Origin of the sequence: Flavobacterium croceum DSM 17960 (assembly GCF_002917885.1) — a bacterium.
GTDB classification, from domain to species: domain Bacteria; phylum Bacteroidota; class Bacteroidia; order Flavobacteriales; family Flavobacteriaceae; genus Flavobacterium; species Flavobacterium croceum.
The window spans coordinates 115,343-173,013 of sequence record NZ_PQNY01000004.1 but is presented as its reverse complement, the minus strand read 5'-3'; the positions used below and the strand labels follow the sequence as shown (position 1 = coordinate 173,013).

The following is a 57,671-nucleotide window of genomic DNA, read 5'->3' as shown; positions in this document are numbered from 1 at the left end:
TTTGCTACAAAACTCGAATAGTCGTTTACTTGACCAAATTTTGCAGGGTATTGTAAAATAGCCCCAAAATAATCTTCTGAAAAATCAAATGTTTCATGATTTCCAACCACCAATTCTATTCCTTTTGGAGTAGCACGTGTTTGTAGTACAGAAAGTGTTTGAGGTAAAATGTCTTCAGATACAAAAAATTTAACAGCATTGTTTTTTTTCTTATCACGAGAGCGAACATCAAATAATAATGCCATTGCCTCTGCAGCAGCAGTACCTTCATCTAATAGAGAAGCATTGGCGATTTCCATACCCGTAAGTTCAATAACCATGGTTTGAAAATTTAAAATAGCCTCCAAACGACCTTGAGCAATTTCTGCTTGGTAAGGGGTGTAGGCAGTATACCAACCTGGGTTTTCAAAAATATTTCTTTGAATTACTGCAGGAACAATCGTTGGATGGTATCCTAAACCAATATAGGTTTTGTATATTTTGTTTTTGTTTCCTAATTCTTGAATGTGGTTTAAAAACTCATATTCAGACAAAGCAGGTTCAAGATCTAGACTGTTTTTTAATTTAATATCATCGGGAATAGTTTCATAAATTAATTGGTCTAAAGTTGATGCGCCAATGGTTTGTAACATGTGTTGTAAATCGGCTTCTCGTGTACCAATATGTCTTGCAGAAAAAAGATGTGTATTCATTTGATATGCTTTCTTAAAAAGTTTAGTTTATGTAGTTTAGTTTCAAAAAATTTGGTAACAAATGTAATTATTAATATTCTATTTTTAGGTTAAAACAGCAGGTTATTTTTGAGTATTTGGCATAGATATATCATATTTATTTGATAATATGTTAGATTTGCTTTATGGATTTTCTCTTTAAATTGTATATAAAAAGTTCTATACATGTAGGTTTTGCAATGGTATTTTTTGCATTAATTACATATCATAATTTTTCTATTGTTGTAGATAGTAATTATGTGGTGATTCTTTTTTTAGGCACTTTAATTTGTTATAATTTTTTGAAATACAGTCGTTTGTTTTTTGGTATTAAAAATCAAAATCGACTTCTTAAAAGTATTTTTACGATAACAGCTATAGCCATTTTTATATTGCCTTTTTTTTGTTATAAATTACTTTTTAAACCATTCTCTCTTCTGGTTAGTGTGGTTGTGTTGGTTTTTTTGTATCCGAAAATTAGAGTAAATGGCGTCTTGAAAATAACATGGCTTTCGTTTGTAGTAAGTTGTGTAACAGTGTATATACCTTTGGAGAGTTCTGCTATTAAGGGTTTTCAGCTACTCGTAGATTTTGTTTTACGCTTTTTGTTTGTAATTCTTTTGATGCTTCCTTTTGAGATGAATGATTTAGAGTTTGATCAAAATTCTATTAAAACAATTCCGTTGCGTGTTGGCATACTAAAGACCAAATGGTTGGCAGTTTTGTTGTTTGTTTTATTGTTATTGTTGTACGGCTTCTGTTTTTTATTTAAAGTATATACTGCAAAATCTATTGTGATTGCTTGCTTGATGTGTGGTTTTGTTTGCTTGTTTGCTTTGAGTTTTTATAAAAAATACAACTATTATGTTCTGTATTTTATAATAGAATCTGCGCCATTGTTTTGGTACTATTTGCTTATTATTTAGAAATTTATATCCTATTAAGAAAAAAAATACTGTGTAGAATTAATTAAGGCTTTAAAATTGTAATATTCTAAAATAATACTATATATTTGTTAGCTATTAAAAATTTTTAATTTATGATGAATTATTACAATTTTGGAAGAAAAACTATGTTTTCTTCCGAGAAAAGTTCTTCAGAAATAAAAGTAACAGGAACACTATTTCGATGGTGCTTGATGATGCTTATTGTTGTTGGAAGTTTCTTTTCTATGAGTTATGCTCAAACCACGTATTATTCAAAAAGTACGGCTACCGACTTTTCTGATGTAAATTCGTGGGGAACAGCTACAGATGGTACGGGTACGGCACCTGCTACCATAAGTAATGCAGATAATTTTGTGGTACAGAATAATGCGGTTATGACAATGTCAGCCAGTACAACTGTACGACAACTTACCATTACTTCGGGTAGTTTAACGGTTTCGGCAAACACTTTGACAGTGCAAATTGCTAGTCAAAAAAGTTCAAGTTTGTTGATAAATGGAGGAACCTTAAACGTTTCAGGAGGGAATGTAAATATTGACGGTTATTTGAGTTTTACTTCTGGTTTTTTTAATCAAAGTGGAGGTACAATAACTGTAGATCCAAATAATGGGGGAGCTACAGCTACGAGTACAACAAGTTCTCAATACACACTAAATATTACATCTTCAAACGGGGTAAATTGGACAGGAGGTTCTTTAGTATTGTTAGATCCACCTGCTTCTACTTCAACAAGTCATTATTCTATTTATTATAGTACTTCTGTTTCTTCAGAAGTTTCTACAAATCATACTCTAAAGTTTGGAGATGGTGTTTCTGCTGACGCAGGAGGAAGTACAAGTGGATTTTATATTTATAACTATGTAGGTTCGGGAAAATTAAATTTCGGAAATGTAGAAATTAATAACCCTACAGGTACAAACAGGGTGGTTAAGCTATATACATATTCAAACGGTATAAAAGGAAACTTAGTAATCACAGCTGGAGAATTAGATCAAAATTCTATAGGGTTATTTGTTGGTGGTAATATCATAAATAATGGTACTCACACAGCGAGTTCAACCTTAACATTTGCAATGCCTTTGGGTACAAGTTCTGTTGTAAATACTGTTGCACAAACTGTTTCTGGTTCGGGAGTTTTTAGAAATTTAACTACTTCACCTACAGCAAACTTTAATGCAATTACTATTAATAATTCTAGTGCTGGAGGTGTAACTTTTGCAGGATATAATAATATAGCTTCGCAACCCGCAAATTCTGTTTCGGTAAGTGGAACATTAACATTTACATCTGGAAGAATAAGTACATCAGGCTCAGCTAAATTTATATTAGGTGTTTCTACACCTTCAGCAGGTACACTTTCATATACATCAGGAGGTTTTACATCAGGTACAACTTTTGGTAGATGGTTTACTGCTACAGGAACAGGTAGTTCTTTTACTGCAGGTGCTGATGTTACTAGTGCAACCAGTAGATATCCGTTTGTTGATGCAAATAATCAGTTGCGTTCTGCGTGGATAGAAAGAGTTAGTCCTACTGCCGCTGCTGGTATTTTAGGTGTTACTTATTCTAATATATCAGGTACAACTACAGGTACGTATACAGATGGAGCAACAATCCTAGATACTAAAGCTAATGATACTTGGGCAGTTTCTGTAATACAAGGTACTCCAACAGCTGCCACTTCATTTAAAATACAAATGCAAGCTCCAGGTATTTTTGGAGGTGCTTTACTTAATGCTAGTACAAGAGTTTTAAAAGCAACATCTAATACTTTTGTTGGAACTCATGAGGCAGGAACTACTACACCAGGCGGACATAGGATAACACTTACTGCTGCAGATTTAACGGCAGAGCCTTTTAGTTTAGCAATTAATGCTGTTGATATTCCTTTTGCTTCTGTAGCTACTGGAGATTGGAATGTAGCTACAACTTGGAATAAAGGTACTGTGCCAACTTGCTCAGACCCAGTTACTATAGCTTCGGGACATACGGTTACTGTAAATTCGGCAGCAAATGTTGCTAAAAATCTTACAATAAATTCAGGAGCTACATTGGCTGTTACATCTGGAGATTTAACAGTAGGTTGTACCTTAAATAATAATCCACTTACAAACAATGGAACTTTAACCGTTTCTGGAGGTGTATTAAATATTAATGGTAATTTAATGAATAATGCAGGCTCTACTTTTAATCAAAGTGGTGGTAATATTAATGTAGATGGAAGTGATGGTACTACTGCAAATTCTGTAGCAACAGGAACTCCATTAGTAAGAGTTACAGCAACAGCGGTATCTAACTTAAATTTAACAGGAGGTACACTTACTATTGTTGATCCTCATTATGGTACTTCAACTTCAGACTATGCTCTTTCTATATCTCAAGGAGGTGGTTACAATTCTGCAAGTGCAAACCACACTGTTAAATTTGGAAACGGAGTATCAACAACCGCAGGAGGTCATACTAATGGGTTTTATGTATACTTATTCCCAGGTTCATATTATTATGGTTTAGGAAATGTTACTGTAGACGCTTTAACGGGTACAAACCGTTTTGTAAAAACAACAAGTACAGTTTCTATTGCTGGAAATCTTACAATCACTACAGGTGAATACCAGCTAGCTTCTACACATTATATTGCTGGTAATATTACAAATGCAGGTACTTTAACCTCTACAAGTACACTTAATTTATCTGGATTTAATGGTTCTGCAAGTATACCTTCTACTACTGCTCAAACTATAAGTGGTTCAGGTGTTTTCCAAAATTTAAGTACAGCATCAACGGCAAGTTTAACATCACTTACAATAAATAATTCAAATGCTACAGGAGTTACTTTGAGTGTACCATTGTCTGTAAGTGGAACATTAACATTAACACAAGGTTTAATAAATACCTCTAGTACAAGTCTATTAACTCTTGGAACTGCTACTGCTGCAGGTACATTGAGTGGTGGTAGTGCTACAGCTTATGTAAAAGGACCTTTCGCTAGAACAATAGCTTCGGCTAATGCAAATACAAATTATATATTATATCCAGTAGGTAAAGCAGCTTATGCTCCAATTTCATTAGCGCCGACTACTACAGCAGTTACTAATATGAAAGCAGAAGCTTTTGATAGCAATACAGGTACTACAGATGCTTCAATAACTTCTTTGTCTACTACAAGAAGATGGGAAGCACCTTTAGTAAGTGGTACTATTACAGATATAAATGTAAAATTAGGAGATGCAGGTATAACCGCTACTAATATTCCAGTACAAGCTCCTACGGCATCTGGACAATATACTAATTCATTTGGTAGTGTTGCTACATATACAGCAGGCACTCCAAATACTACGCAGTCAAATACGGTAGTTTTAGCAGCTAATTACACTGGATTCTTGTCTTATGCACTTTCTAACGCTTGTTCAGGAACACCTACACCTGGAAACACCATTTCAAGTGCTAATGCCATTTGTTTAGGAAGTACAGTAACATTAAGTTTACAAAACACAACACCAGGTACAGGAGTAACTTACCAATGGCAGAGTTCTCCAGATGGTACTAGTTATACAGATATTCCAAGTGCAACGGCTACTACCTATGTAGTAACTCCTACAGATATGACTTACTATCAATGTAAAGTTACTTGTGCCGCAGGACCATCTACAGGAATATCAACACCTGTACAAATTACATTCTCTAACCAAGTAACAGGTACTACACCTGCTTCTAGATGTGGTTCTGGTACAGTAACTTTAGGTGCTACAGGAAGTACAGGAAGTACAGTAAAATGGTATGATGCGGCAACAGGTGGTGTAGCTTTGGCTTCAGGAAATAGTTTTACCACTCCTACCATTGCGGCTACTACAACTTATTATGCAGCTGCAGAAACAGTTTCTATAAACAATACTACTCTAGGGTCTACTGCAGCTCTTAGTTCAACATTTACAACATCATCTACAAATGGAGGAATGGTGTTTAATACCACTGTGCCAAATGTGCAAATAAACTCTGCTGATATATATGTTTCTGGAACAGGCGATATGACTTTTGCTTTACGTACATCAGCAGGAACAGATATAGCTACAACAACAATTGTAGGCGTTGTAGGTTCTTCAACTGCATTAACAACTGTTACGTTTCCTTCATCGTTTGTTATTCCAAATCCAGGAAATGGATATTATTTAATATGTACTAGTAAAGGAGCATCTCAAACATGGTATTATCAAACAGGCTCTTATCCGTATTCAACTGCTGGAGTTTCAATTACAGGTGGGTATGGTTGGTCTTCCACTACTACTTACTCTACAGATTTGAGATGTATTCATAAAATTAATTTTCAAATACCACTTGCTTGCTCGTCTTCTAGAGTACCAGTTGTGGCTACTGTTACTCCTCCACCAGCATTTGCTTTAAGTGCTTCAACAGCTACTATTTGTGCAGGAAGTACTTCTACTGCTATCACAGTCGCTACAGGAGCTTCAGATTATGATACTTATTCTTGGAGTCCAGCTACAGGTGTATCAGGTAATGCTACTACTGGTTGGACATTTAACCCAACAGCAACTACAACTTATATACTAACAGCTTCTCAATCGGCTGGAAATTTATGTTCTACAACAGCAACAGTTACTGTAACAGTTAATCCAGTTCCATCAGCTATTACTATTACTCCAGCTACAGGTTCTGTATGTGTTAATAACATACAACAGTTATCAGCAACAGGAGGTACTATTTCTAATGTTTCGATTTTGACTGAAAACTTCAATGGAGCTACAAATAACTGGAATGCCGTAAATAATTCTACGGGAGGTACGCCTGCAAATTCAGCATGGACACTTAGAGCTAATAATTATGTGTATTCTTCTACTACATTTACTTCAAATGACGCCTCACAATTCTACATGACAAATGGAGATAGTCAGGGTTCAGGAGGTACAAATAGTACTTTATTAGAGTCCCCAAGTTTTTCTACTGTTAATTTTACCGATGCAACATTGTCTTTCTATCAATATTACAGAGTAAATTCTGGAAATGCAAAAGTTCAATATACTATTGACGGAACAACTTGGAATGATTTAGCTACTTATACTGCTACAGATGGTACAGCTACAGGATTTGTTCAAAAAACAATTGCTTTACCAGCTGCTGCTTTAAATCAAAGTAGTGTAAAAGTTCGTTTTAATTATTCTGATACTTATGGTTGGTATTGGGCAGTAGATAATGTTTCTATATCTGGAACACAAACTACGTCTCTAACTTGGAGTCCAACTACAAATTTATATACTGATGCTACAGCTACAACGGCTTATACTGCTGGTTCAAGCGCAACTTCTGTATATTTCAAATCCAATACAGCTGGTGGTCCAACAACTTATACTGTAACGGCTACTTCTCCTCTAGGTTGTACTACAACAGCAACTGTAAATGTTACTGTTAATGCATTACCAACGGTAGTAACTGTAGCTCCAGCGGCAGTTTGTTTACCAGGCACTGTAAATTTAACAGCTGCTTCAGTAACTACAGGTTCAGATGCAGGTTTAACCTTTACATATTTTACAGATGCTGCCGCTACAACAGCTTTAGCAACACCAAGTGCAGTAGCTACTTCGGGAACATATTATATAAAAGGAACTAATGCCAATGGTTGTTCTTCTATAGCTTCTGTAGTTGTAACAATAAATCCTTTACCAACTGTGGTAACAGTAGCTCCAGCAGCAGTTTGCGCACCAGCTACAGTAGATTTAACGGCATCTTCAGTAACTACAGGTTCAGATGCAGGTTTGACCTTTACATATTTTACAGATGCTGCTGCTACAACAGCTTTGGCAACTCCAAGTGCAGTAACTACTTCGGGAACATATTATATAAAAGGTACAAATGCTAACGGATGCTCTTCTGTAGCTTCAGTAGTGGTAACAGTAAACACAACAGCTGCACCAACAGGAACTGCTTCACAAACATTCTGCGGATCTGCCAACTTGTCTCAGCTACAAGTAACAGGTACTGGAATAAGATGGTATAGTGCAGCAACGGCTGGTACTGAATATCCTTCTGCTTTATGGTCTAGTATCGGATTGGTAAATGGTACTACTTATTATGCTTCTCAAACCGTAAATGGTTGTGAGAGTACAACAAGATTTGCTGTAACAGCGGTAGTAAATGCTGTGCCAAGTGCTCCAAATGCCTCAGCACAATCTTTCTGTAATGTTGCTACAGTTGCCAATTTAGTGCCAAATGGTGCAAACTTTATGTGGTATTCTTCTGCTACAGGTGGTACTGCACTATCAAGTACAGATGCTTTAGCTACAGGTACTTATTATGTTTCTCAAGTAAACAATGGTTGTGAGAGTACAAGAACTTCAGTTTCAGTAACAATAAATACAACAGTAGCACCAACAGGTTCTGCTTCGCAATCATTTACTGTGAATTCTTTAAGTGAAGCTACTATTGCAAGTATTGTAGTAAATGGTACCAATCTTGTTTGGTATCCAACACAAGCAGATGCAGTAGCAGGTACTAATGCTATACCAACTACTACTCAATTGGTAAGTGGTACTACTTATTTTGTTACGCAAACTGTAAATGGTTGTACAAGTGCTCCATTTCCTGTAACGGTTACCGTTACACTAGGAACAGCAGAGAATGTAATTAAAGATTTGAAATATTATCCAAATCCTGTAATTGATAATTTATTTATTGAAAACAGTCAAAATATTTCGAAAATTGAAGTTTACAACATTAATGGACAAGTATTGAAAAACAATACAAATAATGATGTAAATGCTACAGTAGATTTCTCAATGTATCCAACAGGAACTTACTTTGTAAAAGTTTCTGCGGATAACGGAACACAAACTATTAAAGTAGTAAAAAAATAATTTAATTTTTAGATTATAAAGAAAGGGTTGCTTATTTAAGCAACCCTTTTTTATTGTTCTTTTTTAAACTTTAGCGGCATTAAACACCCAAAAAAAATAGAAATTGCAATATATTGTAAACCAATTTTGGGTTCTCTATTATTAAAGAATATATAAAATGAACCTAATATGCCGACTACAGTAATTGTAATTAATAGTAATTTTGAAGTATAATTATTGATATTTTTTTTAGCCAAAATATAATATACAATACTATATATAATATAGGTTGGGATGGAAAAAATAAATCCAAAAACAAGCATTAGAAAATAAAGTAAAAGTGATTCATTTATTGAAGCATAATTTTTAGATTCTAAATATTCTAGTATTTCAATTAAAATAGGAGTGAATACTATTGTAGAAAACCAATGTTTAAATAAATAATTCCAATTCATAATTTGATAGGAAAATTATATTTTAATTTTATCTCTTTTGCTGTTTCTTTTTTTATGCTTTGTTGTACATTTTGTATTAGATTTATTTTTTTAAAGAATAAAATAATATACCAGCCTAAATCAAATTCATACCATTTTAAGCCTAGTTTTGCTGATTTTGGAAAAGCATGATGATTGTTATGAAACCCTTCACCAAATGATAGATATCCTAATATTAAGTTGTTATAAGCACTTTCATCTGCATGTTCAATTTCATAATGAGCATAACCATATTTATGAGATACATATCCTATAAACCAATGACCTACTATTGTAATTGCTATTCTAAAATTTATGATAAAAAGAGCAGTATTTAAGTTTGTTGTAAGTAGTAGTAGAATAAACCAAAAGAGTATGTGAAAAATCCAAGTTTTATGTAGAAATTTTATAAAGGTATCATTCAAGTCTGTATTAGGAATTTCATATAAAATTTCATTTTTTGGAACAAATGAAGTGTGCAAATTCCAATAGAAGTCTAACAAGATTGTATGATTGTATTTAAAATATTTTGGACAATCCTTTTTATTTTGCCAAAAATCTCTATAATAATGCATTTTTATCCAGTTTTTTGGACTACCCAAACCTGTTAAAACAAAGAGGTATACCAGAATGTTTTGGAATATTTTTGAGGTTTTGTAAGTTTTGTGGATAATACCTCTATGCAATCCTATAGAATGACCTATGCACACGGTAAGTACCAACAATAGTATATTCACAGCTATTAATGATGTAGTTATTCTATTGAAATCTATAAAAAAGATAGGGATTATTACTGAATATAAATAGATTGTGTTTGCTTTTGAGAAATAGACATTTCCCACTTCTTGAGGTACTAAATATTTCATTTTATTCTCTTTTTATGTTCTACACTTATTTTAGAACCTTGAGCAAAAAGTACTGAAATTGGGTTTTGATTATTTAAAAACTCAAATTCATTTCCATAAACTTCCTTAAAATCTACATCAATTTGGTGATTTACAATTTTTACTTGTTTCCATCTTGGATGTTTTACTTCATATTCAAAAGTGTGTTTTATATGTTTTGTATATCCAAAATAATGTTCTGTGATAAATTCGGCTTCTGAGTTTATTTCAATTTCCATTGGATTCATTTCTGTTTCAACTAAAATTGTATTCCATTTATTTTTTGTCTTCCATTGATAAACATAATCTTTAGAGATTTGATTATCAATAACCGAATGTTTCATCGGAAGCGTCTTATAATGTTCATTGTATATTGTATTAGCAACTAATGTTAATGCGGGTTTTGGCACAATTTCTTTTATAAAAACTACACCACGTTTCCATTCGTTGTTCTCAAAACGCTTTACATAAAACCTTAAGTTTACTTCTTCAAAATTCACATGAAACGGAATTTTTATGCCTAATAGTTTTACATCTTCAAACATAAATCCAACCAAACTTATATAGCATTTGTTATTGTAAAAGTCGAGTTCTGTTCCCTTTGGAATATAATTTTCTAATAGTTTAGGATCAATTACATAATTAATTAGTGCTAGATTGCTCCATTGTGCGGTTAAGAAACTCATGGTTTTATGATGTTAAATTTAGATTTTGAAAAACTGCAATAGTTTATATATAAATTGTAAATGGCTATAAGCAAGCATATATAAAATAAGTCATTTATAAGATACTTAAAAAATAAGAATACAATAAGCCAGTAGAGTATGTAGGGCATTAGCAATAATCTATTGTAGATTATTGCATAAAAGGTTAATATGAAAGATATTAAAACTTGAAAAGCCCCAAGAATCATTAAAAAACCAATGCTACTGTCTAAGTCTAAACCTATAATGTTTTCCAAGAAAACAAAAATAAAACCAAGTGTCGTTAAAACTGAGTTAAGGTAAAATATAAGTTGTCTCATAATTATAAAATATTTTAAACTTTCAGAAAAAAATGAAAGTTTTGATTAAAAAAATTATTTTTTCACAAATTTTACAAGTAATTGTGCCAACCAATTGTCTTTATATTCTGTTATTTTTTCTAAAACATTGTCAGCTTTTAAAACAAAATCGTACAATTTTTTGGTTTGGTTTACAAAATGTTTTTCTTCTAAAGTTGAATTGGCAGAAATAGCAGAAACTTCTTTAAGAATTTTTAAAGCAGGTTTTATTTCTCGTTTACTACGCTCTCTGGAAATCTTTACGGCTAACTCATCTAAATCTTTTTCGGCTGTAAAATATTCGCGTCTTTCGCCAGCTTTGTATTCTTTATATACAATTCCCCAATCCATTAAAGCACGCAAACTCATCGAAGCATTTCCGCGAGAAATTTGTAATTCTTCCATAATGTCTTCCATCGAAACTGCTTCGTGCGAAACCATTAATAAGGCATGTATTTGAGCCATGGTTTTGTTGATGCCCCATTGACTGCCCAATGCACCCCAAGTTTGAACGAATTTATTTTTAGCTTCTTTGAATTCCATTTTAGAATGTTATTTCATTTTGATAGTACAAAGATATATATAAAGTTTTTAAAGTTTCAAAAAAAAATGAAAGTTTATTTTATAAAAGAAACCGAAGCACAACACTTCGGTCATTTCTTTACTTTATATTTCGTAATTTATATCAACCCAGCCCTTTTCAGCAAAGCCTCCACTTTCGGTTCTTGACCACGAAACTTTTTATACAATTCCATAGGTAATTCGGTACCGCCTTTTGAAAGTACGTTGTTTTTAAATTTAGTAGCGACTTCTTTATTAAAAATTCCTTTTTCTTGAAAATACGCAAAAGCATCGGCATCGAGAACTTCGGCCCATTTATAACTATAATATCCAGAAGAATAGCTACCTTGAAAAATATGAGAAAACGAGGTACTCATACAATTTTCGGCTACATCTGGGTATAACGATGCAATTTCCATGGCTTGTTTTTCAAAGGCTTTTACATCAGCGATTGTTTGTGATTTGGCATGATATGCCATGTCTAAAATTCCGAAACTTAATTGACGCAATGTTGCCATTCCTTCTAAAAAACTTGCACTCTCTTTTATTTTTTCTACATAGTGTTGCGGAATAATTTCTCCTGTTTCATAATGTTTTGCAAACAATGCCAAAGCTTCGGGTTCGTAACACCAGTTTTCCATAATTTGACTTGGTAATTCCACAAAGTCCCAATACACAGAAGTTCCCGACAAACTCGGATAAGTTGTATTGGCTAGCAGACCATGTAATGCATGACCAAATTCGTGGAATAAAGTGGTTACTTCATTGAATGTTAATAAAGATGGTTTGGTTTCCGTTGGTGGTGTAAAATTACAAACGATAGAAACATGTGGTCTTTCGTTAATTCCGTCTTTAATATATTGTGGTTTGTAAGATGTCATCCAAGCACCATTTCGTTTGCCTTTTCTCGGGAAAAAATCAGCATAGAAAATCGCCACCAAATTGTCATTTTCATCCAAGACTTCAAAAGTTTGCACATCTTGGTGGTATTTATCAATATCAAAAACTTCTTTAAATCTAATTCCGTATAATTTTTCAGCCACTTTAAAAGCTCCATTTAAAACATTTTCTAACTTAAAATAAGGCTTTAAAAGTTCATCATCTAAGTTGAATAGTTTTTGTTTCAATTTTTCAGAATAATAAGCTCCGTCCCATTTTTCTAATTGTTCAATTCCGTCTAGTTCTTTTGCGAAAGCAGTTAATTGAGCAAATTCTTTTTGAGCAGCAGGTTTTGCTTTTTCCAATAAATCATTTAAAAAAGAAAGCACTTTTTCAGGATTTTGAGCCATTCGTTCTTCCAAAACAAAATCGGAATGCGATTTGTATCCCAATAAATTAGCACGTTTATGTCGTAATTCTACAATTCGTTTTACATTTTCTTGGTTATCGAATTCGTTGTTTTGAAATGATTTTTTTCCAGCTGCAATAGCCATTTCTTTTCGTAATTCACGATTTTCAACATAAGTTACAAAAGGTAAATAACTTGGAAAATCTAACGTAAAAACCCAACCTTCCAAATTTTTAGATTTTGCCAAAGAATGAGCCATTTCTTTAGCCCCATCAGGCAATCCTTTTAAATCGGCTTCGTTGGTAATGTGTAATTGATAGTTATTAGTTTCCGCCAAAACATTTTCGCCGTAAGTCAGTTTTAGTTTGGCTAATTCGGTGTCAATTTCACGTAATTTTAGTTTATCTTCATCATTCAACAAAGCGCCATTTCTAGAAAACCCTTTAAATTTTTTATCCAATAAAGTAGCTTGTTCTGTAGTTAAAGTTAAAGTGTCTTTTTGATCGTAAACGGTTTTTACTCGTTTAAATAAATCTTCATTTAAGGCAATATCATTACTGAATTCAGTCAATAACGGTGAAACCTCTTGGGCGATTTTTTGCATTTCGTCGCAGGTTTCGGCAGAATTTAAATTAAAAAAAATAGAAGATAAACGGTCTAATTTTTCTCCAGAAAAATCTAAAGCTACAATAGTGTTTTCAAATGTTGGAGCTTCAGCGTTACTGATTATCGCATCAATTTCAGCTTTAGCTTGGGCGATACTCTCAATAAAAGCAGGTTTGTAATCATCTAGTTTTATTTGCGAAAAGGGTGCTGTATTGTGTTTTGTGTTGAATGTTGAGGTAAGTATTTTCATTATAACAATTTGTTTTTTTAACCATTAAGAGATTAAGATTCATTAAATAAGATGGCTAACCAAAATCTTAATTTTTCTTAATTTCTTAATGGTTTAATTTTATTTTTTCAATTCATTTGAAGCTTTATTAACAGCTTCTTTTAGGCTTTCTTTATAAAAAACTATTTTGTCCAACACATATTTATCATGACTTGCAATAATTTGTGCGGCTAAAATCCCGGCATTTTTTGCACCATTTAAAGCCACAGTTGCTACAGGAACGCCACCAGGCATTTGCAAAATAGACAAAACCGAATCCCAACCATCGATAGAGTTGCTCGATTTTACAGGAACACCAATAACGGGCAATGGCGACATCGAAGCTACCATTCCAGGCAAATGAGCCGCACCACCTGCACCAGCAATAATTACTGAAATGCCACGAGTATGGGCATTTTTACTAAAATCAAATAACTTTTCAGGAGTACGGTGCGCCGAAACAATATCAACCTCAGTTTCGATATCAAATCCTTTTAAGATGTCGATGGCTTCTTGCATTACAGGCATATCGGATATGCTTCCCATTATGATGGCTACTTTCATATAAGCCCCCTAACCCCCAAGGGGGAATTCCTACTAGGGGTGAGTAGGGTTTTACTTTTTTAATAATACATATAAATAATATGGTCCTATTTTTCCATTTGGTCCACCACCACCATTTCTTTGATTAATTACATAAAGCTTTTGGTATGTTATGTGATTTTTTTCCATTTTATTTATGAAATTTATTGATTTAGTTTGATAGAGAACGACCATTTTCTCCCAACTTAAATTTGATTTTGAATGTTGAACTTTTCTCCTCTCTGGTTTATTTGTTATGCCAATTTTTACTTTTGAATAGTTTCTAGTATATTGACTGATTGATTTTTTTAATACAGAATCAACATTTTTGAAACTTCCAATCCAATAATTATATTTCAGTTCCATCTAATTTTTGAATGTTTTGGTTAGGATATATTCTTTAGTAAAATTACAATTGTATTGAAATGTGGATATTAATTACTTATAACTCTAATACTGTTCTTCACATCTTCCGCAATTTTTCTAGCTTCGGTCATATTTTCATTGACAATGGTAACATGTCCCATTTTTCGGAAAGGGCGTGTTTCTCTTTTACCGTAAATATGAGGCGTAACACCATCGATTGCTATAATTTTTTCAATGTTTTCGTAAACTACTTGTCCTGAAAAACCTTCTTCACCCACCAAATTTACCATAATTCCGGCAACTTTACTATTGGTGTTTCCTAAAGGCAAGTTTAAAATAGCACGCAAATGATTTTCAAATTGCGATGTATAACTTGCTTCTATAGAATAATGTCCTGAATTGTGAGGTCTTGGAGCGACTTCGTTTACTAAAATTTGCTTCGCCAGTTCGTGCGGAGCACTCGGGTCATCATTGTTTGTTTGAAACATTTCTACAGCTAATAAACCAACGTGATTAAAAATGTTTGAAACTTTTAGAGCAATTTCAGTTGCTTTTTGAGCTACTTTTTCGTCAATACGTGCAGGGCAAATTACATATTCTACTTGATTGGCTTCGGGATGAAATTCCATTTCTACTACAGGATAGGTTTTTACTTCGCCCGAAACTGAACGCGCTACAATTACAGCCAACTCATTTTTAAACGGAATCATTTGTTCTGCTATACATTCTATGTTTGGTAAATTATCTAAATCAATTGTCGAACGTACTATTTTTACGCCGTTTCCGTCGTACCCAAATTGCGCAGATTTCCATACAAAAGGCATTTCTAGAGTGCCCAATGAAATAGCATTTTTAAGTGCATCTAAATCTATAAATCGTTTGTGGGGTGCTGTTGGAATGTTATGGGCAACATAAAAATCTTTTTGATTGCCTTTGTTTTGAATTAATTCTAAGGTTTTGGGCGAAGGGTAAATAGGTAAGCCTTCTTGTTCTAGTTTTTTTAATGCGTCTAAATTTACATTTTCTATTTCAATAGTAAGTAAATTTACTTTTTTACCAAAATTGTACACCGCATCAAAATCCATTAAATTGCCCGTAAAAAACTCACTGGCTCCAAACTTACAAGGAGCTTCGTTGCTTGGGTCGAGTACAAAGGTTTGAATGTCAAATTTTCGAGTTTCGGCAAGTAGCATTTTGCCCAATTGACCGCCACCAAGTATTCCTAGTTTAAAATCAGAAGAAAAATAGTTCATTGTGTTGTTGTTTGTTTCATCTGTTTGGCATTATGCCTCGAGTAGGCAAAGATAAATTATTTCTTTTTTTTATGTATTTTCTTAAGAGTTTCTTTTACGGTAAATTGTACACCTCTTGTGGTGTTGGTAGGTAAATCTTTTTCAAAAATGTATTCTAAATTTTCATAAATCCATGTGTGCTTGGTAGCTAAATGTAGCAAGGCATGTGTAGCGTAAGATAACGGAGCTGCTTTTCTAAAATCTATAGCTCGGTCTAAGCAAAATTCGATAATTTTTTCTTCTTGTACTTCTGTCAAAAGAATATTAGAATTACATAAAAACATACAAATTTTACTAGCGGGCCTTATTATACCATCGCCTTTAAAAGTTTTTAAAGCATTACAAAAATCTTCAATGTATAATGTATACAGAGTTATTTGTTCCTCACAAATAAGTTCTACAATCCAAAGTGCTTTATTTTGGTTTTTATCATTTGAATTACAAGCGATTTTATTTAAAATAGGTAGGAATTCAGGGTTTTTATAGATAAATTCCTTTTGTTCATCGCGTTGTTCACGATACGCTTTTATTTTTGAAAGTGATTCATAGTATGCTGTATTCATTTAGTAAATATATCTAATTTGCAAAAAACTATCAAAGAAATGTAAAATTATGATATAGGTTGCTTAATTTTGTTGTTTACTTAAAATAAAAACTAATTTATGATACATCTTCATGATAAATCTTTTGTCCCTTTTATTACTTCAGATGAGATAGAATTTGCTATTTCTAATTTGGCCAAGCAAATGGACGATGATTTTTTTGATGAAACACCTATTTTTATAGGAGTTTTAAATGGTTCGTTTATGGTTATGGCAGATTTGATGAAACATTACAGAGGTATGTGCGAAGTAAGTTTTGTAAAAGTGAGTTCATATCAAGGAACAGAATCTACCAATTCGGTAAAACAACTGATTGGACTTAACGAAAATTTAGAAGGTCGAACTGTCGTAATAGTTGAAGATATTATAGATACAGGGAATACTTTAGAAGAATTGAAAAATATTTTTAAAGACAAAAATTTAAAGCATTTAAAAATAGCCACTTTATTTTTTAAACCAGAAGCTTATAAAAAAGACATTAAAATCGATTATGTAGGCATTCGTATTCCTAACAAATTTATAGTAGGATATGGTTTAGATTATGACGGATTGGGAAGAAACTTGCCAGATGTTTATCAACTAGCTGAATAAATGATGATAGTACTTTATCCAAACGAAATTTTTAAGGAAGTAGAGCTTCCTCATAAATTAACCAAAAATTATGCGGTTTCAAATTATGGAAGGTTTATTAGTTTTGAACATGATTTGAATGAGGGTAGGTTGTTGAATTGTTCTTATACAAATGGTTATAAGCTTTTTAGGTATAAAATGCAAAAGAACAATATTATTTCAAACAAACATGTGTTTATATATAAATTGGTAGCCAATGCATTTCTTGAAAAACCAACCGAAGCGCATACAGAAATTATCCATTTGGATTATCAAAGTAATAATGATCATGTTTCTAATTTAAAATGGGTTACACCACAAGAGAAAAAAGAACATTACGAAAACAGTCCAAATGTAAAAATTGCAAGGCTAAATTTAATAGAGTATAATAAAAAAAGAGATGGAAAAAAGCTTACCTCTACACAAGTTATACGCTTAAAAAGAGAACTTGCAAACCCTTCTAGAAAAACGAGATTAAAAATTATTGCCAAAAGATTTAACATTAGCGAAATGCAGTTGTATAGAATCAAAAAAGGTGAAAACTGGAGTCATATAGAAATTTAATACAATTTTTTTAATAAAATAAAACTAAGAATGATAAACATAGTTCTTTTCGGTAAACCCGGAGCAGGAAAAGGCACACAAGCCGAATTTTTGAAAGAAAAATACAACTTAACTCATCTTTCTACAGGCGATATTTTTAGATACAATATTAAAAACGAAACCCAATTGGGTATGTTGGCAAAAACCTATATGGATAAAGGAGATTTGGTTCCCGATGAAGTTACAATCCAAATGCTTCAAAGTGAAGTAGACAAAAATCCTCACTCTGCAGGTTTTTTGTTTGATGGTTTTCCAAGAACTTTAGCTCAAGCAGCAGCATTAGATAAATTTTTAGAATCAAAAAATCAAAAAATAACAGCTACTGTAGCTTTGGAAGCCGATGATGAAATATTAGTAAAAAGACTTTTAGAGCGAGGAAAAACATCAGGAAGACCAGACGACCAAGACGAGGGAAAAATTAGAAATCGTTACCAAGAATATAATGAAAAAACGGCTCCTTTAATGGACTATTACAAGGCTCAACAAAAGTTTCATGCTGTAGACGGAATAGGAGAAATTCAAGAAGTTACAGAAAGATTGAGTAATGTTATAGATAATTTGTAGTTTTGCAGACAAATACAATTGCAAGTAATTTATATAAATTTGCTTGCAATTGTATTTAAAACGAAACATAACATTAATGGAAATAGTCATAATTCTTTTCTTAATACTACTTAACGGGGTATTTTCAATGTCAGAAATAGCTCTTATTTCGGCTCGAAAAAACCGTTTGGAAACTTCGGCAAAGAAAGGAAATAAAAATGCCAAAGCCGCTCTAGATTTGGCAAACTCTCCCAACGAATTTTTATCTACAGTACAAATAGGTATTACACTTATAGGTATATTAACGGGTATATATTCTGGCGATAAAGTAACAGAAGACGTTAAATTGTTTATAAGTCAATTTGAAGTTTTAGCCCCTTATGCGCAAAGTATAGCTGTAGGAGTTGTTGTGGTTACTTTAACTTTTTTCTCACTCGTTTTGGGTGAATTACTCCCAAAAAGAATAGGTCTAAATTATCCAGAAAGTATTGCAAAAACTGTGGCTTTACCTATGAAAGTAGTTTCAAAAGTTACCATGCCTTTTATTTGGTTACTTACAAAGTCTACCGATTTTATTCTAAAAATTTTACAAATAAAACCAACAGCAGACGGCAAAGTAACCGAAGAAGAAATAAAAGCAATTATTAAAGAAGGGACAGAAGTTGGTGAAGTTCAAGAAATTGAGCAAGATATTTTAGAACGCGTGTTTCATATTGGCGATAGAAAAATCAACTCTTTAATGACACATCGTTCGGACATAGTATATCTTACGCTAGATGATACAGTCGAAGAAATGAAAGCCAAAGTCCTTCATGAATTACATTCTGTATTTCCTGTGTGTAACGATAACCTAGATGAAATAGTAGGTGTCGTACTTTTAAAAGATTTGTTTACGAGTTTTGAGAGTGGTAATTTTGATTTACAAAAAATAGCCAAAGCCCCAGAATATCTTATCGAGCATACATCGGCATACAAAGCGTTGGAAATTTTTAAAAAGTCTAAAGTTCATTATGCGTTGATTGTAGATGAACATGCTGTTTTTCAAGGCATAATTACTTTAAACGATATTTTGGAAGCTTTAGTAGGTGATGCTTCAGATTTTGATGAAGATGAATACCAACTCATAGCCAATGAAGATGGTACTTGGATAGTTGATGGACAATATTCGCTACATGATTTTTTAACGTATTTTGATCTTGACGAGCACACAACAGACTACGAAGTAACTACTGTTAGTGGTTTTTTTATCACAGAGTTAGGTAATATTCCAAAACAAGGAGAAAAACTAATATGGAATAAGCTAGAGCTTGAAGCACAAAAAATGGATGGTGTTAAAATAGACAAGGTCCTAATAAAAACACTACAAGATTAATCATATATAAAAGTGAGTTTTATTTTTTAGATAGGTAAAACTCAACTTTAAACCTATATAAATTCTTGATATTAAAAAATTTAAAATCAATGATTTATTTTATACATAAAAAAGCAAATAATGACAGAAGGTAATTTTGTAGATTACGTAAAAATATATATTTCTTCAGGAAAAGGAGGGAAGGGTTCTACCCATTTGCATCGTGAAAAATTTATAGAAAAAGGAGGTCCAGACGGTGGTGATGGCGGTAGAGGAGGTCATATTATACTAAGAGGGAATAAGAATTTATGGACTCTGTTTCACTTAAAATTTACTAAACATGTAAAGGCTGGGCATGGAGGAGATGGAGGCAGTAGCCGAAGTACAGGTGCAGATGGAGAAGACAAAATTATAGAAGTACCACTTGGAACTGTTGTAAAAGATCAAGAAACGGAAGAAATTCTTTTTGAAATTACAGAACACGGTCAAGAAAAAATAGTAGCTAAAGGAGGTAAAGGCGGATTAGGTAATTGGCATTTTAGAAGTGCAACCAACCAAACACCACGTTATTCTCAACCAGGTATGCCTGCTGAAGAAAAAGATATCATATTAGAACTTAAAGTTCTTGCTGATGTTGGTTTGGTAGGTTTTCCAAATGCAGGAAAGTCTACATTATTATCAGTGCTAACTTCTGCCAAACCAAAAATAGCCGATTATCCTTTTACTACCTTAAAACCAAACTTGGGAATTGTAGCGTATAGAGATTTTCAGTCTTTTGTTATGGCAGATATTCCAGGCATTATTGAAGGAGCCGCAGAAGGAAAAGGGTTAGGACATTATTTTTTAAGGCATATAGAGCGCAATTCCACATTATTATTTTTAGTGCCAGCCGATGCTGATGACATTAAAAAAGAATATGAAATATTATTAGATGAACTTCGACGCTATAATCCAGAAATGCTCACAAAAGATAGGCTTTTGGTAATTTCAAAATCGGATATGCTCGATGATGAACTCAAAACCGAAATGAAACAATTGCTAGATGCTCAAATAAAAGGTGTTCCATATCTATTTATATCATCTGTAGCACAACAAGGCTTACAAGAGCTTAAAGATAAATTGTGGCAAATGCTCAATTAAATTTATATTTTTGTTTAAAAAATACATTACATTATGAAACTAAAATTACTTTTTTCAATTCTATTCATTCAGGTTGCTGTTGCACAACCTACGCAGAGAAATTGCGGAATGGAACAAAAAATGCAGCAAATAATGAGTAATCCTACAGAGAGACAACGTTATTTAGATATTCAGGCGAAGTTTGAAAAAGAATATAATAGATTACTGAGTCAATCTGTTTACTCAAAAAATTCTGCAGCGAGCCCAGCTGCAACTATTGTAATTCCTGTTGCCGTACATTTTCCTTCTGTATCTAGTACAGCATCTGCCGCAGACAAAGATTGCCTAAGAGCTTTAGCACAATCTCAAATTAATGTAATTAATGCAGATTATAATGCGGCGAATGCAGATTTGTCTAACTGGACAGGAGGGGTTAATGCTTTATATCCAGGTATTACAGTGGGGAATATGAATATTCAATTTCAAATTGCTACTCAAAACCATCCAGCTGGAACAGGAATCCCAAACGGTACAGTTGCAGTAACTTTCGGTACAGATTTTTTAAATGGAGCAGACAGCGATACTACTTGGGCAGGTTATATGAACTTTGTTGTTAGAGATGAGGGAGCAACTACTCTAGGTTATTCTCCTTTAGCGGGTTCTCCAAGCGCAGGACATACTGTTGTTATGAATACTTTTTGTTTTGGTTCTGGATCTGGTTGTAGTAGTACCGGATATCAACCAGCTTCACCTTTTGATTTAGGAAGAACGGTTACTCATGAATTAGGTCATTTTTTTAATTTAGATCATACTTTTGCTGGGTGTTCAACATCTTCAAATTGTTCTACGGCAGGAGATAAAGTTTGTGATACTCCTGCATCAAGTGCTGAGTCTTATGGTTGTCCTACTCCCGGATCTGTATTGCAATGTAATGGAACAAAAGTTTTAACTATGAACTATATGGATTATGTTGATGATGCTTGTATGTATATGTTTACTTCAGGTCAAGCCACAAGAATGTTAGCCTATTACAATGTAATTAAAACACAATACTTAACAAATGTTTTAGGTAATACAGAGTTTTTATCAAATAATTTCTCAATAACTCCAAATCCAAGTAAAGGAGATATTGTTATTACTCTTAAAAGTGAAACTCCAAATTATTCTATAGAGATATTTGATATATCTGCAAAAACTATATATCAAGAAAATTTTAAAAACACATCAGGGTTAGTTCAAAATGTATCCATTCCAAATGCTCAAACAGGAATATATTTTGTTAATATTACAACTCCAGAAGGAATCATTACTAAGAAATTGTTAATAGAATAAGTGTATTATACAAATAAAAACAAAGAGGTTCTCTAAAGGAGAATCTTTTTGTTTTTAACGAAACTATATTTAATCAATATTGTAACAATTTATTACTTTTATAGACAAATTTTACTGAAATTAATATTTAATCAACAATGAAAAAAATTATCTTATCCCTTATTGCTGCAATTATGTTAGTACCTACTACTGTAAAAGCAGACGAAGGAATGTGGTTTTTAATGTTTATAGAACGTTTAAACCACCGCGATATGCAAAAAATGGGCTTACAACTTACAGCCGAAGAAATTTATAGCATAAACAATCATTCTTTAAAAGATGCTATTGTTCAATTCAACGGTGGCTGTACAGCAGAAATCATTTCTAAAGATGGATTAGTATTAACAAACCACCATTGTGGTTATGATGCTATTGCCGAATTGTCTACTGCAGAGAAAAACTATTTAAAAAATGGGTATTGGGCAGCAGACAAAAAAGGAGAATTAAAACCCTCTAGTTTGTATGTACGATTTTTTGTCCGTATGGACGATTGTTCAAAACGTATTTTATCGGTTGTAAATGATGCTATGAGCGAAGCCGAAAGAGAAAAAGCAATCAATCAAGAAATTGCTAAAATAGAAAAAGAAAACAATGAAGGAGGAAAATATGTAGTTTCTGTAAAATCCTTCTTTCAAGGAAATGAATATTACTATTTTGTTTATCAAGATTATAAAGATGTTCGTTTAGTAGGAACTCCACCAGAAAGTTTAGGAAAATTTGGTGGCGATACAGACAATTGGGAATGGCCACGTCAAACAGCAGATTTTTCTATGTTTAGAGTATATGCCGACAAAGACGGAAACCCAGCAGAATATTCAGAAAACAATGTTCCTTTACAGCCTAAACACTATTTGCCTGTAAATATCAATGGTGTAAAAGAAAACGATTTTGCTATGATATTGGGTTATCCAGGTCGTACCAACCGTTGGATGCCTGCTAGTGGTATTGATCAAAATGTAAAATTTGCGTATCCTGCTTGGGTAGAAGGAGCAAAAACAGGTATGGACCAAATGAAAAAGTATATGGATATGGGCGACGATTTACGTCTTATTTATGCTTCGAAATATGCTTCAACTGCCAATTACTGGAAAAACCGTCAAGGAATGATTGATGCTTTGACAAAATTCCAAACTGCAAAAACAAAAGCGGCACAAGAAGAAAAGTTTAATGCTTGGGCAAATAAACCAGAAAATAAAGAAAAATACGGTACCGTAGTAGAAACTATAAACAACTACTACAAAATGACCAACGAAAAATCGCGTCATGACAATTACATGATGCAATTGTTTAGAACTTCTGGACTTTTTGGTGTTTGCAGAGGACTAGGTAAACCACTAGATGTGTATACAAAAGCAGGAGAAGCTCAACGAAAAGAAATGGCTCCAAAACTTCAAGAAGCCGTTAAAGAGATGTTTAAAGAACTTTACATTCCTGCTGAAAAAGATATTTTGGCTGCACAATTACAATTGTATGTTACAAAAGCAGGCTATGCTTTGGCGCCTTATGCTAAAAAAATTGGAGATGAAAATGCAAACGATTTCAGTGCTTACATAAGTAAAGCTATCGATGCTAGTATTTTTGGTTCAGAAGAAAAAATAAATGCTTTCTTAAACAATCCTAGTCAAGATGCTTTAGATAACGATGAGTTATACAAACTTGTAAACGATTTATTTACTCATTATTCAGCAAAATCACCAGAACTAGCCAAAGCGCAAAACGATTTTGGAGCATCATACCGCAAATTGGTTGAAGGACTTCGTGTTTCTGGTATAGGTACTATAAAATATCCAGATGCGAACTCTACTTTGCGTCTTACTTATGGTAAAGTTCGTTCATTACCTGCAGATAAGCGCAATCCTGTAAGCATTAACAACTACACAACATTATCTAGTCAAGTAGCAAAATACAAAAAAGATGATGCAGAATTCGACCTTCCAACAAAAGTTTTAGACATGGAAAAATCTAAAGATTATGGTCGTTATGCAGATAAAGATGGTTCTTTACATTTAAATTTCCTTACAGATAATGACATTACAGGTGGTAACTCGGGTTCGCCAGTGTTAAACGGAAAAGGAGAATTGATAGGCTTAGCCTTTGATGGTAACATTGAAGCTATGGCAGGCGATGTAATATTTGATAGTAATTTACAAAGAACTATAAATGTTGATATTCGTTATGTACTTTGGGTAATTGAGAAATTCTCAAACGCAAAACATATTGTAGATGAAATGACTTTAGTAGCTCCACCAACGCCTAAGGTTGCACCAAAAAAAGCAGTTAAAAAGAAAGTTGTAACTAAGAAAAAAGTTAAAGCATAATAACTTATTTTAAACTTAAAAAAACCGACTAGTTTTTTTGCTAGCCCGGTTTTTTTTATTCAGTTTTTAAAATGATGTTGGTAGAATGCGAATTGAATTCGGGCGCATACATACTTTGGATAGTTGAAACACCAGTGTTAAATGTTCCTGCATTATTTACTCTAAGTTGATATTCAATAATGTAGGAGCCTTTTTTTATTGTGTCAAAAAAGAAATGTACCGCTATATCTTTGGTACTCATATAATAAGTCAAATTATCTTGACTCTTATATGAAGAAATTACATCTATTGGTTCTAGGCAACTTGCTCTAGGGTCTTTTAAATGTACAAATTCTAAATCGTTAGCGGTTGTAATAATAAGTTGAACGGTTATTATATCGCCAATCTTTATGTTATCATTTGTTAAAGCTATTAAGTGGCTGCCTTTTTCATTTTTAATAGTTTTGTAAAGATTTTTAGAAATAGATATTTCAGAATTAGTATCGTTTTTTATTGATTCTAAATTTTCAAAATATTGCCAATATATTCCTCCAAATCCAGTAACTGACGACTTGTTTTCTATGGATACTTGTGCCATATCTTTAATAATTTCATTAGACTTGTAATTCATTTTTAGATACCCTGTTTCGGTTTCTTTTTCAGGTAATTTTTCGGTTAGAATATTTTTGTTACCAATTTTAATAGCAGTGTTATTTTTTATAGAACTCCAATTGCTACCTTGCATAAACAATGCATATATGGCTTCGGTTGTAGATTTGGTAGTAGGCCAATTGTGCAACTGTTTTTGTCGTAGTAACCACACTTTCATTTCATCTATATAGGTTGTGTCTTTGTCAATTTCACTAAATGCTTCAATCAATAATGCCTGTGTTTCTATAGACGATTGATGCCAAAAAGAACCATTTTTATTTTCTACCCAGTACATTACGTTTTCTTCATTTCTAGAAACAGTTTGTTTTAAATGAGTAATAATTTTATTAGCAAATTCATTTTCATTGTATCTATTCATAACAATTGCTAACAAGGCTTTCTGATATAGACTATATTGAATCCAATTTTTTTTCAAATTATTTTTTTCTATAGAAATTAGGGAGTCTAGTTTTTTAGAAATAGGCATTTTTTCGATATAAAAACTTCTAGCGTATAAATAATGCAAATTGATTATAGATTCTTTGCCATTTTCGTTGTGTTGGATAGTGTATTTTTTATCCATATATGGGATAGCTTTTGCAACTATCTTATCAAAAGCATATTCCTTTTGAGGAAACATTTTTGATAAATGACCTAAACCAGCTATAATATGTTGAGTTATGAACAAATTTTCTACCCCGCCATCAAACCAAGAAAATGCTCCAGAAGGCAATTGTTTTTCTTCTAGTTTTTTAATGGTGTTTTCTTGCATTTTTTTCAATGTGTTTGATTCTAGTAGCAGAGCTAAACGCTTGTTTTTTTGCTCTTCACTTTCGGTATCGAGTAACCAAGGTGTTTCAGATAAAGCTATAGATTTTAGGTTTTCATTTTTATCAAGTTTAGATATAGAACTTGTGTTGTTTTTCCAATGATTGAGTAATTCTGAAATTTTTGGATTGCTGTTTATTATTTCAAAGCCAATAAAATTGCTGTAATATTTAGCAAACGTTTGTTCGGCACAATCGTGTTCGTATTCTATCAAATAAGGTAAAGATTGTAGCGCCAGCCATGTAGGATTAGATGTGTATTCTAATGTGAATTGATGATTTTTTACTGTTTTTGAAATATTGTTTTTAAGATTATCAAAAATAAATTCCTTTTTTGAATTGCCTTTTATCCAAATAGGAATACTCTCGGTTATTAAAATTTTATTGCTTAAAACGGGTAAAATATTTTCCTCTCCATCGCTGTAATTACCCGATTTTGCAACGATTTTATATTGTAAACCTTGCAAATTTTCTGGAACAGTAATTGTCCAACTTACAGAAACACTTTGATTGGGTTTACATATAAAACTTTTTGGAGTGCTATTTATTTTGTCTAAAACTTCCATACTATTTGCATTGTATAGCAATAGCATAACAGTTCCTGATTTGGTTTCATAGGTCATATTTACAACTTTGGCTTTTAGAGTTATAACATCTTTTTCTCGAACAAATCTTGGCATATTAGTTTGAACCATAATGTCTTTTTGCGAAATAACTTTGGTTTCAAAATATGTAGTTTCTGCATTTTTATTATGAGCAAATAGACGTAATTTCCATTCTGTTAATGACTCTGGAGTGGTAAAGTTGAAAGAAATTTTTCCATCGTTATCAGTTTTTAAATGTGGATAAAAAAATGCAGTTTCATTAAAATTGGTTCTAGTTTTTACCATAGACAATTCTTTTATGCCTTTTTTGGTGGTTATTATTATTAAACCGTTACTAGCGTTGTTGCCATATAAGACAGTTGTAGTACTGTTTTTTACTAAATCTATCGATAGAATTTCGTCTTGATTTATGGAGGTAACATCTCCATAAAACGGCACTCCGTCTATAACATAAAGAGGCGTACTATTGTTGTTAATACTAGTTGTACCTCTAATAATTACTTTTCCAGAGGCTCCAACTTGACCATCATTAAATATTTTTATACCTGCAACTTTCCCCTGTAAAGCTTTGTTGTATAGGTTGCCTCTGTAGTAGTTAAAGTCGTTTTGTTCTTGAACTATAGATCCGCTTAAGGAATTTTTTACATTTTTTGACATACCATATAAAATATCTTCATCCTCATCAGAAAAATCTCTTTTAATCCCCATAGCAGTTATTACAACACTTTCTAGTAATCTTTCGTTAGCTTCTAATTCAATGATAAAATCATGTTTTTTTGCTATTACAAATTCTTGTTTTTTAAACCCTACACCACTTATAATTATGGTATCTCCTTCTACGGCATATAGGTCGAAGTTACCATCAAAATTGGTTTGAACACCTCTTTTAGTGCCTTTTACTACAACATTTATACCTGGGGTGGGCACGCCTTTCGTGTCAATTATTTTTCCACTTATTTGTTTAGATTTTTTTGGAATATCTAAAGTGGTTTGTATGGATTCTAAATATTTTTTTTGAACAAAATTGTTTTTGGGGTTGTTAAAATCAAAACCGAATGATTTAATGTATGGATTTCTGTTTGAATAAAAATAATATTTTTTTGAATGAATAAAATTGTTAATGTATAAATAACTTTTGGTTGGTTGATACTTTTCTATAGATGAAAAATTGGGCTCATTATTGTTGTAAAATTTAATTCCTTTCCATGGATTTATACCAAATAGATCTAACGAAATATCGTACATACTTGCTAGTATCTCCGACTCTAATTTTGAATTAATAATTTTAAACGACCAGTTTTCTTCACTTCCGGGTTCTATTTTACTTCGTAAACTTTGAACTTCAATTTTTAATTTTTCTACTATAGAATCTTCATTTATAGTACACGTTTTTGAATAGCTGTTGTTTTCCCAAATGCTTGAAAAATGAAAATTAACAATGTTTTTATTGTTACTGTTTTTGGCAAATTTTAAAATACCTTTGCCATTATTGAGTTGTATTGTTTGTAGATTTTGCAACTTATTTTGGTTGTCATAATAACGTGCTGTAACGTAAATATTTGGTTTATTTGATAAAATTTCAATAATATGATGCGTAGCGTTTTTGTTAGATATATCTCGATAGGTAAACAGCTCGTGTTGTGATAATGGGTTTTGTTTAGATTTTATAGATATGATTCGTTCGGTTTTTATTAAATTATTCTGGTCATCATAGGATTCTAGTACTATTTTTAGATTGGTGTTTGAATAATTTTTCAAAAAATCTAATGCAATGGTATTGTTTACTTTGGTGTTAAAATCTATAGTTTTTACAAGGGTTTCATTAGGTATTAAATCTTCTGTGCTATAGGGCTCGTTTGGAAACAACTGTTCAAAAGTTTCTCTGTTAAACCCCTGAATTGAAGGTATATCGTAAAACCTTTGGTTTAAGTAAAGTTTTTGTTTTCGTTCATATATTTTAATAACGCCAATTGCATTTATAGCAAAATTATTGAGTGTTGTGGCTTCTATTGTTAAATTGTTTTTATCTTCACAGTAAATTGTCGGATTTACTTTTGCTTTTAATTGCAATGTTTCTTTGCCAACTTTAATAGTTTGTTTGGCTGTTCTTGTTTCTCCATTAGTGTCAATAACATTGCAATTTACCGTGTAGGTTATCAATTGTATAGAGTCGAGTTTGGTTGTATTATCAATTATTTCAATTTCAAAATTGCCCTTTTCATCAGTAGTTATTGTGTTTTCAATATAGTTTTCTTGGTTTGACACATATTCATTCTTTTTTGAAATACTTTTTGAAACATTAAACTTTACCGTTGCATTTGTTAAAGTGTTTCCTGCTAGTGCTTTGGCATTTCCTTTTATTTTTAGGGTATCACCAAGTTTATAATTTTCTTTTATGTTTTCAAATGTCACTTCAAATGTTGGACGTTTATATTCTTCTACCATAAAAGCAAATTCTTCTTTGCCAACAAAGTCCACATTATCCCAAAACGAATGTTTGTCATTTTTTATGTCATAATACTTTGTATCTGTTTCAATATTATCTGCTTGGTCTATATTAATGCTAAATTCGCCAGTTAATTCATTTTTTGGAATATCAAACTCACCCGAAAAACTTCCAAATTCATTTGTTTGTGCATCAAATTCTTTTAATATTTTATGACTTGCATTTTCTATGCTAATATGAATACTTACAAAAGGAACAACACTTTTTTCAAAATCTTTTTTTTGTATTAAAATGCCTTTATAATACATTTTCTGGCCAGGTCTATAAATAGCTCGGTCAAAATGAAGCATTACTTGTGATTCAAAAATGCTGTAATCATCTTGCTTTTCTTTATTTTCTGAAAGTGAAAAATGCCGATTGTATTTTGTAATAAGAGTGTCATTTTCAAATGAAATTTCTAGTTTTTCGTAATAATTTTTATCTTTTTCAAAAGGCTTCAAATTAAAGTAAGCATTGCCATATTTATTGGTTAATATTTTTTCATCAGAATTTTTTACAACTACATTTTCCAATGGTTTGCCTGTTTTTCTATGATAAATATAAAATGCATCTTTTTTATTTTCATTATCTTCAACAACATATATATTAGTAGTAAGAATAGTGCTATAGGTGTATGCTTTGTCTTTTTCGTTTATATTGTTGTTAGCCTCTATATAAATCAAGTAGTTGCCTATGTCTAATTTTTCTAACAAAAATTCTGTAGAATTTTCTAAATGATTATTTGCGTTTGACAACTTTATTTTTTGAATCTTGAATGCTTTATTTTTGTTTATAAAAACATTAACTAATGAGTCTTTGTTTATTTTGTTTAATGTTCCATTGTAATAATTGTATTCTAAATTTTCATTAAATTTTTGAGGAAAACGATAGTACGAAACGGTTATAGAATCTACATTTTTAAAATTTACAAAGGCACGTAAATTTTCATTAGGATAACTCGTTTTTGGTAAGTTTATGGATAATTGTTTTCTAAGTATATTATTTTTTATGTTTTCTGCTTTATACAATGCGGAATAGTTAATTTTTTGTTGCAATATACTATCTAACAATAGTAAAGATTTTTCATGTAAATTCTCTTTTTTCTCATAAGTCAATTGATTGTAATATTCTGCTCTATCAACCTTTAAATCTTGTAAAAGGTATTTGTTGTTAGTTGTTTTTTCTAGAGCAATTGTTTTTGTAAAATATGTGTCTAAATTTAAACCACTGTTTACAAAAAGATTCATTCGATTATAATATGCTACATCTACTTTGTTTTTATCAGCATAAAAATAATGCCTTTCATAATCTTGCATAATTTCAATTAATTTTTGTATATTTTTTTCCGGAATACTAGCAGAATTAAACAATATAAACTGTTCTGAAGGTTCATAAAGTATTGTGTAATCAAAATTTAAAAACTGCTTTTTTAAATTGTACCAATTGGAAACTTTTGATTTGTAGTGAAGTAAACATTTAGAAAACAAAAAATCATAAACACTAAAATTGTTGATATCAATATCGGGGGAAATTTCAAAAATATCTTTATAATTCGCTATAGAAACATTAACTAGATTAGATTTGTTTTTTAAAATATCTTGATAAGCGTTTTCAATTTCGATATCAAAATTAGACATTGTCCATAAAAGAAATTTTCTATTTTCTATGTTTTGAACATCTGTTCTTTTTCTAATGTTATAATTGTTGTTGATGTAAGATTCTAATATTGAAGAATATATGTAGTTTAACAATGATTTAGCAACAGGTTTAGCCATTTTAATTTCTTGTTGCAAATTATTTATTATTTCAGACTGAGCATCTTCATTAACAACTTGTTCAAATTTTGACAAGTAGAAAAAGCATTTCACAATTTGTTCTTCATTATTTTTGCGTTTTGCGTTTTTATAAATTTTTTCAACTTCTTTTTGGGCGAGTTTGATTTCACCGTTTAATTCATATTTATACACAGTTTTCCATGTGTCGTTACGCTGTCCAAAAACCATAACAGAAAATAGTAAAACAAGTGTTAAGTAGATTTTTTGCATAAAAAAATAATTTCTAAATATATAGAGTTTAAATACAAATAAAAGGTTGGAAACAACAATTAAAAATAATTAAACGTATAAAAATAAAGCTAAAGTACTTCTATTTTCTTATTTTTGAACTTATTTTTTTAAAATGAAATACTTATTGTTTTTATTTTTGGTTCAAATTGCTTTTTCTCAATCGTCATTTGAAAAAGCAGAAAAATTATTCGAACAAAAAAAATACGAAGAGGCTAAGGTCTTATTTGAAACTTATTTAAAATCCAATCCAAATCACATAAAAACAATAGAGTATATTGGTGATTGCGCTGGGCAGCTTAAAGATTGGGATCAAGCGATAAAGCAATACAAAACGTTGAAAGATAAGTTTCCAAAAAGTGCCAATTATTGGTATAAATATGGAGGTGCTATGGGTATGAAAGCAAAATCGGTAAACAAGTTCAAAGCACTAAGTATGATAAACGATGTTGAACAAGCTTTTTTAACCGCCGCTAAACTCGATGCAAAGCACGTTGAAACCCGTTGGGCATTAGTGTTTTTATATCTAGAATTACCTGCAATTATAGGAGGTAGCGAAAAAAAAGCTCAAAAATATGCCGATGAGTTAATGAACATTTCCAAAGTTGATGGTTATTTGGCAGATGGTTATATAAACGAATATTTTAAAAGATATAATAAAGCCGAAAAGAATTATATAGATGCCCATGAACTAGGAAATTCAAAAACAACATTTAAAAAACTTTACGATTTTTATTATAATAAATTAAAAAATAAAGCAAAAGCCGAAAAGCTTAAAGAACAATTCGATAAAAAATAACAAAACTCAAATAGCAAATTCCAAAACTTTAGCTCGTTGGAATTTGGTGTTTTACTAATTAAAATTTCAAATGCGTACACATTTCATAGCTATTGGTGGTGCTGCCATGCACAATTTAGCATTGGCTCTACACGATAAAGGATATAAAGTAACAGGTAGCGATGATGCTATATTCGAACCCTCTAAGTCAAGATTACAAAACAAAGGATTATTACCCGAATCATTAGGTTGGTTTCCCGAAAAAATTACGACCGATGTCGAGGCTATCATACTAGGAATGCATGCCAAACCAGATAACCCAGAACTGTTAAAAGCGCAACAGTTGGGTTTAAAAATTTATTCTTACCCCGAATTTCTCTACGAACAATCAAAAAACAAAACACGAGTAGTAATAGGAGGTTCTCATGGAAAAACAACAATTACATCCATGATTTTACATGTAATGAATTACCATAATATTGCCGTAGATTATATGGTTGGAGCACAATTGGAAGGTTTTGACACGATGGTGCATCTTACAGAAGAAAACGATTTTATTGTTTTGGAAGGCGATGAATATCTTTCTTCGCCCATGGATAGAAGACCAAAATTTCACTTATACCAGCCCAATATTGCATTGCTCTCTGGAATAGCTTGGGATCATATTAATGTGTTTCCAACTTTTGAAAATTATGTAGAACAATTTGAAATTTTTGTAAACCAAGTTACCAGCGGAGGAATTTTGGTATACAATGAAGAAGATTTGGTGGTAAAAAAAGTAGCTGAAGAAACTCAAAATCCAATACGAAAAATACCTTATCAAACCGCTTTATACAAGGTTGAAAATGGAAAAACACTTCTTGAAACGCCAAATGGTTTTATGCCTATAGAAATTTTTGGAGCCCATAATTTAAACAATCTTTCAGGTGCAAAATGGATATGCCAATGTATGGGTGTAGATGAAGCCGATTTTTATGAAGCTATAGCAACATTTAAAGGAGCTTCTAAACGATTAGAAAAAATAGCCGAAAGCAACAACAAAGTAGCTTACAAAGATTTTGCACATTCGCCAAGTAAAGTAGCCGCAACTACAAAAGCAGTAAAAAATCAATATCCTAATCGAAAATTGGTAGCTTGTTTAGAATTGCATACATACAGTAGTCTAAATGCTGATTTTTTAAAAGAATACGAAGGCGCATTGGATGCCGCAGATGTTGCTGTTGTTTTTTATTCGCCCGATGCTGTAAAAATTAAACAGTTGGAAGAAGTAAGCTACGAGCAAATTGCACAAGCATTTAAGCGAAACGATTTACTAATCTACACACAACCAGCCGAGTTTAAAGAATTTCTTTTTACGTATAATCTTGATGCGTGTGCATTACTCTTAATGAGTTCTGGAAATTATGGCGGATTGGATTTTGAAGAAGTAAAACAGTTAATAAAATAGATATTATCCTAAGAAATGTGTTAAAAGGGTTTACTTGGTGTACTTGTAATGCCCTACAATACTATACTCAAAAAGACAATCTTCTAGCACTTGTCCGTTGCCTATATTATGAACTATTAAATGTCTTTTACCATCTTGAGACTTTTTATGGGTAATAATGCCAATATGAGGTAATTTATCGTTAATAAGCCACGTTACTATTTCTCCTGTTTTGTAGTCGTCAGCATTTTTTGTTATGGGTAGTTTTTCTCCTTTTCGGGCAAAAAAGACTTCTAGATTGGGCACTCTTCTATGGTCTATATTTGTGTCGGTCGATTTGAGCCCCCATTTTTTTAAATTCGGATAAGCCTCAAAATGCGCAAGCATATCTTCATGCACTTCTTTTTGTAGGTCGATGCCTAGTTTTCTATAACTTCGTATTACAACATCTGTGCATACACCAGTTTTTGCAGGCACATCACCATTTGGGTATTTAATTTTTACATAATCTGGTGTATATACAATGCTTGCATCGATAATTGAAAGAGCAGCATTTGAAAGTTTTTCTTCAAAAGATATGGGTTTTTGCTGTTTACGATATTCCGTTTTATTATGACTACACATCATAAAAAGCATGAGCAAAAGAAGTAAATGAAGTATTTTCATGTTGTTGTTTTCAATACTAAACGCATTTTTTTGTTTATTTGTATACCATGAATCTAGAAAATAATTCTTTTTCGATAAAAAATTGGGCAGAAGATGATAAGCCTCGAGAAAAGCTCATGCTTAAAGGCAAAGAATCTTTAAGCGATGCCGAACTTGTAGCAATACTTATTGGTTCTGGAAATAAAAATGAAAGTGCGGTAGACTTGTCAAAAAGAATTCTTGCAAGCGTTGATAATAACTTAAATAAGTTGGGCAAACTTACCCTTAAACAATTGATGTTGTTTAAAGGAATAGGAGAGGCCAAAGCCATTTCTATTGCTGCTGCCTTAGAATTAGGAAGGCGTAGAAGAGAAGAAGACACTATAGAATTAAAAAAAGTTACTTCAAGTAAAGCTGTTTTTGAAATTATGCAACCTATTGTAGGCGAATTGCCTCATGAGGAGTTTTGGGTTTTGTATTTAAATAATGCCAATAGAGTAGTGTATAAGTCTCAAATTGCAAAAGGAGGCATTACAAGTGCTTTGGTAGATGTTCGCTTAATTTTTAAAACAGCTTTAGAACAAAGTGCTGTGTCTATTATTTTGGTTCATAATCATCCATCGGGTAAATTGGAAGCAAGCCAAGAAGACAAAGCAATAACCCAAAAAATTAAAACAGTAGGCAATTACATGGATATAGCAGTTTTAGATCATATTATTATTACCGAAAAAGAGTATTTAAGTTTTCAAGATGAAGGAATATTTTAGTTATTATGCCATTTCGTACCAATAAACATATTTTTTTTGATTTAGATCACACCCTGTGGGATTTTGAAAAAAATTCGGCATTAGCGTTTCAAGAAATATTTACAAATTTGGATATTTCTGTAAACTTGAATGACTTTTTAGAAGTATATATTCCGTTGAATAAACTCTATTGGGAAAAGTATAGAAATGAAGTAGTAACTCAAGAAGAACTACGTTATGGTAGACTTAGAGATTCGTTTGATAGTTTAAAAATGTCTATTTCAGATGCTGATATTTGGACTATTGCCCATCAATACATAACTACTTTACCTACATACAATCATCTTTTTGAAGGTGCTGTTGATGTTTTAAATTATTTAAAAACAAACTATTCATTGCATATTATTACCAATGGTTTTAACGAAGTTCAAACGGGTAAATTGAAAAATTCGGGAATTATGCATTATTTTGAAACCATCACCAATTCTGAAATGGCGGGTGTAAAAAAGCCAAATCCTAAAATATTTGAATATGCTTTACGATTTGCAAATGCAAAAGCCTCACAAAGCGTTATGGTTGGCGATTGTTTGGAAGCAGATATTTATGGAGCCAAAGCAATAGGAATGCAAACCATTTGGTTTAATGAATTTAAAGTAACACCGCCAAAAGATATAATTGCCATACATACATTAGGAGAAATAAAAAATTATTTATAATTGTAAAATCAAATTGATGATTTCGTCTTACATGCAAACTATCTCATTAGCAAAGACCAACAGAAATATAGTAATACTTACATTCTTTAAAAAATACATAATTTAGTAAATATGAAAAAATATTTAATCTTATTTATAATCTTTATTCAAGTTTCTAATGCACAAACCATTAACAAATATAAGTATGCAATAGTACCCAATAAATTTTCTTTTTCTAAAGTAGAAAATCAACACAACTTGAATGTTTTGTCAAAACTCATGCTAAAAAAATATGGATTAATAGCCTACACAGAAGCCGATACAATACCAAGTTTTATCACGTCAAACCCTTGTGAAGTACTTTACCTAGATGTAGAGGCTACAAATACTATGTTTTCTACCAAAACTAAAGTTTTATTAAAAGACTGCGAAAAAAAGATTGTAGCAGAGTCTGGTGTAGGTATAAGTAAAGAAAAAGAATATTACACAGCATATAATGAAGCACTACGAATGGCTTTTGATAATTTTTCTGCTTTAAAAATGTATCAATACACACCCAGTGAAAATCAGACTAAAGTTTCTCAATCAGTACATACTACAGAACAAAAAGAAGTTGTTGTAATGAATACGAAATTACAAAAAGTAATGTACGGACAAAACTTTAAGATATTAGATTATAATGGTGTTGTTTTGCTTTCTTGCTATAAAACTTCTTTAGAAAATGTATATCTAGCCGATAAAAATGGAGAAAAAGGCTTGTTTTATTTACAAAATAACCAGTGGTTTTTTGAATATTATCAAAATGAAAAACGAGTGGTAGAACAATATAATTTAGAATAAACTAGATTTAGTATCCATACTTATCTTTCCATCTGTTTTTTAAAAACTGACGTAATTCACGCTCTCTTGCATTATCGCCAGGCTCGTAAAAAGTAGTTTCTTTTATCGATTCGGGTAGAAATTCTTGTTCTACAAAATTGTTTGTAAAATCGTGAGCATACAAATATGCTTCGCCATACCCTAGTTCTTTCATAAGTTTGGTAGGAGCATTTCGTAAATGTAAAGGCACAGATAAATCACCTGTTTGTTTTATCAATTGTTGCGCTTTGCCAATGGCTAAGTAACTTGCGTTGCTTTTGGCAGATGTAGCCAAATAAATAGCACATTGGCTCAATAGTATTCTACTCTCTGGATATCCAATAGTAGTTACTGCTTGAAAAGTGTTGTTTGCCATAATTAATGCCGTAGGATTTGCATTGCCAATATCTTCACTCGCAAGTATAAGCATTCTACGTGCTATAAATTTTACATCTTCTCCGCCTTCAATCATTCGGGCAAGCCAGTATACTGCTCCGTTAGGATCGCTGCCTCGTATAGATTTTATAAAAGCAGATACGATGTCGTAATGCTGTTCTCCCGTTTTATCGTATAAAACAGTATTTTGTTGCACAAGATTTAAAACCAACTCGTTTGTTATGGTTATATGTTCGCTTTTAGAAGCGTTGATAACCAATTCAAAAATGTTTAAGAGTTTTCTGCCGTCTCCGCCAGAAAGACGCAATAAGGCTTCGTACTCTTTAATTGTTATCTTCTTTTTTTGTAAAATCTCGTCTTTTTCAATTGCTCTATGCAGTAAAGCTATTAAATCTTCTTTTGAAAAAGAATGCAATATATAAACCTGACAGCGTGACAATAATGCAGGAATTACTTCAAAACTAGGGTTTTCGGTAGTAGCACCAATAAGGGTAATCCAGCCTTTTTCTACAGCAGCAAGTAAAGAATCTTGTTGTGATTTACTAAAACGATGAATTTCATCTATAAATAAAATTGGATTTTTTGAGGTAAAAATACCTCCAGATTGTTTTGCTTTATCAATAACATCACGAACTTCTTTTACGCCACTATTTATAGCACTTAGTTCATAAAAAGGACGTTCGCTTTGTGTAGCGATAATTTGTGCTAAAGTAGTTTTACCTGTTCCGGGAGGTCCCCAAAAGAGCATAGAAGGTATATTGCCTGTAGCGATTTGTTGCGTTAAAGAACCTTTTGATCCTACTAAATGCAACTGACTGATATATTCTTCTAAATTCTTTGGACGAATTCTTTCGGCTAGAGGTGCGGTCATTTTGTATGTATTTCGATGTAAAAATAACAAATTTAAATTTTTGTTTACCGCTATAATTTTTGATTTTTATGTGCTAAAATAGTTTATATGAGGCTTTCTTATAGCTGACAAATTAGCATAGTAATAATAATTGGGCGTATTTTTGATTAATTACTGTACAAAAGTAGTATATGGAAAAAGAATTGAGCTTTTTTAAATTTACCCCTTCGGTGTGGATTGTTCCTACATTGTTTGTTGTGATTATGTGGTTGTCATTTTATACTAATCAGGTTTTTAATCTTAACTTAAATAGTTTGGGTATATATCCTAGAAGTTGGCATGGACTTCTCGGAATTTTTTTTAGCCCATTTCTTCATGCCGATTTGAATCATATTTTGAGTAATACAGTTCCGGTATTTGTGCTTACTGGTGCTTTAATTTATTTTTATAGAACTATTGCTTTAAAAATTATCGTTTACGGAATATTAGTTTCGGGTTTATTAACATGGGTTGTCGCTCGAAGTAACATTCATATTGGAGCAAGTAGTTATATTTACCTTTTGGTTTCGTTTATTTTTTTTAAAGGATTGTATACGGGATATTATAGATTAATGGCGTTGTCTTTTACTGTATTGTTGTTTTATGGCAGTATGGTTTGGTATATGTTTCCAGATCCTATACTTACAGAATTGCAAAATATTTCTTGGGAAGGCCATTTATCTGGATTTGTGGTGGGATTAGTTTTTGTTTTTTTATATAAAACGCCTAACTATGTTGAAGATATGCAGTATGATTGGGAAAAATCGAGTTTTAACCCCATGAATGATGCTTTTATGAAACGATTTGACGAGAATGGAAATTTTGTAAATCCGCCTAAATCAGAAGAAATTGTTGTAGAATATGAAGAGATTTTATGTTCTGATACGCCACAACAAACACCTTTTGTATACCATTATGCTGAAAACAAAGATTACAAAAAGGAAAATGGCCTATAATTTAACCCCGATTGAAGCAAACTACCGCGTAGTGCGAAAAGCGGGAATATGGATTACAGAGATGCTATGGGTTTTTGTTTCTAGAAATGAATTAAAGACTGCGTTGTCTTACGGTTTCATACAAAAAAGCACCGCAGGCCACAGATACATTAAGCGAACCAATGGTACCAAACATAGGTAATTTTGCTTTTTGATCTACAATTTTTAGTACAGAAGGGTTAATGCCTCTGTCTTCACTTCCCATAATAATTGCTACTGGTTGATTTAGATTGACGTCATAAATGCTTTGTTCGGTTTTCTCGGTAGCAGCAACAGTGGTAATACCGCTTCCTTGCAAATAAAATATCGCGTCTTTGATGTGGTCTACTTTACAAATAGGGATATTAAAAACAGCGCCAGCACTTGTTTTTACTGTGTCTCCATTTACGGGAGCAGAACCTGTTTTTTGAATAATAATACCATCAACGCCAGTGCATTCTGCTGTTCGAATTATGGCTCCAAAGTTGCGAGCATCACTTAACTGATCTAAGATAAGAAGTAATGGGTTTTCGTTTTTTTCTACAAGATTGTCTATAAACGTTTCTAATTTTTGGAATAAAATGGGTGCTATGGTAGCGATTGCTCCTTGATGGTTTTGAGTAGTCATTCGGTTGAGTTTCTCTACCGGAACATACGCATAATTGAGATTGTGTTGCTTAATGGTTTTAAACAACTCTTTCATGAGTTCGCTATTCGCTTCATTTTGAATAAAAATTTTGTCGATTTCTTTTTTAGCTTGAATAGCCTCTATTATGGCTCTTATTCCAAAAATAACATTTTCTTTTTCCATGTGGCAAAGGTATAAAAAAACCGCCACAAAAGTGGCGGTTTATTGTTTTGTTCTCTGGAAGTTTTATTAGTTAATGTCCCAGAAAAGTTTGGTAGTAAGTTTATCGCCTCCAATTGCAGAAGAAGCTGCGTTGTAATTTGTAGGGTTTAAAGTTTGCTCTCTTATTGGGTATTGCATTCTTACAGGAACTTTGCCCTCTGCAGCAGCATTTGCAGTAGCAGGAGCTGTAAGAACAGGATAATTAAGTCTTCTGTAAGATGTCCATCCTTCAAAACCTCTATTGTATAGGCCTAACCAAGCTTGTTCCCCTATTTTTTGTTGCCATGTACCTGTTGCAGTAGTATATGCTACAGTTGGTTGTGCTAAATAAGTAGCAATTGCACTTGACGCAACTCCCCAATCTTCCATAGAAGCAGTTATTGCATTGTTGTAATGAGTTTCTGCACTTCCTGCCGCAGAAATACCTCTTTCAGCAGCTTCTGCAAGTAAAAATTCTACTTCCGCATAATCTAATAAAGTCCCACTAAAATCAGGAGTTTCTATTATTGAACCTACATGAGTTCTAGAACTATAACTGTTAGAGGCTCCAACAGTTCCTCCATTTGAGTTTCCATCTGTATAAATTGATCTTCTTGGGTCATTCAAAGCTATCATTTTATTAACTACTGTTTTAGTAACAACAAAATCGTGTCTTCCTGATGCAACTAAATCACTATACAGAGGATTAGTATTAGGAACTGTCGCCATATAAGGTACTTTTGCATTACTAGAATTAGAAGAAATTAGACCTGACGTAATAGCAGAATTTATCGCATTAGTAGCTGTTGTATTATCAAGCCCAGATGCTAATAAATTTATTCCTAATTTTAATTTAATAGAATTTGCAAAAGCTTTCCAATTAATTAAATTATCTGAATAAATCACATCTGCATCTTTAAATCCAGAATAACTATCATTTATATTAGCAACGGAATTACTTAATTTTATTATTAATGCTTTATAAATATCTACACCTTTGTCATACTTAGGTAAATAGTTTGATTGTCCAAGTAATGCTTCACTGTAAGGAACATCTCCAAAGGTATCCACCAAAACTTGATATGTATAAGCTATTAAGATATCAATTTGTGCTAATTTATTCTTTTTTATAGCTGTTTTTTCTGCAAATGCAGGATCATTGGCTGGAATAACTTCAGAGTCAGTATATTCTTTTGCTTTGTATAAATCTGCTAAAGTACCAGCATAGAGTGCATTCCAATGATTGTCGGATATTTTTCGAGTTACAAAATCATAATTTGACTCATCTGTATAAGTAGTTTCTGTCCAATATTGACAAGTAAGTCTAAATATATTTCTATTTACATTTGTATTTACCATCTGGTCACTTAAAGAACGTTCTGCACTAGTAAATAAGGTGTAGGCAGGAACTACTGCTGGGTTTTTTTCATCTGTATTCAAAGATGATAAATCATCACTACAAGAAGCAGATAGAATTGAAAAACCTAAAATAAATAATATTTTTTTCATTTTATTTAGAATTTAAATGATAAGTTAAGACCTATGTTTCTTGTAGTAGGTAATGAACCTACTGAATATCCTCTAGAAAGATTACCAGAAGTTAAACCACTTTCAGGATCTGCATAAGGTAAATTTTTATGTATTATCCATAGATTTGTACCTACAAGGCTTAATTTCAAATCTTTTATGAATGATTCTCCCAAGAATTTTTTAGAAAAACTATAAGTAATAGAAGCCTCTCTCAATTTTACGAATGATGCATCATAAATAAAGCTCTTGTTAGGTTCTCTTCTGTAACCATAATTATTTCCGTATTGATCAGGAGCAATAGTGTAAACAGTATTTGGAGTTCCATCAGGAGCAACACCTGGGTGGATTACTCCAGTTTCTCTAATATTTCCTTCAGCAGTTTCAGGGTATAATCCAGTTGCTAAACCATAATACATATCTAATGAGAAAATATCTCCTCCTTTTTGCATGTCTATTAAAAATCCTAAAGATATATTTTTATAAGTAAACTTGTTTCTAATTCCTCCAACCCAATCAGGTGTTATATTTCCAATAGTTTTATCTGAGGTTGAGGTGCTTAAGTATCTACCTGTAGTTTGACTAACTATAGGTTGCCCATTAGCATGATAAATATAATCAGTTCCCTTAATAGTTCCGTAAGGCTCTCCAGGAGTAGCATTTATGGTTATGCCTCCTTGAAAACTACCCAATTGAAGGTTCTCTAAACCTCCTGGTAATGAAATAACAGTATTTTTATTTTTCGACCAGTTTACAGTAACATCCCATTGAAAGTCTCTTGCTTTTAAAGGAGTTGCAGTAAGTTGAACTTCAATACCCTTATTTTGTATCTCACCTCCATTAACCACTGCATTAGTAACACCTGAAGCAGAAGACACAGCACCTGAAACGATTTGATCAACTGAGTTGTTTACATAATAGCTCAAATCAAATCCTAAACGTTTGTTAAGCATACTAGCTTCCAAACCAACTTCAAATGATTTTGTTCTTTCTGGTTTTAAGTTTGGATTTTTATTAACGTTAGGTAAAGTGTATACTGGTTGTCCATGGAAATTTGTGTTTCTTTGGAACGTATTTATTAAACTTAATGGAGGAGCATCATTACCAACTTCAGCATAATTTGTTCTTAACTTTGCAAAATTCAATTTGTCAGATTTAATTAAATTAGATAGAACAACAGATCCAGAAATTGCAGGGTAATAGTATGCATTTTCTCCTTTTGGTAATGTTGAAGAAGCATCTCTTCTTATCGAACCTTCAATGAAATAAGTGTCTTTAATTCCTAAACTTGCTTGAGCATAGATACCATTAACACCATGAGTGTATTTTGTTTCTATAGGAAAAGGTAACTCATATCTTGAATTAGATAGAGCATATAATTCAGGCACAACTAAACCTCCAATTGTTGAAGCCAATACATTATCAACAGATTTTCTTCTAATGTTTGTACCAAAAACTCCAGCTAAACTTAAATCAGAGCCAAATTTTTTATTGAAGTTTAACATGAAGTCATAGTTAATTTCTTTAAAACTTTGATCATATCTTTGATACCCAGAACCCTCGTCTACAGGTGAAAGCCCAAATCCAGATGCAATAGAGCCAATAGCTCTTCTTTCCTCTTGTAAAGATTTGTAAGTATCAATAGAAACTCTTCCAGTTGCATTTAACCATTTGTTAATGTCATAAGTAGCAGCAGTATATCCTATTAAGCGGTTTCTATTGTCAGAAGAATAATTTTTATATCGAGTAAAATAAGGGTTATCCCAAAAAATAGGAACTAATCCATCTGGACTAGAAACATCACTCCAGTTCCAAGTAATATTTTGACCCCCAGAGTTAAAGTAAACATCTTCTAGTTCTTTTAAATCAACATTTGTTTGCCACCATTGTCTAAAATTGGTCATAATGTTATCGTTGTAACCTGTAGAGTTTCTTCCAATAGTATTTTGTAGGGTAACAGAAGCGTATGAATTAACAGTAAGTTTATCAGTAACTTTTTGACTAAATCTAGTACTGATTTGATTTTTCTTTAAACCACTATTTGGTAATATTCCTTTTTCATCATAGTTAGAATAAGATAGTAATAAATTACTTTTATCAGTTGCACTCTCCAATGTAACACTATTGTTAGTGATTATTGAATTTTTAAAGAACGTGATTGGTCCATTTTCAGCAGCTCTCCAAGGAGTTGCTTTTCCAAAATTACTAGAATAAGGTGTAAAAGCATTCCACTGATATACCATTTGCCCTTGAAAAGGGGCACCATATGAAGCATCTTCGTATGTAGGAGCTACTAAGTCATCAATACCATCACCATTAACATCAAAATAGTCTAAAAATCCTGTTGGGTCTCCATAATAAGGACCATAACCTGCTCCATATTTGTCTTGGTATTTTGCAAATGTAGATTTATCTACAGTACCTACAGTTAAAGAGCTACTTACAGATACACCAATACCTTTGTCTGCTTTTTGTTTACCTTTTTTTGTAGTAACTAATACAACGCCATTTGCAGCTCTTGAGCCATATAGAGCTGTTGCAGCTGCTCCTTTCAATATATTAATACTTTCAATGTCTTCTTGGTTTATGTCAGATGCAGTATTTCCATAATCGTATCCAGACCCACCTTGCTGTTGACTTGTAAAGTTTGAATTCGAATTGTCAATAGGCACACCATCAATAACCCATAAAGCTTGGTTGTTTCCCGTTAATGATTTACTTCCACGAATAACAACATTTGTAGATCCTCCCATGTTGTTGTTTCTTCTGATTTCCACACCAGCAGCTTTACCAGATAATAAGTTAGCGACATTACCATCTGTTGCTCCTCCATTTAAATCATTACCTGTAATTTGTTGTGTTGCGTAACCAAGAGATTTTTTTTCACGTTTAATTCCTTGAGCAGTAACCACTACACCTTCAAGTTCTACTGCATTTGATTGCAGTTTAATTTTTAAATTGTTTGACGATGCAGAAACTTCTTTTTTGTTAAAACCTACATAAGTGATAACCAATGTTTGATCACTTTCGGCTTTAATTGAAAATTTTCCGTCAAGGTCTGTTTGAACACCCGATTTTGCTCCTTTTACTACCACATTAGCTCCCGAAATTGGCATGCCTTTGTCGTCTGAAACTGTACCGGTTACTGTTCTTTGTTGTGCAAAAGACAACTGCACAAACAACGCCACGAAGAGCGCTAAAAACACATGTAACTTTGTTTTCATTATTATTATTAATTTGAGTTAGTTAATAGCAAAAGTCTATAAAAATCTTTACATTTCAAAGAAATATCAAAAATAAAGTTAAATTTATTATAAAAAATGCTAAAAGGTGTTTTTAAAGCTAATTTGAAAAACAGAATTTTTAAAGTTAAATGTTTGATTGTCAGTATTTCCGTTTGCATATATTATATTTAACAAACCCGATTGAGTTCTGATCCCTAGTCCGATACCAGAACTCCATAATTTTCGATTTAAGTTTAGTGTTTTGTCTTGTAAATAACCTATGTCTAGCACAGAATGGATGTATAAATTATTGGATAATAGGTATCTGTATTCAGATAATAAAGCGATAAATGTGTTTCCTTGAAGTACGTTTTCTCCAAATCCTCGAAAGCTATTAACGCCTCCAAATCTATAGAGCTCATTGGTGAGGTATTGATTGCTTTTTAAATGTTGTATACTATTTTTTAAGTAGAGATTGTTTTTAGAGTTAATCGCATAATTGTAGCTTGTAGCCATATCGATAAAATATTGTTGATTGGTTTTGAATTTAGAATTTCTAGTGCCTGTACCTATTTTAGCAGTAAAAATTGCTTTTTCTGGAAATAGTATAGCGTAATTGTTGTATTGAATGAATGAATATTCTGCTGTGTAAAAATGGGCAATATAATCGTTTATAAGGGTTGAATTTTGGTTTCTAATGTCGCTAGATTCTTGCTTTTGATAGCCTAGATAAACTTTTGTATTGGCATTAAATTGATGCCCAAAATGAATATAGGTTTTTGAATTTTGAAACGTACTATCTTGCTTGACTATAGATAATCCAAATTTTGTTAATATGGGTGTATTGAATATGTAGGGAATTTCAAAATCCAATTGAAAAGTTTTTTGCTGATTACCATTGCTTTTCCAGTATATATGAGATTGTTCGCCACTGTTAAGAATGTTGGCTAAATTTATGTCTAAATAGCCGTTGAAATTTATTTTTTGAGATTCCGAATTAGAAAATCCTATAAGACCATCAAAACTATTTGCTTTAATTTTTTCAATATACACATATATTTTGGTTGAGTCTTTTGTGAATAATACCTCTGGATTTTTAATTTGTTTTACAAATCGAATAGTGTTTAGATTTTTATTTAAGATTTGTAGTTGCTCTTGTGAAAACAGGTTTTTTTTAAAGCTTTTTTGTAATTGTTTTTTATAACTTTTCGGAAATTTAGTGTACCCATTTATTACGATATCGTTTACTTCTCTCTTTTTCTCTTCCGAAGTAATCAGGATATCAGCGTAAGCTATTTCTTTTTTGGTAAAAATATTTGCTAGAGATACTTTGGCAAGCGAATATCCTTTTTTGTCGAGCCCATTTAAAATTTGGGATAAATACGCATCGAGTTGATTTGTGCTAATCTTTTTTTCTTCTTTTTCGTTAATAATGCTTGTCCATTCTTTTGGGATTTTCAAAATAAATTCATTGACTTTTTGACCTAAAGACAATGTTATATCTAAACTTTTTGCAGTTTGTGTTTTATCTGTTATTTCTACCCCAAAATAACCTTGATGTTTTAATTTGTCTACTAAGAGATTGATTTCTTTTTCGGCTTGTTCTTCGTTACTAAAGCTTTTTTTATAATCAAAATTGTTTATAATATCTGTTTCATGTTTATCCTTACCAATAATATTTAGTGATTTGCTTTGAGAAAATAAAGCAAAAGGCAAAATAAAGTACAAATAAAGATAAAGATAACGCATTGTGGCAATTCTTTGATTAAAAATAACAAAACAGATTACGAATTATTGTGGTAAAAATAATTTAAAATCTAAACCAAAATACATAAAAAAATAAAGACAAAAACAATTCTGTTGAAAATAAGTAAATTAGGATTTGTTTCGTTAAAAATAATTTATACATTTGCAACCCCGTAAAAAGGGTTATTATAAACATAAGAAAATTTAAGAATTAATTATGCCAACAATTCAACAATTAGTAAGAACAGGGAGAGCCAAAGTAACTAAGAAGAGTAAATCGGCTGCTTTAGATTCTTGCCCTCAACGCAGAGGAGTTTGTACACGTGTGTATACTACTACACCAAAAAAACCAAATTCTGCTATGCGTAAAGTGGCTAGGGTACGTTTAACAAACGGAAACGAGGTAAATGCCTACATTCCGGGAGAAGGACACAATCTACAAGAGCACTCGATAGTATTAGTTAGAGGCGGAAGGGTAAAAGATTTACCAGGAGTTAGATACCACATTGTACGTGGTGCATTGGATACAGCCGGAGTAAACGGTCGTCTTCAAAGAAGATCTAAGTATGGTGCAAAACGCCCTAAAGACAAAAAGTAATTTTTAACTAGTCAAAAATAAAAGTTGTAGAGCTTTAAAAGTTTTTCAACTTAATATTTTAGACAAAAAAACAAAGAAATGAGAAAAAGACAGGCCAAAAAAAGACCTCTTTTACCAGATCCAAAATTCAACGATCAATTAGTTACACGTTTTGTGAATAACTTAATGTGGGATGGTAAAAAATCAGTTGCTTTTAATGTGTTCTACAGTGCATTGGAAATTGTAGAAACTAAAAAGCAAGATGCAGAAAAATCTGCTCTAGAAATTTGGAAAGATGCTTTAACAAATGTTATGCCTCATGTAGAAGTACGTTCACGTCGTGTGGGTGGTGCTACATTTCAAATTCCTATGCAAATACGTCCAGATAGAAAAATATCAATGGCGATGAAATGGATGATTCTTTATGCTAGAAAAAGAAACGAGAAATCTATGGCAGGTAAACTTGCTTCAGAAATTCTTGCTGCTGCAAAAGAAGAAGGAGCTGCTGTTAAGAAAAGAATGGATACTCACAAAATGGCAGATGCTAATAAAGCATTCTCTCATTTTAGATTTTAATTCCTAGAGAAATGGCAAGAGATTTAAAATTTACAAGAAATATAGGTATCGCTGCGCATATTGATGCAGGTAAAACAACAACTACCGAGCGAATATTGTTTTATACAGGTAAATCGCATAAGATAGGTGAGGTGCATGATGGAGCTGCTACTATGGACTGGATGGCGCAAGAGCAAGAAAGAGGTATTACTATCACTTCTGCTGCAACTACTTGTACATGGAATTTTCCAACAGAGCAAGGTAAAAACACCGCCGATTCGCAACCATACCATTTTAATATTATAGATACCCCAGGTCACGTAGACTTTACCGTTGAGGTAAATCGTTCTTTACGTGTACTTGATGGATTGGTGTTTTTGTTTTCTGCAGTTGATGGTGTAGAGCCACAATCAGAAACCAACTGGCGTTTAGCAGATCAATATAGAGTTCCTCGTATGGGATTTGTTAATAAAATGGATCGTCAAGGTTCTAACTTTTTAGGTGTTTGTCAGCAAGTAAAAGATATGTTAAAGTCTAATGCTGTTGCTATTACTTTGCCTATTGGAGAAGAAGCTGATTTTAAAGGGGTAGTAGATTTGGTTAAAAATCAAGCTATTGTATGGCATGATGAAACACAAGGAGCTACTTTTGATATTGTTGATATTCCTGCCGATATGGTTGATGAAGTAAAACAATACAGATCGATACTTATTGAAGAAATTGCTACTTATGACGAAAGTCTATTAGACAAATATATGGAGGATGAAAACTCTATTACTGAAGATGAAATCAATGCTGCTTTAAGAGCTGCGACTATTGATATGGCAATTATACCAATGATTGCAGGTTCATCATTCAAAAATAAAGGAGTTCAATTCATGTTGGATGCTGTATGTAAATACCTTCCATCTCCATTAGATAAAGAAGGTATCGAAGGTATTCATCCAGATGATGCAGATTTATTAGAAGAAGATCAAACTAAAATCTTACGTCGTCCAGATGTAAAAGAACCTTTTGCAGCTTTGGCATTTAAAATTGCTACAGATCCTTATGTTGGTCGTTTAGCTTTCTTCCGTGCTTATTCAGGTCGCTTAGATGCGGGTTCGTATATTTTAAACACACGTTCTGGAAACAAAGAAAGAATCTCGCGTATCTACCAAATGCATGCTAACAAACAAAACCCAATCGAGTATATCGAGGCAGGAGATATTGGAGCAGCAGTTGGATTTAAAGATATCAAGACTGGAGATACAATGTGTGATGAAAAACACCCAATTATTCTTGAGTCAATGAAATTCCCAGATCCAGTAATTGGTATCGCTATCGAGCCTAAAACTAAGGCAGATGTTGATAAGATGGGTATGGCTTTAGCAAAATTAGCAGAAGAAGATCCAACGTTTACTGTTAGAACTGATGAGGCTTCAGGTCAAACGATTATCTCAGGTATGGGTGAGTTACACTTAGACATTCTTGTAGATCGTATGAAACGTGAGTTTAAAGTTGAGGTAAATCAAGGTGAACCACAAGTTGAGTATAAAGAAGCATTTACAAAATCTGCACAACACAGAGAGGTTTATAAAAAACAATCTGGAGGTCGTGGTAAGTTTGGAGATATCGTTTTCCGTTTAGAGCCAGCGGATGAAGGTTTTGTAGGTTTACAATTTATCAATGAAGTAAAAGGAGGTAATGTTCCTAAAGAATATATACCAGCAGTAGAAAAAGGTTTTAAGGAAGCCATGAAACAAGGTCCTTTAGCTGGATATGTAGTTGATAGTTTAAAAGTTACGCTTTTAGACGGTTCGTACCACCCAGTAGATTCAGACGCACTTTCTTTTGAATTGGCTGCAAAAATGGGTTACAAAGAAGTAGCAAAAGCTGCTGGAGCTGTAATTCTAGAGCCAATCATGAAAATAGAAGTAATCACTCCAGAAGAAAATATGGGGGATATTGTAGGAGACTTAAACAGAAGAAGAGGTCAAGTAAATGATATGGGCGACAGAAATGGAGCTAAAACAATCAAAGCAAATGTGCCACTTTCTGAAATGTTTGGTTATGTAACTACCTTAAGAACTTTGTCTTCTGGTCGTGCTACATCTACAATGGAGTTTTCTCATTACGAACAAACCCCTTCGAATATCTCTGATGAGGTAATCAAAAAAGCAAAAGGTAACGCTTAATTTTTAACAAAATGAGTCAAAAAATTAGAATAAAACTAAAATCTTACGATCATATGTTGGTTGATAAATCAGCAGAAAAAATCGTAAAAACTGTGAAAAGCACAGGTGCTGTTGTAACAGGTCCTATTCCGTTACCTACACACAAAAAAATATTTACTGTATTGCGTTCTCCGCACGTAAACAAAAAATCAAGAGAACAATTTGAAGTAAGCTCTTATAAAAGATTATTAGATATCTATAGTTCTTCTTCAAAAACGATTGATGCTTTAATGAAATTAGAATTACCTAGTGGTGTTGAAGTAGAAATAAAAGTATAAGTTTTTTGTAGACTTACATAATTTAAAATCCGTTAAATTTAGGTTTAACGGATTTTTTGCGTTTTAGGGTTGCTATTTTTTTTACTTTTTTATGATATGAAAAAAACTTAAAAAAAGGATAATCAAATGTTTGCATAATAAAATAAATGTATTACTTTTGCACCCTCATAATGGGAGTAGTCTGTTCTGTTCTCAAATAAAAATAAATTAATAACTGTAAATTATGTCTGGGTTAATTGGAAGAAAAATCGGCATGACGAGCATCTTTGACGAAAACGGGAAAAACATTCCTTGTACCGTTATAGAGGCAGGTCCGTGTGTCGTTACCCAAGTCAGAACCAAAGAGGTTGACGGGTATGAAGCGCTTCAACTTGGTTTCGATGACAAAACAGAAAAACACGCCACTAAAGCTGAGTTAGGTCACTTTAAGAAAGCGGGTACTTCTGCTAAGAAAAAGGTCGTTGAAATACAAGGATTTGAAGAAAATTACAATTTAGGTGATAATATCACTGTAGAATTGTTTAACGAAGGAGAATTTGTTGATGTGGTTGGAGTTTCTAAAGGAAAAGGATTCCAAGGTGTAGTAAAACGTCACGGTTTTGGTGGTGTTGGTCAATCTACACACGGTCAGCACAATAGATTAAGAGCGCCAGGTTCTGTGGGTGCGTCGTCTTATCCGTCAAGAGTGTTCAAAGGAATGCGTATGGCAGGTAGAACAGGAGGAGAAAATGTAACAGTTCAAAACCTTAGAGTTTTAAAAGTAGTTGCTGACAAAAATCTTTTAGTAATAAAAGGTTGTGTGCCAGGACACAAAAACTCTTACGTAATTATTCAAAAGTAATGGAAGTAAAAGTTTTAGATATCAACGGAAAAGAGACTGGCAGAACAATTACATTGTCTGATTCAGTTTTCGCTATCGAGCCAAACAACCATGCTGTTTATCTTGATGTAAAACAATATCTTGCAAATCAAAGACAAGGTACTCATAAAGCAAAGGAAAGAAATGAAGTAGCGGGTAGTACTCGTAAACTTAAAAAACAAAAAGGTACTGGTACAGCTCGTGCAGGTAGCAAAAAGTCTCCTGTGTTTGTAGGTGGGGGTACAATTTTTGGACCAAGACCAAGATCTTATTCTTTCAAATTGAATAAGTCATTAAAAAGATTAGCTCGTAAATCTGCTTTCTCTATAAAAGCAAAAGAGTCTAACTTAATTGTTGTTGAAGATTTTTCTTTTGAAGCTCCAAGTACAAAAAAATTCCTTACGGTTTTAAGTGCATTGGGTGTTCAAAACAAAAAGTCTCTATTTATCTTGGGTGATACAAATAATAATGTATATTTGTCGTCACGCAATTTACAAGCTTCCAAGGTTGTAACTAACTCAGAATTAAATACTTATTCAATTTTGAACGCAAACAAACTTGTTCTTTTAGAAGGAGCTGTAGAAGGAATTGTAGAAAATTTAAGCAAATAATACGCCATGAGTATCATAATTAAACCTATAATTACTGAAAAAATAACTAAAGACGGTGAAATATTTAACCGTTTTGGTTTTGTTGTTGATAGAAAAGCAAATAAGGTTCAAATTAAGAAAGCTGTAGAGGCTGCTTATGGAGTAACTGTTGTAAATGTTAATACAATGAATGTAAGACCTGACAGATCTGTAAAATACACTAAAAGTGGATTAATTTCTGGAAAAACAAATGCTTATAAAAAAGCAGTAGTTCAGGTTAAAGAAGGAGAAACAATAGATTTTTATAACAATATCTAATTAAAATGTCAGTTAGAAAATTAAAACCTATTACCCCGGGTCAGCGTTTTAGAGTTGTTAATGGTTTTGACGCTATTACAACTGATAAGCCGGAGCGCTCATTGCTAGCACCGAAAAAAAACTCAGGAGGTAGAAATAGTCAAGGAAAAATGACCATGCGTTATACAGGTGGTGGTCATAAACAAAGGTATCGTATTATAGATTTTAAAAGAACTAAAGCAGGTATTCCTGCTACAGTTAAATCTATAGAGTATGATCCAAACAGAACAGCGTTTATTGCTTTGTTAGCTTATGCAGATGGAGAAAAAACGTATGTAATTGCTCAAAATGGATTACAAGTTGGTCAAACTGTAGTTTCAGGTGAAAATGCAGCTCCAGAAATTGGAAACACTTTACCGCTTAGTAAAATTCCTCTAGGAACCGTAATTTCATGTATTGAATTACGTCCTGGGCAAGGAGCTATTATTGCTAGAAGTGCCGGTACTTTTGCTCAGTTAATGGCAAGAGATGGAAAATTTGCTACTATTAAAATGCCTTCAGGTGAAACAAGATTAATCTTATTGACTTGTTCGGCTACAATTGGAGCAGTATCTAATTCAGATCATCAATTGCTTGTGTCTGGTAAAGCAGGTAGAAGCAGATGGTTGGGTAGAAGACCAAGAACTAGACCAGTAGCGATGAACCCTGTAGATCACCCAATGGGAGGTGGTGAAGGTCGTTCTTCTGGAGGTCATCCACGTTCAAGAAAAGGTCTTCCTGCAAAAGGTTACAGAACTCGTTCTAAAGTTAACCCAAGTAATAAGTATATTGTAGAACGCAGAAAGAAATAATTAGATAGACATGGCACGTTCATTAAAAAAAGGACCATTTGTTCACTATAAATTAGAGAAGAAAGTTCAAGAGAATATAGCTGGTGGAAATAAAGGTGTTGTTAAGACTTGGTCTAGAGCATCTATGATAACCCCAGACTTTGTAGGTCAGACTATTGCAGTACACAATGGTCGTCAATTTGTTCCTGTATATGTTACAGAGAACATGGTAGGACATAAATTAGGAGAGTTTTCACCAACAAGATCTTTTAGAGGTCATGCTGGAGCAAAAAATAAAGGTAAAAAATAAGAAGCTATGGGAGTTCGTAAAAGAGAAACTGCAGACGCAAGAAAAGAGGCTAATAAGTCTTTAGCTTTTGCTAAATTAAATAACTGCCCTACTTCACCTAGAAAAATGCGCTTAGTAGCAGACTTGGTAAGAGGTCAGAAAGTAGAAAGAGCACTAAATATATTACGTTTTAGTACAAAAGAAGCTTCAAGAAAATTAGAAAAATTATTAAAATCTGCTATCAACAACTGGGAACAGAAAAATGCAGATGCTAGTTTGGAAGAAGCAGGCTTGTTTGTGAAAGAGATTAGAGTAGACGGTGGATCTATGTTAAAAAGATTAAGAACCGCTCCTCAAGGTCGTGCACATAGAATAAGAAAACGTTCTAATCACGTAACTATAGTATTAGGACAATTAGATAACACACAAAGTAATTAATAAACAGTATGGGACAAAAGACAAATCCAATTGGAAATCGCCTTGGTATCATCAGAGGATGGGATTCAAACTGGTATGGTGGAAATGATTATGGTGATAAAATTGCCGAAGATCACAAAATCAGAAAGTATATTCATGCTCGTTTATCAAAAGCTAGTGTGTCTAAGGTAATCATTGAGAGAACTTTAAAACTTGTAACCGTTACTATCACTACGGCTCGTCCAGGTATCATTATTGGTAAAGGCGGTCAAGAGGTAGACAAGTTAAAAGAAGAACTTAAAAAAATTACCGACAAAGAGGTTCAAATTAACATCTTTGAAATCAAAAGACCAGAGCTAGATGCTTATTTAGTTGCAACAAGTATCGCTCGTCAAATCGAAAGCCGTATTTCATACAGAAGAGCTATTAAGATGGCTATCGCGGCAGCTATGCGTATGAATGCAGAAGGTATTAAGGTAATGATTTCAGGTCGTTTAAACGGAGCCGAAATGGCACGTTCAGAAATGTTCAAAGAAGGTAGAATTCCTCTATCAACTTTCAGAGCCGATATTGATTACGCACTAGGAGAAGCTCATACAACTTATGGTAGAATGGGTATTAAAGTGTGGATCATGAAAGGTGAAGTTTACGGAAAAAGAGACCTATCTCCACTTGTAGGAATGGATAAAAAACAAGCTACAGGCGGTAAAGGTGGTAACTCAAATGGTAAACCAAGTGGTAAACCAACACGTAAAAGAAAGTAATTATTAAATTAAGAAAAAATGTTACAGCCTAAAAGAACAAAATACCGTAAGGTACAGAAAGGTAGAATGAAAGGAGTTTCTCAAAGAGGACATGTCCTTTCTAATGGAATGTTTGGAATTAAATCTTTAGATTCTGCTTTCTTAACATCACGTCAAATAGAAGCTGCACGTATTGCTGCAACTCGTTACATGAAACGTGAAGGTCAGTTATGGATTAAAATTTTCCCAGATAAACCAATTACCAAGAAACCTCTTGAAGTTCGTATGGGTAAAGGTAAAGGTGCAGTTGAATATTGGGCTGCAGTAGTAAAACCCGGAAGAATTATGTTTGAAGTTGGGGGCGTTCCTTTATCTGTTGCTAAAGAAGCATTGCGATTAGCTGCCCAAAAACTTCCAGTAAAAACTAAGTTCGTTGTTGCAAGAGATTTCGAAGCATAATCTATAGTAAATTATGAAACAATCAGAAATTATAAAACTGTCTACAGCTGAGTTGCAAGAAAAACTTAGTGAAACTAGAAGAACCTATGCCGAACTAAGATCGGCTCACGCTATTTCTCCAATCCAAAATCCATTGCAAATACGTTTTGTGCGTAGAGCTGTGGCAAGATTGGCAACAGAATTAAGCAAAAGAGAATTACAATAATTGTAGTCTGCTGAAAGATGGAAAAAAGAAATTTAAGAAAAGAAAGAATTGGTGTTGTTACTAGTAACAAAATGGAAAAATCTATTGTTGTTGCAGAAACTAAAAAAATCAAACACCCATTATATGGTAAGTTCGTGTTAAAAACAAAAAAATATGTTGCACACGACGAAAAAAATGACTGTAACATTGGAGATACAGTACGCATAATGGAAACACGTCCATTAAGTAAATCCAAATGTTGGAGATTAGTTGAAATCATTGAAAGAGCTAAGTAATTATGGTACAACAAGAATCAAGATTAAAAGTAGCAGACAATACGGGAGCTAAAGAAGTATTAACTATCCGTGTTTTAGGAGGAACGAAACGTCGTTATGCCTCTGTTGGAGATAAAATTGTAGTTGCAATTAAAGATGCTACACCAAACGGAAACGTAAAAAAAGGTGCTGTATCTACTGCAGTTGTTGTACGTACCAAAAAAGAAGTTCGTAGAGCCGATGGTTCTTATATCCGTTTCGACGATAATGCATGCGTTCTATTGAATGCAGCAGGCGAAATGAGAGGAACTCGTGTTTTTGGTCCAGTTGCGAGAGAGCTTCGTGAAAAACAATTCATGAAAATTGTATCATTAGCACCAGAAGTGCTTTAATTCTATTAATGATGACAAAGTTAAAAATAAAATCAGGAGACTTAGTAAAAGTTATCGCAGGAGACCATAAAGGTGCCGAAGGTAAAGTAGTAAAAGTTCTTCGTGAAGACAACAAAGCCATTGTAGAAGGTGTAAATATGGTGTCAAAACACACTAAGCCAAGTGCAAACAACCCTCAAGGTGGTATTGTAAAAAAAGAAGCTCCTATTCACATTTCTAATTTAGCATTAGTTGATGCTAAATCAAAATCTGCTACAAAAGTAGGTTTTAAAATGGAAGGAGATAAGAAAGTGAGATTTTCAAAAAAATCTAATCAAGTATTATAGTTATGGCATATATACCTAGACTAAAAGAAGAATATAAGAGCAGAGTAATTAAAGCTCTTACAGAAGAATTTGGTTACAAAAATGTAATGCAAGTACCAAAATTAGAAAAAATTGTGATCAGCCGTGGCGTTGGAGCAGCAGTTTCTGATAAAAAATTGGTAGACTATGCAGTAGAAGAATTAACTAAAATTACAGGTCAAAAAGCAGTACCTACTATCTCTAAAAAAGACGTAGCTTCTTTCAAATTGAGAAAAGGTATGCCAATTGGTGCAAAAGTAACATTACGCGGAGAAAGAATGTATGAGTTTTTAGATAGACTAATCACTTCTGCTTTACCACGTGTAAGAGATTTTGGCGGTATCAAAGCAACAGGATTTGATGGAAGAGGTAATTATAACCTAGGTGTTTTAGAACAAATCATCTTCCCTGAGATTGATATTGATAAAGTAAATAAAATCTCTGGTATGGATATTACATTTGTAACATCTGCACAAACAGATAAAGAAGCAAAATCATTATTAGCTGAATTAGGTTTACCTTTTAAAAAGAATTAAGATATGGCTAAAGAATCCATGAAAGCCCGTGAGGTTAAGAGACAAAAAGTTGTAGCAAAATATGCAGAAAAACGTAAAGCTCTTTTAGAAGCTGGAGATTATGAAGCATTACAAAAATTACCAAGAAATGCTTCTCCTGTACGTCTTCACAACCGTTGTAAATTAACAGGTAGACCAAGAGGATACATGAGACAATTTGGAATTTCTCGTGTTACTTTCCGTGAAATGGCTAACCAAGGATTAATTCCTGGTGTTAAAAAAGCTAGTTGGTAGTTTAAAAAAAGTTTTATACTTTTGCAAACCAAAAATTAAGTTTAATTGGTTAAAGGTTCATTTTTATAATAAATGAAAACCATAACCGCAAATTTATACATATGTATACAGATCCAATTGCAGATTACTTGACAAGAGTAAGAAACGCAGTAAGAGCTAACCACAAAGTGGTAGAAATTCCTGCTTCTAATCTTAAAAAAGAAATCACAAAAATTTTATTCGATCAAGGGTACATTTTAAGTTACAAGTTTGAAACTACCACAGTACAAGGTAGTATCAAAATTGCTCTTAAGTATGATAAAGATACTAAAGAGCCTGTAATTAAAGATATCCAAAGAATTAGTAAACCAGGTTTACGTAAGTACGCAGGTGCTTCTAAATTACCTAGAATTTTAAACGGCTTAGGAATTGCTATCGTTTCTACCTCAAGAGGTTTGATGACAGATAAGCAAGCAAGACAACTAAACGTTGGAGGAGAAGTTATTTGTTACGTATACTAAAAAAACTAAACGATGTCAAGAATAGGAAAAAATCCAATTGCAATACCTGCTGGAGTTGATGTTACCATCAATGAAGGAGTTGTTACAGTAAAAGGAAAATTAGGTCAGCTTTCTCAAGAAATCAATGGTATTGATGTTAAAATTGAAGAAGGTAACGTGGTTGTTAGCAGAAATTCTGATAACAAAGATGAAAGAGCAAAACATGGTTTATACAGAGCATTAATCAACAACATGATTGTTGGTGTATCGACTGGTTTTACTAACGAATTAGAATTGGTAGGGGTAGGTTATAGAGCGTCAAATCAAGGTCAAAAACTTGATTTAGCTTTAGGATTTTCCCACAACATTGTTTTAGATATTGCTCCAGAGGTTACTTTGGAAACAATTTCTGAAAAAGGTAAAAATCCAATAGTGAAATTAACTTCATATGATAAACAATTACTTGGACAAGTAACTGCAAAAATTAGAGGTTTCCGTAAACCAGAACCATACAAAGGTAAAGGTATTAAGTTTGTTGGTGAAGAATTAAGAAGAAAAGCTGGTAAATCTGCTTAAAAATATTAGATTATGTCATTATCAAAATCTGAAAGAAGACAAAGAATACAGTACAGAGTTAGAAAAGTGGTTTCAGGAACTGCTTCTAGACCTAGACTATCTGTATTTAGAAGTAATAAAGAAATCTATGCTCAGCTTATAGATGATGTAAATGGTGTGACTTTGCAGGCTGCTTCATCAAGAGATAAAGGAGCAAATGTGCAAGGAACCAAAGCTGAAGTAGCAGCATCAGTAGGGAAACTACTAGCTGAAAAAGCTTTGAAAGCCGGTATTGAAACAATAAGTTTTGATAGAGGTGGTTATTTATATCATGGTCGTGTTAAATCATTAGCAGAAGGCGCAAGAGAAGCCGGACTTAAATTCTAAATTTATGTATCATAACTATAAAAATGTTGAGTTAGTAAAACCAAGCGGTCTTGAACTTAAAGATCGTTTAGTTAGTGTAAATCGTGTTACTAAAGTTACTAAAGGAGGTAGAGCTTTTGGCTTTTCTGCTATAGTAGTTGTAGGTGATGAAAAAGGAGTAGTTGGACATGGTTTAGGTAAATCTAAAGATGTTTCTGAAGCAATCGCAAAAGCGGTAGAAGATGCTAAGAAAAATCTAGTAAGAATACCTTTAAGTGGTCACTCTATACCTCACGAACAAAAAGGTAAATTTGGTGGAGCTAGAGTGTTTTTAATGCCAGCTTCTCATGGTACTGGAGTTATTGCAGGTGGTGCTGTTCGTTCAGTAATTGAATCTGCAGGAATTCACGATTTGTTGTCAAAATCTCAAGGTTCTT

52 protein-coding genes and 1 pseudogene (2 of these 53 running past the window's edge) are annotated in these 57,671 nt (G+C 32.6%); 36 read left to right on the top strand and 17 right to left on the bottom strand.

Features of this window, described 5'->3' with window-relative positions:
- Nucleotides 1–692 carry the 5' portion of an aminomethyl-transferring glycine dehydrogenase gene (gene gcvP / locus Q361_RS04390; protein ID WP_103725500.1) on the bottom strand. Its footprint begins 2,152 nt before the window's first position, so the window shows 692 of its 2,844 coding nt (coding positions 1–692); it begins with the start codon at nucleotides 690–692; its stop codon lies beyond the left edge, outside the window.
- Nucleotides 693–1,749: 1,057 nt separating this feature from the next.
- Between gcvP and Q361_RS04380 the strand changes: the two genes are divergently transcribed.
- Nucleotides 1,750–8,520, top strand: coding sequence for an Ig-like domain-containing protein (locus tag Q361_RS04380; protein WP_103725498.1), 6,771 nt, complete (start codon nucleotides 1,750–1,752; stop codon nucleotides 8,518–8,520).
- A 50-nt stretch (nucleotides 8,521–8,570) separates the two neighbouring features.
- Here the strand turns inward: Q361_RS04380 and Q361_RS04375 are convergent, their stop codons facing one another.
- The 9 genes from Q361_RS04375 to Q361_RS04335 all read right to left on the bottom strand — a co-directional run bounded on the left by Q361_RS04375 (nucleotide 8,571) and on the right by Q361_RS04335 (nucleotide 16,424).
- Nucleotides 8,571–8,954, bottom strand: coding sequence for a hypothetical protein (locus tag Q361_RS04375; RefSeq protein WP_103725497.1), 384 nt, complete (start codon nucleotides 8,952–8,954; stop codon nucleotides 8,571–8,573).
- Nucleotides 8,951–9,838: a fatty acid desaturase gene (locus Q361_RS04370; protein ID WP_103725496.1), complete on the bottom strand. Its 888-nt coding sequence runs from the start codon at nucleotides 9,836–9,838 to the stop codon at nucleotides 8,951–8,953. Before Q361_RS04370 ends, Q361_RS04375 begins: the two co-directional genes overlap by 4 nt.
- Nucleotides 9,835–10,542, bottom strand: a complete 708-nt coding sequence (locus Q361_RS04365) for a YqjF family protein (protein ID WP_103725495.1) — start codon at nucleotides 10,540–10,542, stop codon at nucleotides 9,835–9,837. The genes Q361_RS04370 and Q361_RS04365 overlap by 4 nt, the downstream gene beginning before the upstream one ends.
- 392 nt (nucleotides 10,543–10,934) lie before the next feature.
- Entirely contained in the window at nucleotides 10,935–11,441 is a 507-nt protein-coding gene (locus Q361_RS04360) for a GbsR/MarR family transcriptional regulator (protein WP_103725494.1), read from the bottom strand.
- Between the two features lie 137 nt (nucleotides 11,442–11,578).
- On the bottom strand, nucleotides 11,579–13,603 hold the full coding sequence (locus tag Q361_RS04355) for a M3 family metallopeptidase (RefSeq protein ID WP_103725493.1): 2,025 nt from the start codon (nucleotides 13,601–13,603) through the stop codon (nucleotides 11,579–11,581).
- A 99-nt stretch (nucleotides 13,604–13,702) separates the two neighbouring features.
- Nucleotides 13,703–14,185 (bottom strand): 5-(carboxyamino)imidazole ribonucleotide mutase, encoded by a 483-nt coding sequence (purE, locus tag Q361_RS04350; RefSeq protein ID WP_103725492.1) that lies wholly within the window; start codon nucleotides 14,183–14,185, stop codon nucleotides 13,703–13,705.
- Nucleotides 14,186–14,236: 51 nt separating this feature from the next.
- The gene (locus Q361_RS04345) at nucleotides 14,237–14,569 is read right to left on the bottom strand and encodes a hypothetical protein (protein WP_103725491.1); all 333 of its coding nucleotides are present in this window, start codon (nucleotides 14,567–14,569) and stop codon (nucleotides 14,237–14,239) included.
- A 68-nt stretch (nucleotides 14,570–14,637) separates the two neighbouring features.
- Complete coding sequence (locus tag Q361_RS04340) at nucleotides 14,638–15,822, bottom strand: 5-(carboxyamino)imidazole ribonucleotide synthase (RefSeq protein ID WP_103725490.1); 1,185 nt, start codon at nucleotides 15,820–15,822, stop codon at nucleotides 14,638–14,640.
- Nucleotides 15,823–15,878: 56 nt separating this feature from the next.
- Entirely contained in the window at nucleotides 15,879–16,424 is a 546-nt protein-coding gene (locus Q361_RS04335; protein WP_103725489.1) for a hypothetical protein, read from the bottom strand.
- Between the two features lie 99 nt (nucleotides 16,425–16,523).
- Here Q361_RS04335 and hpt point away from each other — a divergent pair, with 99 nt between their 5' ends.
- The 7 genes and pseudogenes from hpt to Q361_RS04300 all read left to right on the top strand — a co-directional run.
- Complete coding sequence (gene hpt / locus Q361_RS04330; RefSeq protein ID WP_103725488.1) at nucleotides 16,524–17,054, top strand: hypoxanthine phosphoribosyltransferase; 531 nt, start codon at nucleotides 16,524–16,526, stop codon at nucleotides 17,052–17,054.
- Nucleotides 17,055–17,636, top strand: a complete 582-nt coding sequence (locus Q361_RS04325; RefSeq protein ID WP_103725487.1) for an NUMOD4 domain-containing protein — start codon at nucleotides 17,055–17,057, stop codon at nucleotides 17,634–17,636.
- Nucleotides 17,637–17,666: 30 nt separating this feature from the next.
- Nucleotides 17,667–18,239, top strand: coding sequence for an adenylate kinase (locus tag Q361_RS04320; RefSeq protein WP_103725486.1), 573 nt, complete (start codon nucleotides 17,667–17,669; stop codon nucleotides 18,237–18,239).
- Between the two features lie 127 nt (nucleotides 18,240–18,366).
- Complete coding sequence (locus tag Q361_RS04315) at nucleotides 18,367–19,590, top strand: hemolysin family protein (protein ID WP_245874608.1); 1,224 nt, start codon at nucleotides 18,367–18,369, stop codon at nucleotides 19,588–19,590.
- A gap of 120 nt (nucleotides 19,591–19,710) precedes the next feature.
- Nucleotides 19,711–20,709 carry a GTPase ObgE gene (gene obgE, locus Q361_RS04310; protein WP_103725484.1) on the top strand — a complete coding sequence of 333 codons (999 nt, stop codon included), beginning with the start codon at nucleotides 19,711–19,713 and terminating at the stop codon, nucleotides 20,707–20,709.
- 33 nt (nucleotides 20,710–20,742) lie between these two features.
- Nucleotides 20,743–22,020, top strand: a complete 1,278-nt coding sequence (locus Q361_RS04305) for a zinc-dependent metalloprotease (protein ID WP_103725483.1) — start codon at nucleotides 20,743–20,745, stop codon at nucleotides 22,018–22,020.
- 137 nt (nucleotides 22,021–22,157) lie between these two features.
- Nucleotides 22,158–24,299, top strand: a pseudogene (locus Q361_RS04300) (S46 family peptidase); the annotation flags it as partial.
- A 133-nt stretch (nucleotides 24,300–24,432) separates the two neighbouring features.
- Here the strand turns inward: Q361_RS04300 and Q361_RS04295 are convergent.
- Nucleotides 24,433–30,969 carry an alpha-2-macroglobulin family protein gene (locus Q361_RS04295; RefSeq protein ID WP_103725481.1) on the bottom strand — a complete coding sequence of 2,179 codons (6,537 nt, stop codon included), beginning with the start codon at nucleotides 30,967–30,969 and terminating at the stop codon, nucleotides 24,433–24,435.
- Between the two features lie 133 nt (nucleotides 30,970–31,102).
- On the opposite strand from Q361_RS04295, the gene Q361_RS04290 reads away from it, so the two are divergent.
- Entirely contained in the window at nucleotides 31,103–31,786 is a 684-nt protein-coding gene (locus tag Q361_RS04290; RefSeq protein WP_103725480.1) for a tetratricopeptide repeat protein, read from the top strand.
- A gap of 70 nt (nucleotides 31,787–31,856) precedes the next feature.
- Nucleotides 31,857–33,212 carry a UDP-N-acetylmuramate--L-alanine ligase gene (locus Q361_RS04285; RefSeq protein WP_103725479.1) on the top strand — a complete coding sequence of 452 codons (1,356 nt, stop codon included), beginning with the start codon at nucleotides 31,857–31,859 and terminating at the stop codon, nucleotides 33,210–33,212.
- A gap of 30 nt (nucleotides 33,213–33,242) precedes the next feature.
- Here the strand turns inward: Q361_RS04285 and Q361_RS04280 are convergent, their stop codons facing one another.
- A complete protein-coding gene (locus tag Q361_RS04280; protein ID WP_103725478.1) occupies nucleotides 33,243–33,857 on the bottom strand; it encodes a DUF1287 domain-containing protein in 615 nt (204 codons plus the stop codon).
- A 47-nt stretch (nucleotides 33,858–33,904) separates the two neighbouring features.
- On the opposite strand from Q361_RS04280, the gene radC reads away from it, so the two are divergent.
- The 3 genes from radC to Q361_RS04265 all read left to right on the top strand — a co-directional run bounded on the left by radC (nucleotide 33,905) and on the right by Q361_RS04265 (nucleotide 36,117).
- Nucleotides 33,905–34,603 carry a RadC family protein gene (radC, locus tag Q361_RS04275; protein ID WP_103725477.1) on the top strand — a complete coding sequence of 233 codons (699 nt, stop codon included), beginning with the start codon at nucleotides 33,905–33,907 and terminating at the stop codon, nucleotides 34,601–34,603.
- A gap of 5 nt (nucleotides 34,604–34,608) precedes the next feature.
- Nucleotides 34,609–35,298, top strand: a complete 690-nt coding sequence (locus Q361_RS04270; protein WP_103725476.1) for a YjjG family noncanonical pyrimidine nucleotidase — start codon at nucleotides 34,609–34,611, stop codon at nucleotides 35,296–35,298.
- A 111-nt stretch (nucleotides 35,299–35,409) separates the two neighbouring features.
- Nucleotides 35,410–36,117 (top strand): hypothetical protein, encoded by a 708-nt coding sequence (locus Q361_RS04265; RefSeq protein WP_103725475.1) that lies wholly within the window; start codon nucleotides 35,410–35,412, stop codon nucleotides 36,115–36,117.
- Between the two features lie 7 nt (nucleotides 36,118–36,124).
- Here the strand turns inward: Q361_RS04265 and Q361_RS04260 are convergent, their stop codons facing one another.
- On the bottom strand, nucleotides 36,125–37,402 hold the full coding sequence (locus tag Q361_RS04260; RefSeq protein ID WP_103725474.1) for a replication-associated recombination protein A: 1,278 nt from the start codon (nucleotides 37,400–37,402) through the stop codon (nucleotides 36,125–36,127).
- Nucleotides 37,403–37,572: 170 nt separating this feature from the next.
- Between Q361_RS04260 and Q361_RS04255 the strand changes: the two genes are divergently transcribed.
- A complete protein-coding gene (locus Q361_RS04255; RefSeq protein WP_103725473.1) occupies nucleotides 37,573–38,376 on the top strand; it encodes a rhomboid family intramembrane serine protease in 804 nt (267 codons plus the stop codon).
- A 91-nt stretch (nucleotides 38,377–38,467) separates the two neighbouring features.
- On the opposite strand, the gene rlmB is transcribed toward Q361_RS04255, so the two are convergent.
- From rlmB to Q361_RS04235, 4 genes are all read right to left on the bottom strand, one after another.
- Nucleotides 38,468–39,205 carry a 23S rRNA (guanosine(2251)-2'-O)-methyltransferase RlmB gene (gene rlmB / locus Q361_RS04250; protein WP_103725472.1) on the bottom strand — a complete coding sequence of 246 codons (738 nt, stop codon included), beginning with the start codon at nucleotides 39,203–39,205 and terminating at the stop codon, nucleotides 38,468–38,470.
- Nucleotides 39,206–39,271: 66 nt separating this feature from the next.
- Nucleotides 39,272–40,732: a SusD/RagB family nutrient-binding outer membrane lipoprotein gene (locus Q361_RS04245; RefSeq protein ID WP_103725471.1), complete on the bottom strand. Its 1,461-nt coding sequence runs from the start codon at nucleotides 40,730–40,732 to the stop codon at nucleotides 39,272–39,274.
- Between the two features lie 5 nt (nucleotides 40,733–40,737).
- Nucleotides 40,738–43,974 (bottom strand): SusC/RagA family TonB-linked outer membrane protein, encoded by a 3,237-nt coding sequence (locus Q361_RS04240; protein ID WP_103725470.1) that lies wholly within the window; start codon nucleotides 43,972–43,974, stop codon nucleotides 40,738–40,740.
- Between the two features lie 99 nt (nucleotides 43,975–44,073).
- Entirely contained in the window at nucleotides 44,074–45,723 is a 1,650-nt protein-coding gene (locus Q361_RS04235) for a BamA/TamA family outer membrane protein (RefSeq protein WP_103725469.1), read from the bottom strand.
- 214 nt (nucleotides 45,724–45,937) lie between these two features.
- Here Q361_RS04235 and rpsL point away from each other — a divergent pair, with 214 nt between their 5' ends.
- From rpsL to rpsE, 22 genes are all read left to right on the top strand, one after another.
- Nucleotides 45,938–46,318, top strand: a complete 381-nt coding sequence (gene rpsL / locus Q361_RS04230) for a 30S ribosomal protein S12 (protein ID WP_103725468.1) — start codon at nucleotides 45,938–45,940, stop codon at nucleotides 46,316–46,318.
- 78 nt (nucleotides 46,319–46,396) lie between these two features.
- Complete coding sequence (rpsG, locus tag Q361_RS04225) at nucleotides 46,397–46,873, top strand: 30S ribosomal protein S7 (protein ID WP_103725467.1); 477 nt, start codon at nucleotides 46,397–46,399, stop codon at nucleotides 46,871–46,873.
- Between the two features lie 11 nt (nucleotides 46,874–46,884).
- Complete coding sequence (gene fusA, locus Q361_RS04220) at nucleotides 46,885–49,029, top strand: elongation factor G (RefSeq protein WP_103725466.1); 2,145 nt, start codon at nucleotides 46,885–46,887, stop codon at nucleotides 49,027–49,029.
- An 11-nt stretch (nucleotides 49,030–49,040) separates the two neighbouring features.
- Nucleotides 49,041–49,346 carry a 30S ribosomal protein S10 gene (rpsJ, locus tag Q361_RS04215; RefSeq protein ID WP_023579610.1) on the top strand — a complete coding sequence of 102 codons (306 nt, stop codon included), beginning with the start codon at nucleotides 49,041–49,043 and terminating at the stop codon, nucleotides 49,344–49,346.
- Nucleotides 49,347–49,569: 223 nt separating this feature from the next.
- The gene (gene rplC / locus Q361_RS04210; protein ID WP_103725465.1) at nucleotides 49,570–50,187 is read left to right on the top strand and encodes a 50S ribosomal protein L3; all 618 of its coding nucleotides are present in this window, start codon (nucleotides 49,570–49,572) and stop codon (nucleotides 50,185–50,187) included.
- On the top strand, nucleotides 50,187–50,816 hold the full coding sequence (gene rplD / locus Q361_RS04205; RefSeq protein ID WP_103725464.1) for a 50S ribosomal protein L4: 630 nt from the start codon (nucleotides 50,187–50,189) through the stop codon (nucleotides 50,814–50,816). Before rplC ends, rplD begins: the two co-directional genes overlap by 1 nt.
- Before the next feature lie 6 nt (nucleotides 50,817–50,822).
- Nucleotides 50,823–51,113, top strand: a complete 291-nt coding sequence (gene rplW, locus Q361_RS04200; protein ID WP_103725463.1) for a 50S ribosomal protein L23 — start codon at nucleotides 50,823–50,825, stop codon at nucleotides 51,111–51,113.
- Between the two features lie 5 nt (nucleotides 51,114–51,118).
- Nucleotides 51,119–51,943: a 50S ribosomal protein L2 gene (gene rplB, locus Q361_RS04195; protein ID WP_103725462.1), complete on the top strand. Its 825-nt coding sequence runs from the start codon at nucleotides 51,119–51,121 to the stop codon at nucleotides 51,941–51,943.
- A 10-nt stretch (nucleotides 51,944–51,953) separates the two neighbouring features.
- Complete coding sequence (rpsS, locus tag Q361_RS04190; protein ID WP_073583326.1) at nucleotides 51,954–52,232, top strand: 30S ribosomal protein S19; 279 nt, start codon at nucleotides 51,954–51,956, stop codon at nucleotides 52,230–52,232.
- 6 nt (nucleotides 52,233–52,238) lie between these two features.
- A complete protein-coding gene (gene rplV / locus Q361_RS04185) occupies nucleotides 52,239–52,649 on the top strand; it encodes a 50S ribosomal protein L22 (RefSeq protein ID WP_103725461.1) in 411 nt (136 codons plus the stop codon).
- A gap of 8 nt (nucleotides 52,650–52,657) precedes the next feature.
- The gene (gene rpsC / locus Q361_RS04180) at nucleotides 52,658–53,392 is read left to right on the top strand and encodes a 30S ribosomal protein S3 (protein WP_103725460.1); all 735 of its coding nucleotides are present in this window, start codon (nucleotides 52,658–52,660) and stop codon (nucleotides 53,390–53,392) included.
- A gap of 18 nt (nucleotides 53,393–53,410) precedes the next feature.
- Nucleotides 53,411–53,830, top strand: a complete 420-nt coding sequence (gene rplP / locus Q361_RS04175; RefSeq protein WP_103725459.1) for a 50S ribosomal protein L16 — start codon at nucleotides 53,411–53,413, stop codon at nucleotides 53,828–53,830.
- A gap of 13 nt (nucleotides 53,831–53,843) precedes the next feature.
- Complete coding sequence (gene rpmC, locus Q361_RS04170; protein ID WP_103725458.1) at nucleotides 53,844–54,035, top strand: 50S ribosomal protein L29; 192 nt, start codon at nucleotides 53,844–53,846, stop codon at nucleotides 54,033–54,035.
- 17 nt (nucleotides 54,036–54,052) lie between these two features.
- Nucleotides 54,053–54,310: a 30S ribosomal protein S17 gene (gene rpsQ / locus Q361_RS04165; RefSeq protein WP_103725457.1), complete on the top strand. Its 258-nt coding sequence runs from the start codon at nucleotides 54,053–54,055 to the stop codon at nucleotides 54,308–54,310.
- 2 nt (nucleotides 54,311–54,312) lie between these two features.
- Complete coding sequence (gene rplN / locus Q361_RS04160) at nucleotides 54,313–54,681, top strand: 50S ribosomal protein L14 (RefSeq protein ID WP_014166275.1); 369 nt, start codon at nucleotides 54,313–54,315, stop codon at nucleotides 54,679–54,681.
- An 11-nt stretch (nucleotides 54,682–54,692) separates the two neighbouring features.
- Nucleotides 54,693–55,007 carry a 50S ribosomal protein L24 gene (gene rplX / locus Q361_RS04155; protein ID WP_103725456.1) on the top strand — a complete coding sequence of 105 codons (315 nt, stop codon included), beginning with the start codon at nucleotides 54,693–54,695 and terminating at the stop codon, nucleotides 55,005–55,007.
- A 2-nt stretch (nucleotides 55,008–55,009) separates the two neighbouring features.
- A complete protein-coding gene (gene rplE / locus Q361_RS04150) occupies nucleotides 55,010–55,561 on the top strand; it encodes a 50S ribosomal protein L5 (protein WP_103725455.1) in 552 nt (183 codons plus the stop codon).
- Between the two features lie 3 nt (nucleotides 55,562–55,564).
- Complete coding sequence (gene rpsN, locus Q361_RS04145; protein WP_103725454.1) at nucleotides 55,565–55,834, top strand: 30S ribosomal protein S14; 270 nt, start codon at nucleotides 55,565–55,567, stop codon at nucleotides 55,832–55,834.
- 101 nt (nucleotides 55,835–55,935) lie between these two features.
- Nucleotides 55,936–56,334 carry a 30S ribosomal protein S8 gene (rpsH, locus tag Q361_RS04140; protein WP_103725453.1) on the top strand — a complete coding sequence of 133 codons (399 nt, stop codon included), beginning with the start codon at nucleotides 55,936–55,938 and terminating at the stop codon, nucleotides 56,332–56,334.
- Between the two features lie 12 nt (nucleotides 56,335–56,346).
- Nucleotides 56,347–56,889 carry a 50S ribosomal protein L6 gene (rplF, locus tag Q361_RS04135; RefSeq protein ID WP_103725452.1) on the top strand — a complete coding sequence of 181 codons (543 nt, stop codon included), beginning with the start codon at nucleotides 56,347–56,349 and terminating at the stop codon, nucleotides 56,887–56,889.
- Between the two features lie 12 nt (nucleotides 56,890–56,901).
- On the top strand, nucleotides 56,902–57,255 hold the full coding sequence (gene rplR, locus Q361_RS04130; RefSeq protein WP_103725451.1) for a 50S ribosomal protein L18: 354 nt from the start codon (nucleotides 56,902–56,904) through the stop codon (nucleotides 57,253–57,255).
- Between the two features lie 4 nt (nucleotides 57,256–57,259).
- Nucleotides 57,260–57,671, top strand: the 5' portion of a protein-coding gene (gene rpsE / locus Q361_RS04125; protein ID WP_103725450.1) for a 30S ribosomal protein S5. Its footprint extends 113 nt past the window's final position; only the first 412 of its 525 coding nucleotides appear in the window; its start codon is at nucleotides 57,260–57,262; its stop codon lies off the right edge, out of view.

What these genes read in the sequence shown, in the direction of transcription:
- Q361_RS04235 (WP_103725469.1), bottom strand. Translation starts at nt 45,723, where the DNA reads ATGCGTTATCTTTATCTTTATTTGTACTTTATTTTGCCTTTTGCTTTA.
- Q361_RS04380 (WP_103725498.1), top strand. Translation starts at nt 1,750, where the DNA reads ATGATGAATTATTACAATTTTGGAAGAAAAACTATGTTTTCTTCCGAG.
- Q361_RS04270 (WP_103725476.1), top strand. Translation starts at nt 34,609, where the DNA reads ATGCCATTTCGTACCAATAAACATATTTTTTTTGATTTAGATCACACC.
- rplF (WP_103725452.1), top strand. Translation starts at nt 56,347, where the DNA reads ATGTCAAGAATAGGAAAAAATCCAATTGCAATACCTGCTGGAGTTGAT.
- Q361_RS04285 (WP_103725479.1), top strand. Translation starts at nt 31,857, where the DNA reads ATGCGTACACATTTCATAGCTATTGGTGGTGCTGCCATGCACAATTTA.
- Q361_RS04265 (WP_103725475.1), top strand. Translation starts at nt 35,410, where the DNA reads ATGAAAAAATATTTAATCTTATTTATAATCTTTATTCAAGTTTCTAAT.
- rpsL (WP_103725468.1), top strand. Translation starts at nt 45,938, where the DNA reads ATGCCAACAATTCAACAATTAGTAAGAACAGGGAGAGCCAAAGTAACT.
- rpmC (WP_103725458.1), top strand. Translation starts at nt 53,844, where the DNA reads ATGAAACAATCAGAAATTATAAAACTGTCTACAGCTGAGTTGCAAGAA.
- rplE (WP_103725455.1), top strand. Translation starts at nt 55,010, where the DNA reads ATGGCATATATACCTAGACTAAAAGAAGAATATAAGAGCAGAGTAATT.
- obgE (WP_103725484.1), top strand. Translation starts at nt 19,711, where the DNA reads ATGACAGAAGGTAATTTTGTAGATTACGTAAAAATATATATTTCTTCA.
- purE (WP_103725492.1), bottom strand. Translation starts at nt 14,185, where the DNA reads ATGAAAGTAGCCATCATAATGGGAAGCATATCCGATATGCCTGTAATG.
- Q361_RS04375 (WP_103725497.1), bottom strand. Translation starts at nt 8,954, where the DNA reads ATGAATTGGAATTATTTATTTAAACATTGGTTTTCTACAATAGTATTC.
- Q361_RS04320 (WP_103725486.1), top strand. Translation starts at nt 17,667, where the DNA reads ATGATAAACATAGTTCTTTTCGGTAAACCCGGAGCAGGAAAAGGCACA.
- rplC (WP_103725465.1), top strand. Translation starts at nt 49,570, where the DNA reads ATGTCTGGGTTAATTGGAAGAAAAATCGGCATGACGAGCATCTTTGAC.
- hpt (WP_103725488.1), top strand. Translation starts at nt 16,524, where the DNA reads ATGATACATCTTCATGATAAATCTTTTGTCCCTTTTATTACTTCAGAT.
- rplV (WP_103725461.1), top strand. Translation starts at nt 52,239, where the DNA reads ATGGGAGTTCGTAAAAGAGAAACTGCAGACGCAAGAAAAGAGGCTAAT.
- rplW (WP_103725463.1), top strand. Translation starts at nt 50,823, where the DNA reads ATGAGTATCATAATTAAACCTATAATTACTGAAAAAATAACTAAAGAC.
- Q361_RS04315 (WP_245874608.1), top strand. Translation starts at nt 18,367, where the DNA reads ATGTCAGAAATAGCTCTTATTTCGGCTCGAAAAAACCGTTTGGAAACT.
- Q361_RS04340 (WP_103725490.1), bottom strand. Translation starts at nt 15,822, where the DNA reads ATGAACTATTTTTCTTCTGATTTTAAACTAGGAATACTTGGTGGCGGT.
- Q361_RS04255 (WP_103725473.1), top strand. Translation starts at nt 37,573, where the DNA reads ATGGAAAAAGAATTGAGCTTTTTTAAATTTACCCCTTCGGTGTGGATT.
- rplD (WP_103725464.1), top strand. Translation starts at nt 50,187, where the DNA reads ATGGAAGTAAAAGTTTTAGATATCAACGGAAAAGAGACTGGCAGAACA.
- radC (WP_103725477.1), top strand. Translation starts at nt 33,905, where the DNA reads ATGAATCTAGAAAATAATTCTTTTTCGATAAAAAATTGGGCAGAAGAT.
- rplR (WP_103725451.1), top strand. Translation starts at nt 56,902, where the DNA reads ATGTCATTATCAAAATCTGAAAGAAGACAAAGAATACAGTACAGAGTT.
- rpsS (WP_073583326.1), top strand. Translation starts at nt 51,954, where the DNA reads ATGGCACGTTCATTAAAAAAAGGACCATTTGTTCACTATAAATTAGAG.
- rpsG (WP_103725467.1), top strand. Translation starts at nt 46,397, where the DNA reads ATGAGAAAAAGACAGGCCAAAAAAAGACCTCTTTTACCAGATCCAAAA.
- Q361_RS04295 (WP_103725481.1), bottom strand. Translation starts at nt 30,969, where the DNA reads ATGCAAAAAATCTACTTAACACTTGTTTTACTATTTTCTGTTATGGTT.
- rlmB (WP_103725472.1), bottom strand. Translation starts at nt 39,205, where the DNA reads ATGGAAAAAGAAAATGTTATTTTTGGAATAAGAGCCATAATAGAGGCT.
- Q361_RS04280 (WP_103725478.1), bottom strand. Translation starts at nt 33,857, where the DNA reads ATGAAAATACTTCATTTACTTCTTTTGCTCATGCTTTTTATGATGTGT.
- rplB (WP_103725462.1), top strand. Translation starts at nt 51,119, where the DNA reads ATGTCAGTTAGAAAATTAAAACCTATTACCCCGGGTCAGCGTTTTAGA.
- Q361_RS04245 (WP_103725471.1), bottom strand. Translation starts at nt 40,732, where the DNA reads ATGAAAAAAATATTATTTATTTTAGGTTTTTCAATTCTATCTGCTTCT.
- Q361_RS04325 (WP_103725487.1), top strand. Translation starts at nt 17,055, where the DNA reads ATGATGATAGTACTTTATCCAAACGAAATTTTTAAGGAAGTAGAGCTT.
- Q361_RS04370 (WP_103725496.1), bottom strand. Translation starts at nt 9,838, where the DNA reads ATGAAATATTTAGTACCTCAAGAAGTGGGAAATGTCTATTTCTCAAAA.
- rpsH (WP_103725453.1), top strand. Translation starts at nt 55,936, where the DNA reads ATGTATACAGATCCAATTGCAGATTACTTGACAAGAGTAAGAAACGCA.
- Q361_RS04260 (WP_103725474.1), bottom strand. Translation starts at nt 37,402, where the DNA reads ATGACCGCACCTCTAGCCGAAAGAATTCGTCCAAAGAATTTAGAAGAA.
- rpsQ (WP_103725457.1), top strand. Translation starts at nt 54,053, where the DNA reads ATGGAAAAAAGAAATTTAAGAAAAGAAAGAATTGGTGTTGTTACTAGT.
- Q361_RS04335 (WP_103725489.1), bottom strand. Translation starts at nt 16,424, where the DNA reads ATGAATACAGCATACTATGAATCACTTTCAAAAATAAAAGCGTATCGT.
- fusA (WP_103725466.1), top strand. Translation starts at nt 46,885, where the DNA reads ATGGCAAGAGATTTAAAATTTACAAGAAATATAGGTATCGCTGCGCAT.
- rpsN (WP_103725454.1), top strand. Translation starts at nt 55,565, where the DNA reads ATGGCTAAAGAATCCATGAAAGCCCGTGAGGTTAAGAGACAAAAAGTT.
- Q361_RS04240 (WP_103725470.1), bottom strand. Translation starts at nt 43,974, where the DNA reads ATGAAAACAAAGTTACATGTGTTTTTAGCGCTCTTCGTGGCGTTGTTT.
- rplN (WP_014166275.1), top strand. Translation starts at nt 54,313, where the DNA reads ATGGTACAACAAGAATCAAGATTAAAAGTAGCAGACAATACGGGAGCT.
- Q361_RS04365 (WP_103725495.1), bottom strand. Translation starts at nt 10,542, where the DNA reads ATGAGTTTCTTAACCGCACAATGGAGCAATCTAGCACTAATTAATTAT.
- rpsC (WP_103725460.1), top strand. Translation starts at nt 52,658, where the DNA reads ATGGGACAAAAGACAAATCCAATTGGAAATCGCCTTGGTATCATCAGA.
- rplX (WP_103725456.1), top strand. Translation starts at nt 54,693, where the DNA reads ATGACAAAGTTAAAAATAAAATCAGGAGACTTAGTAAAAGTTATCGCA.
- Q361_RS04355 (WP_103725493.1), bottom strand. Translation starts at nt 13,603, where the DNA reads ATGAAAATACTTACCTCAACATTCAACACAAAACACAATACAGCACCC.
- rpsJ (WP_023579610.1), top strand. Translation starts at nt 49,041, where the DNA reads ATGAGTCAAAAAATTAGAATAAAACTAAAATCTTACGATCATATGTTG.
- Q361_RS04290 (WP_103725480.1), top strand. Translation starts at nt 31,103, where the DNA reads ATGAAATACTTATTGTTTTTATTTTTGGTTCAAATTGCTTTTTCTCAA.
- rplP (WP_103725459.1), top strand. Translation starts at nt 53,411, where the DNA reads ATGTTACAGCCTAAAAGAACAAAATACCGTAAGGTACAGAAAGGTAGA.
- Q361_RS04345 (WP_103725491.1), bottom strand. Translation starts at nt 14,569, where the DNA reads ATGGAACTGAAATATAATTATTGGATTGGAAGTTTCAAAAATGTTGAT.
- Q361_RS04305 (WP_103725483.1), top strand. Translation starts at nt 20,743, where the DNA reads ATGAAACTAAAATTACTTTTTTCAATTCTATTCATTCAGGTTGCTGTT.
- Q361_RS04360 (WP_103725494.1), bottom strand. Translation starts at nt 11,441, where the DNA reads ATGGAATTCAAAGAAGCTAAAAATAAATTCGTTCAAACTTGGGGTGCA.